52 protein-coding genes and 2 tRNA genes (1 of these 54 running past the window's edge) are annotated in these 57671 nt (G+C 55.5%); 33 read left to right on the plus strand and 21 right to left on the minus strand.

Going from position 1 to position 57671, the window contains the following annotated elements; translation table 11 throughout:
• On the minus strand, positions 1–2667 hold a 2667-nt coding region (locus TH5_RS18135), incomplete at its 3' end, for a helicase-related protein (protein WP_114123032.1).
• A 130-nt stretch (positions 2668–2797) separates the two neighbouring features.
• Positions 2798–3289 (minus strand): redox-sensitive transcriptional activator SoxR, encoded by a 492-nt coding sequence (gene soxR, locus TH5_RS18140; protein WP_114123033.1) that lies wholly within the window; start codon positions 3287–3289, stop codon positions 2798–2800.
• A gap of 124 nt (positions 3290–3413) precedes the next feature.
• Between soxR and TH5_RS18145 the strand changes: the two genes are divergently transcribed.
• A complete protein-coding gene (locus TH5_RS18145) occupies positions 3414–4004 on the plus strand; it encodes an NADPH-dependent FMN reductase (protein WP_114123034.1) in 591 nt (196 codons plus the stop codon).
• Complete coding sequence (locus TH5_RS18150) at positions 4001–4327, plus strand: antibiotic biosynthesis monooxygenase (RefSeq protein ID WP_114123035.1); 327 nt, start codon at positions 4001–4003, stop codon at positions 4325–4327. The genes TH5_RS18145 and TH5_RS18150 overlap by 4 nt, the downstream gene beginning before the upstream one ends.
• Positions 4328–4419: 92 nt before the next feature.
• On the opposite strand, the gene TH5_RS18155 is transcribed toward TH5_RS18150, so the two are convergent.
• A complete protein-coding gene (locus TH5_RS18155; RefSeq protein WP_062949429.1) occupies positions 4420–4746 on the minus strand; it encodes an HPF/RaiA family ribosome-associated protein in 327 nt (108 codons plus the stop codon).
• A 276-nt stretch (positions 4747–5022) separates the two neighbouring features.
• On the opposite strand from TH5_RS18155, the gene htpG reads away from it, so the two are divergent.
• The 3 genes from htpG (at position 5023) to TH5_RS18170 (ending at position 8668) form a co-directional block, all read left to right on the plus strand.
• Entirely contained in the window at positions 5023–6906 is a 1884-nt protein-coding gene (gene htpG, locus TH5_RS18160; protein WP_114123036.1) for a molecular chaperone HtpG, read from the plus strand.
• Positions 6907–7061: 155 nt separating this feature from the next.
• Complete coding sequence (locus TH5_RS18165) at positions 7062–8387, plus strand: deoxyguanosinetriphosphate triphosphohydrolase (RefSeq protein WP_114123081.1); 1326 nt, start codon at positions 7062–7064, stop codon at positions 8385–8387.
• Between the two features lie 50 nt (positions 8388–8437).
• Positions 8438–8668, plus strand: coding sequence for a hypothetical protein (locus tag TH5_RS18170; RefSeq protein ID WP_114123037.1), 231 nt, complete (start codon positions 8438–8440; stop codon positions 8666–8668).
• 87 nt (positions 8669–8755) lie between these two features.
• Here TH5_RS18170 and TH5_RS18175 read toward each other — a convergent pair whose 3' ends face one another.
• From TH5_RS18175 to TH5_RS18200, 6 genes are all read right to left on the minus strand, one after another.
• The gene (locus TH5_RS18175; RefSeq protein ID WP_007088905.1) at positions 8756–8953 is read right to left on the minus strand and encodes a YqaE/Pmp3 family membrane protein; all 198 of its coding nucleotides are present in this window, start codon (positions 8951–8953) and stop codon (positions 8756–8758) included.
• 26 nt (positions 8954–8979) lie between these two features.
• Positions 8980–9834 (minus strand): OmpA family protein, encoded by an 855-nt coding sequence (locus TH5_RS18180; RefSeq protein WP_114123038.1) that lies wholly within the window; start codon positions 9832–9834, stop codon positions 8980–8982.
• Positions 9835–10313: 479 nt separating this feature from the next.
• Positions 10314–11153, minus strand: coding sequence for an AsmA family protein (locus tag TH5_RS18185; RefSeq protein ID WP_114123082.1), 840 nt, complete (start codon positions 11151–11153; stop codon positions 10314–10316).
• Positions 11154–11330: 177 nt separating this feature from the next.
• Positions 11331–12128 (minus strand): exodeoxyribonuclease III, encoded by a 798-nt coding sequence (gene xth, locus TH5_RS18190; protein WP_114123039.1) that lies wholly within the window; start codon positions 12126–12128, stop codon positions 11331–11333.
• A gap of 70 nt (positions 12129–12198) precedes the next feature.
• A complete protein-coding gene (locus TH5_RS18195; RefSeq protein WP_114123040.1) occupies positions 12199–12885 on the minus strand; it encodes a fumarylacetoacetate hydrolase family protein in 687 nt (228 codons plus the stop codon).
• 190 nt (positions 12886–13075) lie between these two features.
• Positions 13076–14062: a 2-hydroxyacid dehydrogenase gene (locus tag TH5_RS18200; protein ID WP_114123041.1), complete on the minus strand. Its 987-nt coding sequence runs from the start codon at positions 14060–14062 to the stop codon at positions 13076–13078.
• Positions 14063–14264: 202 nt separating this feature from the next.
• Between TH5_RS18200 and TH5_RS18205 the strand changes: the two genes are divergently transcribed.
• Positions 14265–14777 carry an SH3 domain-containing protein gene (locus tag TH5_RS18205; RefSeq protein ID WP_114123042.1) on the plus strand — a complete coding sequence of 171 codons (513 nt, stop codon included), beginning with the start codon at positions 14265–14267 and terminating at the stop codon, positions 14775–14777.
• A gap of 40 nt (positions 14778–14817) precedes the next feature.
• On the opposite strand, the gene TH5_RS18210 is transcribed toward TH5_RS18205, so the two are convergent.
• The gene (locus TH5_RS18210) at positions 14818–15888 is read right to left on the minus strand and encodes a flagellin (protein WP_167443593.1); all 1071 of its coding nucleotides are present in this window, start codon (positions 15886–15888) and stop codon (positions 14818–14820) included.
• 169 nt (positions 15889–16057) lie between these two features.
• Complete coding sequence (locus TH5_RS18215; RefSeq protein WP_114123083.1) at positions 16058–17455, minus strand: class I SAM-dependent RNA methyltransferase; 1398 nt, start codon at positions 17453–17455, stop codon at positions 16058–16060.
• A gap of 409 nt (positions 17456–17864) precedes the next feature.
• Here TH5_RS18215 and TH5_RS18220 point away from each other — a divergent pair, with 409 nt between their 5' ends.
• Positions 17865–20462: a bifunctional diguanylate cyclase/phosphodiesterase gene (locus tag TH5_RS18220; RefSeq protein WP_114123044.1), complete on the plus strand. Its 2598-nt coding sequence runs from the start codon at positions 17865–17867 to the stop codon at positions 20460–20462.
• 79 nt (positions 20463–20541) lie between these two features.
• On the opposite strand, the gene mgtE is transcribed toward TH5_RS18220, so the two are convergent.
• The 3 genes from mgtE to TH5_RS18235 all read right to left on the minus strand — a co-directional run bounded on the left by mgtE (position 20542) and on the right by TH5_RS18235 (position 24777).
• Positions 20542–21948: a magnesium transporter gene (mgtE, locus tag TH5_RS18225; protein ID WP_114123045.1), complete on the minus strand. Its 1407-nt coding sequence runs from the start codon at positions 21946–21948 to the stop codon at positions 20542–20544.
• A 143-nt stretch (positions 21949–22091) separates the two neighbouring features.
• On the minus strand, positions 22092–24383 hold the full coding sequence (locus TH5_RS18230; RefSeq protein WP_114123046.1) for an NADP-dependent malic enzyme: 2292 nt from the start codon (positions 24381–24383) through the stop codon (positions 22092–22094).
• A gap of 307 nt (positions 24384–24690) precedes the next feature.
• Positions 24691–24777, minus strand: a tRNA-Leu gene (locus tag TH5_RS18235).
• Between the two features lie 117 nt (positions 24778–24894).
• On the opposite strand from TH5_RS18235, the gene lipB reads away from it, so the two are divergent.
• From lipB to TH5_RS18250, 3 genes are all read left to right on the plus strand, one after another.
• Complete coding sequence (gene lipB, locus TH5_RS18240) at positions 24895–25560, plus strand: lipoyl(octanoyl) transferase LipB (RefSeq protein WP_114123047.1); 666 nt, start codon at positions 24895–24897, stop codon at positions 25558–25560.
• A complete protein-coding gene (locus TH5_RS18245; protein WP_114123048.1) occupies positions 25553–26572 on the plus strand; it encodes a diguanylate cyclase in 1020 nt (339 codons plus the stop codon). Before lipB ends, TH5_RS18245 begins: the two co-directional genes overlap by 8 nt.
• A 305-nt stretch (positions 26573–26877) precedes the next feature.
• Positions 26878–27417, plus strand: coding sequence for a hypothetical protein (locus TH5_RS18250; RefSeq protein ID WP_114123049.1), 540 nt, complete (start codon positions 26878–26880; stop codon positions 27415–27417).
• Positions 27418–27699: 282 nt separating this feature from the next.
• On the opposite strand, the gene TH5_RS18260 is transcribed toward TH5_RS18250, so the two are convergent.
• Together TH5_RS18260 and TH5_RS18265 are read right to left on the minus strand one after the other, a co-directional pair.
• Positions 27700–28062: a DUF4169 family protein gene (locus TH5_RS18260; RefSeq protein ID WP_114123051.1), complete on the minus strand. Its 363-nt coding sequence runs from the start codon at positions 28060–28062 to the stop codon at positions 27700–27702.
• 110 nt (positions 28063–28172) lie between these two features.
• The gene (locus TH5_RS18265) at positions 28173–29294 is read right to left on the minus strand and encodes a hypothetical protein (RefSeq protein ID WP_114123052.1); all 1122 of its coding nucleotides are present in this window, start codon (positions 29292–29294) and stop codon (positions 28173–28175) included.
• 335 nt (positions 29295–29629) lie between these two features.
• Between TH5_RS18265 and TH5_RS18270 the strand changes: the two genes are divergently transcribed.
• Together TH5_RS18270 and TH5_RS18275 are read left to right on the plus strand one after the other, a co-directional pair.
• Positions 29630–29706: transfer RNA gene (locus tag TH5_RS18270), tRNA-Arg, on the plus strand.
• 219 nt (positions 29707–29925) lie between these two features.
• Positions 29926–30678 (plus strand): tellurite resistance TerB family protein, encoded by a 753-nt coding sequence (locus TH5_RS18275; protein WP_114123053.1) that lies wholly within the window; start codon positions 29926–29928, stop codon positions 30676–30678.
• 70 nt (positions 30679–30748) lie between these two features.
• On the opposite strand, the gene TH5_RS18280 is transcribed toward TH5_RS18275, so the two are convergent.
• Complete coding sequence (locus TH5_RS18280) at positions 30749–31237, minus strand: fasciclin domain-containing protein (protein ID WP_114123054.1); 489 nt, start codon at positions 31235–31237, stop codon at positions 30749–30751.
• Between the two features lie 254 nt (positions 31238–31491).
• Between TH5_RS18280 and TH5_RS18285 the strand changes: the two genes are divergently transcribed.
• A complete protein-coding gene (locus tag TH5_RS18285; RefSeq protein ID WP_114123055.1) occupies positions 31492–32013 on the plus strand; it encodes a glycine cleavage system transcriptional repressor in 522 nt (173 codons plus the stop codon).
• A 2-nt stretch (positions 32014–32015) separates the two neighbouring features.
• Here TH5_RS18285 and TH5_RS18290 read toward each other — a convergent pair whose 3' ends face one another.
• A complete protein-coding gene (locus TH5_RS18290) occupies positions 32016–33176 on the minus strand; it encodes a GGDEF domain-containing protein (protein ID WP_114123056.1) in 1161 nt (386 codons plus the stop codon).
• A 407-nt stretch (positions 33177–33583) separates the two neighbouring features.
• On the opposite strand from TH5_RS18290, the gene TH5_RS18295 reads away from it, so the two are divergent.
• Positions 33584–34570: an HpcH/HpaI aldolase/citrate lyase family protein gene (locus TH5_RS18295; protein ID WP_114123057.1), complete on the plus strand. Its 987-nt coding sequence runs from the start codon at positions 33584–33586 to the stop codon at positions 34568–34570.
• A 71-nt stretch (positions 34571–34641) separates the two neighbouring features.
• Here TH5_RS18295 and TH5_RS18300 read toward each other — a convergent pair whose 3' ends face one another.
• Entirely contained in the window at positions 34642–35664 is a 1023-nt protein-coding gene (locus tag TH5_RS18300) for a zinc-binding alcohol dehydrogenase family protein (RefSeq protein ID WP_114123084.1), read from the minus strand.
• 146 nt (positions 35665–35810) lie between these two features.
• Between TH5_RS18300 and TH5_RS18305 the strand changes: the two genes are divergently transcribed.
• The gene (locus TH5_RS18305; protein ID WP_114123058.1) at positions 35811–36176 is read left to right on the plus strand and encodes a winged helix-turn-helix transcriptional regulator; all 366 of its coding nucleotides are present in this window, start codon (positions 35811–35813) and stop codon (positions 36174–36176) included.
• Positions 36177–36188: 12 nt separating this feature from the next.
• On the opposite strand, the gene TH5_RS18310 is transcribed toward TH5_RS18305, so the two are convergent.
• Positions 36189–36692 (minus strand): GNAT family N-acetyltransferase, encoded by a 504-nt coding sequence (locus TH5_RS18310; protein WP_114123059.1) that lies wholly within the window; start codon positions 36690–36692, stop codon positions 36189–36191.
• A 158-nt stretch (positions 36693–36850) separates the two neighbouring features.
• Here TH5_RS18310 and TH5_RS18315 point away from each other — a divergent pair, with 158 nt between their 5' ends.
• The 7 genes from TH5_RS18315 (at position 36851) to TH5_RS18345 (ending at position 46311) form a co-directional block, all read left to right on the plus strand.
• Complete coding sequence (locus TH5_RS18315) at positions 36851–37807, plus strand: acetyl-CoA carboxylase carboxyltransferase subunit alpha (protein WP_114123060.1); 957 nt, start codon at positions 36851–36853, stop codon at positions 37805–37807.
• A 130-nt stretch (positions 37808–37937) separates the two neighbouring features.
• Positions 37938–38753 (plus strand): ion transporter, encoded by an 816-nt coding sequence (locus TH5_RS18320; RefSeq protein ID WP_114123061.1) that lies wholly within the window; start codon positions 37938–37940, stop codon positions 38751–38753.
• A 133-nt stretch (positions 38754–38886) separates the two neighbouring features.
• Positions 38887–39666 (plus strand): MBL fold metallo-hydrolase, encoded by a 780-nt coding sequence (locus tag TH5_RS18325; protein WP_114123062.1) that lies wholly within the window; start codon positions 38887–38889, stop codon positions 39664–39666.
• 87 nt (positions 39667–39753) lie between these two features.
• Positions 39754–42933, plus strand: a complete 3180-nt coding sequence (locus TH5_RS18330) for an ABC transporter transmembrane domain-containing protein (RefSeq protein WP_114123063.1) — start codon at positions 39754–39756, stop codon at positions 42931–42933.
• Between the two features lie 26 nt (positions 42934–42959).
• Complete coding sequence (locus TH5_RS18335; protein ID WP_114123064.1) at positions 42960–43208, plus strand: hypothetical protein; 249 nt, start codon at positions 42960–42962, stop codon at positions 43206–43208.
• Positions 43209–43383: 175 nt separating this feature from the next.
• A complete protein-coding gene (locus TH5_RS18340) occupies positions 43384–44871 on the plus strand; it encodes an NAD-dependent succinate-semialdehyde dehydrogenase (protein WP_114123065.1) in 1488 nt (495 codons plus the stop codon).
• Between the two features lie 39 nt (positions 44872–44910).
• Complete coding sequence (locus tag TH5_RS18345) at positions 44911–46311, plus strand: aspartate aminotransferase family protein (protein ID WP_114123066.1); 1401 nt, start codon at positions 44911–44913, stop codon at positions 46309–46311.
• 208 nt (positions 46312–46519) lie between these two features.
• Here the strand turns inward: TH5_RS18345 and TH5_RS18350 are convergent, their stop codons facing one another.
• A complete protein-coding gene (locus TH5_RS18350; protein ID WP_114123067.1) occupies positions 46520–47539 on the minus strand; it encodes a TRAP transporter substrate-binding protein in 1020 nt (339 codons plus the stop codon).
• A 237-nt stretch (positions 47540–47776) separates the two neighbouring features.
• Here TH5_RS18350 and ehuR point away from each other — a divergent pair, with 237 nt between their 5' ends.
• From ehuR to TH5_RS18405, 11 genes are all read left to right on the plus strand, one after another.
• Positions 47777–49174, plus strand: a complete 1398-nt coding sequence (gene ehuR / locus TH5_RS18355; protein ID WP_063093077.1) for a MocR-like ectoine utilization transcription factor EhuR — start codon at positions 47777–47779, stop codon at positions 49172–49174.
• A 154-nt stretch (positions 49175–49328) separates the two neighbouring features.
• Positions 49329–49913 (plus strand): TRAP transporter small permease, encoded by a 585-nt coding sequence (locus TH5_RS18360; RefSeq protein ID WP_037988174.1) that lies wholly within the window; start codon positions 49329–49331, stop codon positions 49911–49913.
• Positions 49914–49924: 11 nt separating this feature from the next.
• Positions 49925–51208 carry a TRAP transporter large permease gene (locus TH5_RS18365; protein WP_037988176.1) on the plus strand — a complete coding sequence of 428 codons (1284 nt, stop codon included), beginning with the start codon at positions 49925–49927 and terminating at the stop codon, positions 51206–51208.
• Between the two features lie 97 nt (positions 51209–51305).
• On the plus strand, positions 51306–52088 hold the full coding sequence (locus TH5_RS18370) for a maleate cis-trans isomerase family protein (RefSeq protein ID WP_114123068.1): 783 nt from the start codon (positions 51306–51308) through the stop codon (positions 52086–52088).
• Positions 52089–52098: 10 nt separating this feature from the next.
• A complete protein-coding gene (gene eutB / locus TH5_RS18375; RefSeq protein WP_114123069.1) occupies positions 52099–53088 on the plus strand; it encodes a hydroxyectoine utilization dehydratase EutB in 990 nt (329 codons plus the stop codon).
• Between the two features lie 5 nt (positions 53089–53093).
• Positions 53094–54086 (plus strand): ectoine utilization protein EutC, encoded by a 993-nt coding sequence (gene eutC, locus TH5_RS18380; protein WP_114123070.1) that lies wholly within the window; start codon positions 53094–53096, stop codon positions 54084–54086.
• 59 nt (positions 54087–54145) lie between these two features.
• Complete coding sequence (gene doeA / locus TH5_RS18385; protein WP_097051190.1) at positions 54146–55327, plus strand: ectoine hydrolase DoeA; 1182 nt, start codon at positions 54146–54148, stop codon at positions 55325–55327.
• A 108-nt stretch (positions 55328–55435) separates the two neighbouring features.
• Positions 55436–56440 (plus strand): N(2)-acetyl-L-2,4-diaminobutanoate deacetylase DoeB, encoded by a 1005-nt coding sequence (doeB, locus tag TH5_RS18390; RefSeq protein ID WP_037988190.1) that lies wholly within the window; start codon positions 55436–55438, stop codon positions 56438–56440.
• On the plus strand, positions 56437–56928 hold the full coding sequence (locus tag TH5_RS18395) for an Lrp/AsnC family transcriptional regulator (RefSeq protein WP_114123071.1): 492 nt from the start codon (positions 56437–56439) through the stop codon (positions 56926–56928). The genes doeB and TH5_RS18395 overlap by 4 nt, the downstream gene beginning before the upstream one ends.
• A 46-nt stretch (positions 56929–56974) precedes the next feature.
• Positions 56975–57412 carry an EamA family transporter gene (locus TH5_RS18400; protein WP_114123072.1) on the plus strand — a complete coding sequence of 146 codons (438 nt, stop codon included), beginning with the start codon at positions 56975–56977 and terminating at the stop codon, positions 57410–57412.
• A gap of 73 nt (positions 57413–57485) precedes the next feature.
• Positions 57486–57671, plus strand: the beginning of a protein-coding gene (locus TH5_RS18405) for an MORN repeat-containing protein (protein WP_147250131.1). 1260 nt of this gene lie beyond the right edge of the window; 186 of the gene's 1446 nt are visible here — the first part of the coding sequence; its start codon is at positions 57486–57488; its stop codon lies beyond the right edge, outside the window.

Raw genomic sequence — 57671 nt, forward strand, 5'->3', positions numbered from 1 at the left:
GTCCTGCCGCGGTCCACCGCGCTGGCCTTTGCCGGCACCGCCGCGCTTGCGGCGATCAACACGGACAAAATATTTAACCTCGACGAATTCCGGCTCGGCTTCGGCTTCACCGGCTGCCGGGGCAGCTTCGGTTGTCGTTTTACTGACTTCTTCTGCAGTCTCGGTAGGAGCTTCTTCCGCGACTTCCGCCGGAGCTTCGGTCTCAGTCGGGCCATCGGCAGCTACTGCAACAGGTTCAGCAGCCTTTTTAGCAGCTTCCTTGGCATCAAGTTCAGCCTTGCTGACCTTGACCACCTCGGCACGCCAGCCAAGGGCGGTGAACACACCTTCTGCCTGCTCGACCGTGCAGCCAAGAAGCGACAGCAGATCCGGATCCGGTTTGACCTTGCCATCATTTTCGCGTGCCTTCTGGCGCAGCAACGCGGCAAAACGTTCCAGCATGTCTACACGTGCGGCAAGCGGGCCAACAGGCATGTAACCTGCCGCCAGATAGAAGCCCTTGGAATTGCTGCGATCATTTGGAACCGACGTCCGGCCTGCCGGCGGCAGTTCCGGAAGCGCATCCAGTTCGCGCGAAATCGCCCAAAGAATACCACGCAGTTCCACAGGATCAGGTTTCAGCGCATCCAGCACATGAACCGTTTCAACCCCCAGACGCACGCCAAGCTTGGCCAGCGCCTTGCGATCCTCGTCTGAAAGATCCTTGATCAGGCTTTCAAGATCGGCACGCGGCACACAGCCCAAGCCTTCGTTCAACTGGAACAGAAGACCACGAATCGGGCCTGGCAACTGACAATCGCGCAGGCGGGTCAACATTTTCAGACGCGCTTCGATATGGGCATTGATGAAATTCTGAAGACGGGTACGCACGCGTTCGCGGGTCGGACCATCAAAGAACTCGCTATCAATGACCTGGACATCAGGGCTGAGGACGGTGTCGCCCTTTTTCAGACCACCGACAACCGCCCCGTTCCACAGGACTTCCAGTTGACCATTCACCGCGAATTTGTCGTCTTCATCGGTTTCCAGTTGTTTGACACGCTGCGCAATCTCGCCAGTCAGTGCACGACGTGCAGCACTGGCGATTGCCTTGCCTTCAAACGCAGCATCGGTTTCATCGGCGATGAAACGGAATCCTTCCAGTCGGCCGACGTATTCACCTTCGACCTGGACTTCACCATTCGCAGTGATGGTAGACATGAGTTCAGACTTGTCCTTGAGACTTTTCAATAAAACCGAAGTTCGTCTGTCAACGAACCTTTGGGTCAGGCGTTCATGTAGCACATCAGAGAGCTTATCCTCAATGGCCCGCGTACGTTCCTGCCAATGATTGGCATCTTCGAGCCAGTGATGCTTGTGCGATACATAAGTCCAGACGCGAATACCCGCCAACCGTGATGACAACTGATCGATATCACCATCATAACGGTCCAGGCGCAAGACTTGTTCGCCCAACCAGTCGACCGGCAGTTTGCTATTTGGTTTTGCCAGATAGCGATAGATAGATGTTAACAGCCTTGGATGGGCATCGGTATGGATATTTCTGAAGTCCGGAATCTGGCAGACTTCCCACAATAATTGCACCCGATCCGGGGCAGATGCAATCCGCGCGACGTCTTCGTTTTGCGATAAATGCGCCAGCATGACTTCATCGACCGGTTCGCGCGCCAGAACAAGCGTCGGGTTATCCGACCGCTTGCGCAGCGATTTCTGCAAGGCATCGACGGTTCTGAAATCCAGTCGCGCATTGCGCCAGAAGACTTTGGCAAGCGGTTCGAACTCGTGGGCTTCGATCTGTTCGATAATATCGGGATCAATCCCCGAAAGATTACCCGTCACCCCAAAGGTGCCGTCATTCATATGACGTCCGGCGCGCCCGGCGATCTGGGCGGTTTCCGCCGCCGAAAGCCCGCGATTGAACTGACCGTCAAACTTGTGAAGGGCCGCAAAGGCCACATGGTTCAGTTCAAGATTAAGGCCCATGCCGATGGCGTCGGTCGCAATCAGGTGTTCGACCTCGCCATTCTGGAACATCTCGACCTGGGCATTGCGCGTGCGCGGGCTAAGCGCGCCAAGCACCACCGCCGCACCGCCCTTCTGGCGGCGGACCAATTCGGCAACGGCGTAAACTTCCTGTGCGGAAAATGTCACGACGGCCGACTGGGATGGCAGACGCTGGATCTTTTTCGATCCGTTATATGTCAGAGTCGAAAACCGTGCGCGCGTATCAAATTCGACATTGTCGATCAGCTGGCGGATCACCGGGCGGATCGTTTCCGCCCCCATGAACATGGTTTCGCTCATACCGCGCGCATGCAGCAGCCGGTCGGTAAAGACATGCCCGCGTTCGGGATCGGCGCACATCTGGATTTCATCGATGGCCAGAAAATCAACCTGCTTGTTGACCGGCATGGCTTCGACCGTACACAGGAAATAACGTGCTGATTTCGGAAGGATGCGTTCTTCGCCGGTGATCAGGGCCACCGCCCCCTTGCCAACACGGGCCACCGCGCGATCATAGTTTTCGCGCGCCAGAAGCCGCAGCGGAAAACCGATCATACCCGAGGTATGCGCCAACATCCGTTCCATGGCCAGATGGGTCTTGCCGGTGTTGGTGGGCCCCAATATGGCAAGGATACGGGGACCGGTTCGGGTTGAAATCTGCATCAAACTTTTCCAGCAGGCATCGCCGATGATTTCGCGCGCCTAGATCAATGCGCCTTTCAACACGCCGCATCGCACAATGTCAAGCATTCTGCCGTATCGGTCAGAGTATCCCAATGCATTCCGTTACGGATCAAGACGTTCCATCTAACGGTTCGTGATCCTGTGGGTCATCAAGTTCAAGCAACCGCGCGCCGGGACCATCCGTTGCCAGTTCATCCGACGGGTTGCGAAGCGGGCAGTCGCTGATCGAAAGGCAGCCACACCCGATGCATTTACCCAACTGATCGCGCAGCAGGGTCAATTGTTCGATCCGGGCATCAAGATCATCACGCCACCGCGACGAAAGCTTTTCCCAGTCCTGTGTTGTCGGCGCCCGGTTATTTGGCAGTCCCGATAACGCATTCCCGATTTCGGCCAACGGAATGCCGGTGCGTTGTGCGACCTTGATGATCGCAACCCGGCGCAGGATACCGCGCGGAAAGCGTCGCTGATTGCCATCCGTTCTGATCGAGGCAATCAGCCCCTTGCGCTCGTAAAAATGGATCGCAGACACCGCAAGGCCACTTCTTTTTGCGACCTCCCCAACACTCAGATAGCGATGCAATACGCCGCTTTTTCCCATTTCCCTGCCCTTTTCATCATTCTTTCACGATGCAGTGTTGCATTCGAAATTCGTTGTTGACCTAAACTAATGTTAAGGTTCTATAGAATTACTCCTTGCTGCGAAATAATCAAGGAGTCATGCCATGAAAGAGTCATTCAACCTTGCTGTCATTTATGGCAGTGCCCGTGAAGGCCGGTTCTGCGACACGGTAGCCGGATGGGCCGTCGAAACCCTGAAAAATGACCCGGACCTGTCGATTGATGTCATCGACCCCGCCAAACTTGATCTGCCTTCGCGTAATGTCGGCAATACGCATCCGAGCGTTGCCGAACTACAGGCCAGCTTGGCCGAAGCCGATGCCTTTCTGGTCGTAACTCCGGAATATAACCACAGCTTTACCGGTGAACTGAAATTGCTGATAGACGCTGCCAAGCCTGAATGGCGCCGAAAGCCACTGGCGTTTGTGTCCTATGGCGGGATGTCGGGCGGGTTGCGGGCAGTCGAACAATTGCGACTGGTTTTTGCCGAATTACACGTCGTTACCATGCGCGACGTTGTCAGCTTCGCCAATGTCTGGGACCTGTTTGATCAGGATGGCTATCCATTCGACAAAGCCGGGTCCGAGGCAGCCCTTAAACACATGACCAATGATCTGAAATGGTGGGCCCGCACATTGCGCGATGGCCGGTATCCCCAGGCCAGAACTGAATTGCGGGAGGTCGCGGCATCATGACCGGTACGGCCGAAACCGGCGATGAAATTGTCACGGTAAGTCTGGTGACACCGAAACCCGGCAGGATCGACGAATTCATCGAGATACAGACCAGCTTTCAGAAAAGCGTCGCAGGCCGGATTGAGGGGTTGTTGGGCGGACGGTTGTTGCGTTCAGAGGATGGCCAGTCGCTGATCATCATGTCACGTTTCAAAACGCACGACGATCTTGCGAGATGGAGCGGTTCGGAATTGTTCGCTGGCCACATGGCCCGTGTCAGACCTCTGCTCGCAAAGGCCCACCCAAGCCGGTACACAGCAATTTGGCGTTCTGGCGATGTATAGCGGCCCCAACCATATCACATTGCCCCAAACATAAACGGAGCGGTCAGCCGACCGCTCCGTCATTTCATTTACTCGCTATTGTGAACAGGGACCTAGTGGGCGCGCATCCGATCGACATATTCCTTAAGTTGACGGCGCGCCGCCTGATAGCTGTTTTTGAGCGCGATATAGACATCCTCATGGGCATGATCGGCACTGTCGCGCTTAACCATAATCTCCTTACCCGGCACATTAATTCCGAAATGAACCGCATAGCGGTTTCCTTGTGCGTGGGATGCATGTGGTCTTTCCACGATGACATGACAACTTGTCATGCGGTCGAAGGTTTCTTCCAGTTTTTGCACTTTGAAGCGGATCCGCTCGTCCAGCGCATCTGATTGATCAACATCACGGTAGGTGATTTGAACGGGAACCTTCATATTGCGGCCTCCTGTTATAGAGCCTGAGACATTCACAAGGCATTGCACCTTGCAATTATCCGAAACGTTTGCCGTTTCGGGGCAGGACAGGACCCAAGACAACTTCCGCAAGCCTCGTGCCCTGTAATGAAACCGTCTTTTTATATACTTAGGATACAGGGCTTGCGCTGCAAGATGCGTTGACGCATATCAAGCACTGCCTGAAGGTTGCCAAATCGGGACCCAACAGCGCAAATTGCACATAGTGGATTGAAATTACAGGAGAACACAGAGGTCATGACGGAAGAAAAAATGCGGTTCGAGGCTGAAGTCAGCCGCCTGCTCGATATCGTTGTCCATTCGCTTTATTCGAACAAGGACATCTTCCTGCGCGAGCTCATTTCCAATGCTTCGGATGCCTGCGACAAGCTGCGCTACGAGGCGATTGCAAAACCGGAACTGCTCGCCGGGGATTCAGAATTCAAGGTTCGTCTTCTGACCGATAACGTTCGCAATGTTCTGACGATTGCCGATAACGGGATCGGGATGAACAAGACCGACCTGATCGAAAACCTTGGCACGATTGCCAATTCCGGAACGGCAAAATTCGTCGAGGCCCTGTCGAAATCCGACAAAGCCAAGGATGTTGACCTGATCGGTCAATTCGGCGTCGGTTTCTATTCTGCCTTCATGGTTGCGGGTCAGGTCGAAGTCGTGACGAAAAAGGCCGGAGAAGATCAGGCGTGGAAATGGTCATCGGACGGCAAGGGCGAATACACCATCGCCGAAGCCGAAATGGAAGGCCACGGCACCCAGATCACCCTGCATCTGACCGATGATTTCAAGGAATTCACCGAAGAATACCGCCTGCGTCATATTGTCAAAACCTATTCCGATCATATCGGTATTCCGGTTGTCCTGATGAAGGCAGACGGCAATGACGAAACGCTGAACGAGGCATCGGCACTCTGGACCCGTCCGAAGTCCGACATTACCGACGAGCAGTACAAAGAGTTCTACAAACACAATTCGCACGCCTTCGACGATCCGTGGAAAACCATCCACTATCAGGCCGAAGGTGCGATTGAATATACCGGCCTTCTGTTCCTGCCGACCATGCGCCCGTTCGATCTGTATGATCCGGCGCGCAAAGGCCATCTGAAACTTTATGTCCGCAAGGTCTTCATCACCGAGGGTGCGGATGATCTGCTGCCGCCTTGGTTGCGCTTTGTGTCCGGTGTTGTCGACAGCCAGGATCTGCCGCTGAACATTTCGCGCGAGATGCTGCAACACAATCCGGTCCTGACCAAAATCAAAAACGGCCTGACCAAAAAACTCCTGTCCGAACTTGAAACCGCATCGAAGAAAGACACGGAAGGTTTCGAAACCTTCTGGGAAAACTTCGGTTCTGTCGTCAAGGAAGGCCTGTATGAAGACTACGCCAACCGCGACCGTATCCTCAAATTCGCACGTTTCCGCTCCACCCATTCCGATGGCTGGACAACGCTTTCCGACTATGTCACCCGCATGAAGGATGGTCAGAAGGCGATCTACTATATTAGCGGTGAAGACGTCGATGCGCTTAAACGCAGCCCGCAGCTTGAAGGCTTTGCCGCCAAGGGGATCGAAGTCCTGCTGCTGACCGATCCGGTGGATGAATTCTGGTTGCCGTCCGTCGGCCAGTTTGAAGAAAAAGACTTCAAATCGGTCACCCGTGGCGGTGCAGACCTTGCCGACGTCAAATCGGACGACAAGGACGATGCCAAGGACGACAAGAAAGACGATGCAGCATCCGATGCATCGCTTGATGCCCTGATTGCATCAATCAAGATCGCACTTGGCACCAGCATCAAGGATGTCCGTGAATCAGATCGCCTGACCAGTTCGGCCTGCTGCCTGATTGCCGATGAAACCGGCATGGATTTGCGGATGGAACGCCTGATGAAGCAGCACAACCGTGTTGATGAAATCAGCCCGCGCATCCTTGAAATCAACCCGAAACACAGCCTGATCAAAAAACTGTCGGATATTGCCATCAAGGACGCCAAGGCGCCGATCCTTAATGATGCCGCCCTGCTGTTGCTGGATCAGGCCCGCATCCTTGAAGGCGAAGCCCTGCCCGACCCGGTCAGCTTTGCCCGCCGCCTTGATCTGGTGATGGAAAAGGGTTTGGGAAGCTAACCCGTCCCTGTTCGATGGAAAATCAAAACGGCGCGTCATTCGATGCGCCGTTTTCTTTTGCAGATTCTGCAAATTTAAAACGGTTCTTTACCAAACACCGGCATATAACCACCACATTAAGCAAACAGACTTTGGCATACGGGAAATTCGGACCGATGATGAACTGGCAAAAATTGCTATCACCAGCACGTCTGGGCACTCGACATTCAAGTGTCGGCGCCTTTGGCCGATCCGATTTTCACAAGGATTACGACCGGATCATTTTTTCGTCGGCTTTCCGGCGTCTGCAACGCAAGACGCAGGTTCATCCGCTGCCTGAAAACGACAATGTCCATACCCGCCTGACCCATAGCCTTGAAGTATCCTGTGTTGCACGGTCGATGGGACTTATGGTCGGCCATCAGCTGGCCGAAAAAGGCCACCTGCCCGACGGAATTGAACCCGATCATATGGCCGCCATTGTTCAGGCCGCCGCCCTTGCCCATGACATCGGCAACCCGCCATTCGGCCATGCCGGGGAATATGCCGTGCGTCAGTGGTTTCTGGATGCCGATCCCAAATATCTTGCGCCGTTGTCGGAGGCCGAACGCGCCGATCTGACCACCTTTGAAGGCAATGCGCAGGGGTTCAGGTTGCTGACCCATAAACGAAGCGGCCTTTATGACGGCGGCATGCGCCTGACCTATGCGACGCTGGCAAGTTTTGTCAAATATCCATGGTCGGCGATTGGGAGTCCCTATCCAGAGAAAATGAAATTCGGCGCGTTTCAGCGCGAAATGGATTTGCTGACCGAGGTCGCCGATGCCACCGGCCTGATCCGCACCGGTCCGCAATCGTTTTGCCGCCATCCGCTGGTTTATCTGGTCGAGGCAGCAGATGATGTCTGTTATGCACTGATCGACATCGAAGACGGGGTTGAACTCGAACTGGTTGATTTCAGCGTGTTTGAGAACCTGCTGTTGCCCTGTATCGCGGACGACCTTCCTGCCGAATATCACCGCGAAACCAATATCCGGCGCAAAATGACCTTCCTGCGCGGCAAGATCATGACAGGACTGCTTGATGCCCTGACCGATGCATTTGTCACGCGCGAGGACCAGTTCCTCAAGGGCGAGATTACGGGTGATCTTCTGTCCTGTGCCGATGGGCCGTTCAACGAAATGATCGCAACCGCCAAACAGTTTTCCGAAAAGCAGATCATCCTGAACCGCCGCAAGGTCCAGATCGAAGTCGGCGCTTTTGCATGCCTTGAAACGCTGCTTGAGGCCTTCTGCAAAACAGCCATTGAAATCCATCAGGCCAAGAATGACGCAGAGCTTTCCTATCGCACCGGACGGGTTCGAGAACTGATCGGCAACGATTCGATGCCGGTCGGCGCACCGCTTTACAACCTGTATCTGACGATCCTGGATTACATTTCGGGCATGACGGACGACTTTGCCGCCCGCCTTGCACACGATATCGGCGGCGGGCAGCATTGATGCCCGGCACCAATCCCGACTGTCGGCCCAAAGCATAGGAAAACGGGACGATGTGGTTATTTGACCCGTTTATCGGCCGCTATCGCAGGCGTCTGGCTTTTATGGCGGGCGCAGGATTGGCAGCCATCGTTTACGGATTGGTTGAACAAAGCACGCGCCCCGAAATTCAGGCATGGTACTGGCCCGGCATCGCCGGGTTCATTGCATTTTTGATAACGCGTTTTACCGTTTCACGCCTTGTATCGCGTTTTATCGGCGGCGTTCGTCGCCAAATGCACTAACAAAAAAGGCAGGCCCGAAGGCCTGCCTTTCAGATGCGGTGCGGTTTACCCGCCAATCATCAGCATACCTGAACGCATTGCCGGGATTTAACCCTGCCCACCGCCCATGGCCTGACTGATTTTTTTGTCGGTGTTGTACTGGCTCAGCGCATAAACCGCCCAGATCGCCGCCGGAATCCAGCCCAGAAGAGTGATCTGAAGGATCAGGCAGATGATGCCGGCGATTGGCCGCCCGATGGTAAAGAACAACAACCACGGCAGCAGAAGTGCGATGAGTAACCGCATGAATTCATCCTCTTTGTTATGTCGGCTTACATGCCGTCTTCAAATTTGACTGTCACGACCCTGTTGCCCTGTTCGGCGACCCCATCAGCCGTCGGAACCGGAACATTGGCCTCGCCACTGATACTGATCGCAAGCCTGCTTGGGCTGATGCCATGATCACGCAATGCCTTGACCACCGCATCGACACGCGATTTGGCAAGCATATCGTTATACATCGCATCCCCGGCACGGTCAGCATATGCCGTCAGACTGATCATTTTCGGATCGTATTTTTCATATGCCTCGACAATCCCGTCGATGACCGGCATCGCCTTGTCCCCAAGAACGGCACTATCAAAGGCAAAATAGATGTTCATCGGTTCGGGCATCATCATTGGCGCGGCTTTGGCCATGCTTTCAGCCGGGGCGATATCGGCCTGAACAATTGCAAGTGCCTGATAGAAAGCCGCACGGCAATTGTCGATATCTTCCTGCTGGATGTTTTCTTCAAGTTCCTGCATCCAGCAGTCGAACCCAACCTGCGTACGACCGGCCGCCTGTGGCGACTTGTCACGACCGCCGGCGTCGAATGCCGCCATCATATCGGCACGTGCAACGCTGATTTCCGAGAGGCCATTTTCCGGCAGATCACGATCTGCCAACGGCTGCGGGCCGGTATCCTGTCCCATTGCCGCCATTTTCGCGCGGTTGGTGAAGTAACGTGCATCCACCCAGTCCGCCTCTTCATATTCCGCCTGGGCAAGATCGGAATACCCCTGATGAAGGGCTGCGTCGAATGCCGAACCTTCATCGGCCATGCCGCGAACGCCCGGAATGTCCATATTCGCACAGGCACCAAGAAATGCCGCAGCGGAAACAGCGAAAAGCAGTTTAGCTCTCATTGGTCTTCACTCCTTGTCTGGATGACGACAATAATGATCCCAGTCCCAATCGTTTTATTATAAGAGCGCTTTACCAACCGGTTGATCCGGCTTGATGGCAAATGCCCCGTGATCGGATGCAATGCATCGATCCTTGTTTGGCGGTGTAAATCGTTGTCGATGACCAGATCGGAAAAATGACCCGACCCCGAAAATAAACGTACTCGGTTCGTAGTACCGAATAAGGTTCCCCAAGACGACACCGGCCTTTGGTGAAATGTTTCCACACCCCAAAATATATGGAAACCAAATTCATGAAAAAAAGCAGGGGGATAGAGAAAATCGCACATCAGTAATATGCGGACTATCCTTATGCCGTGCGGCCGAGCCGAGAATTCGTTCTTAAAAGAAAACGGAAGAAGCGATAACCGCTCCTTCCGCCAAGACATTGATTATACGGATATTATTGAAATACGCCGCGATTCCGGACCCGAGTCCCGTTATTCGGACGAACCGCCAAACAGTCCCTTGACCGCATCACCGACGGCTCCTGCGCCGTCCTTGACCACGCCGCCAGTCCCGGTTGCCGCACCGCCAATCAGTCCGGTGACACCTTTGCCAAGGTCACCAACCCCTTGCAAAAGCCCATCGACATTCAGGCTGGCAACCGATTTGAACACTGCAGTGTTAAGGGCGGTGATGATTTCTTCTGCAACTTGCGCCGGGGTTGCCCCGCCTTCTTCCTTGCCGATGTCCTTCAGGTGAATTTCAGGAAGCCCCGATGACAGCTTTTTGCCCTTCAGCATCGCAGCCGATACGCTGACATTGCCATTGCGAACATAAACATTGTCGATCACGACCTTGGTGCCGGCACCGTCATCCGCCGCCGTATCTGTGTTGCCGCTATCTGCACCGCCCGCACCGGTCGGGCCAGACATACGCTGGACAAAGCTTTCAACATTACGCTGAATGGTCGCAATATTTGAAGATCCCTGCCCCAATTCGTAGGTCACGCTTGGTTCATCCACGATCACCTCGATAATACGAATGGTATCGCTGGTAAGCGTTGAACCATCCAGCCGGACCGAAATATTGCCCAGTGAAAAGGCATAGTCGGTTTCAAAACCATCCGGGTTCCCGACAACCAACCCGCCAATCGACGCCGTGTTCTGGGTGGTTTCGATCTTGACGTTGTCCACCGTCACATCAGCCAGCGTCACACGTGTGCCCGCCTCTTCGATGGTTGCTTTGACGATACTGTCGAGATTGACATAGACATACACCAGTCCGGCAACGACCAGCAAAATGATGGCTGCCAACGCGATAAGAATCTTTTTCATTGCCCGTATCCTGCTTTTTGTTTCATCGGGATAAAATTGCTTAAAGAATTGGGGACGGTCGCATCCCATTTCAATCAGAAGCTTCACCCCGGCACGCCACCTGATCAAGTCATTTTAGATGAAAAAACAGCGGGCTGGATAAATCCGGCCCGCTGTTTGATACTAAAAAAACGGTACTCAGATATTGAATTCGACAACCACCGGTGCATGATCGGATGGCTTTTCCCAATCCCGGGCAAGGTCATAGACCGATGCCGTGCGCACCGTTCCGGCCATATTCGGGGTCATCCAGACATGATCCAGACGACGTCCCTTATTGCTTGCCCGCCAGTCGCGTGAACGATAGCTCCACCAGCTAAACAACTTTTCCGGTTCTTCGACGATTTCACGCACCGAGTCCACGAAATCACCGGATTTACGGAATGCTTCGAGTTTTTCGACTTCGATCGGTGTGTGGCTGACAACTTTCAAAAGCTGCTTGTGCGACCAGACGTCATTTTCCGACGGGGCAATATTGAAATCCCCGACCAGAATGGCCTTGCGATCCGGATTGGCAACCCGGCACTCCGCCCACCATGCGGTCATCTCATCAAGGAAAGAAAGCTTGTGAGCGAACTTTTCATTGATCGTCACATCCGGCTCATCGCCCCCGGCCGGGATATAGAAATTGTGCAGTTCGACCCCGTTTTCAAACGTCACCATGCAATGGCGACGATCTTCCTTGCCACAAAAATGCTTGATGTCGGTTTTGGCAAACGGCAACCGCGACAGGATCGCAACACCATTATAGCTTTTCATGCCGTGATTATGACGATGAATGTAACCGGCTGCTTCAAATGCCTCGTGGGGGAAATGCTCGTCGGGGCATTTCAGTTCCTGAAGACACAGCGCATCGGGTTGTTGTTCTTCTAAAAACTTTATGACCTGTTCGATGCGCAATCGAACGGAATTGATATTCCAACTGACGACTTTCAAAACGGACTCCGTTTCCTGATGGGGTGAATTGGGCCCTGCCCCTTTAATCCCTGTACCGACTGGATTGGTTCTATTTCAGCGTAACCGACAGTTCCGCGACATCGGCAATGACCACATCCATACGATCACCACGAACCACCTGACCGACACCTTCGGGGGTTCCGGTAAACAGAAGATCGCCAGCCTTAAGCTCGATCAAGGTCGACAGATGTTCCAGCGCGTCAACCATCGGCCAGATCATCTTGGCGGTCGTATCATCCTGTTTGACCGCGCCATTGACCGACAGTTTAAGATTGGTTGCCTGTGGATTACCGGCATCGGACTTGGGCCTGATTGCCGAAATCGCGGCACAATCATCAAAGGACTTTGCCATATCCCATGGCAAACGACGGTCCTTAAGACCGGCCTGCACATCACGGCGGGTCATATCAAGGCCTGCAGCATATCCGAAAATGGCGGCTTCAACCGCTGCACGATCCAGATTCTTGCCACCCGCACCAAGGGCAACAACCAGCTCGCCCTCGTAATGCAGGTCTTCGGTCCCCGACGGATAGGCAAGATCGCCATTCCCGACTTTGAGACAATCCGTCGGCTTCATGAAAACGCAGGGCGGGGTATCGGCCGGGTCGGAGCCCATTTCACGCACATGGTCGGCGTAATTCTTGCCGATGCAGAAGATACGATTGACTGGGAAAAGCTGATCCGAATCCTGCACCGGAACGGTAACAGGTTTGGCAGCAGGAAAGACGAAACGCATGGTGGCCCCCTGAAGGAAATCCTGATGGAAATATTGTCCTTACTGATACCCAAGCCACCAGCAAATTGAAATGGCCGAGAAATAAAAACAGAACACATCCTGACATTTCATGACAGGAGCCCGCCCCAAACAAAACGACCCGCCAGATGGCGGGTCGCTAAATGCGATTTCATACCGTCGAAAAAGCAGATTAAAGCAATCCTTCAATCACCCGATCAGGCGGGGTGTGGCCATCGACAAAGGTCTTGATATTGATCAGAACCTTTTCGCCCATATCAACACGCCCCTCGATGGTGGCCGACCCCATATGCGGCAGCAGAACAGCGTTCTGCAGTTCAAGCAATTTCGGGTTTACGGCCGGCTCATGTTCGAACACGTCAAGCCCGGCACCGGCGATCTCGCGATCAGCCAGCATTCGGGTCAGTGCCGGTTCATCAACAATCTCGCCGCGCGCCGTGTTGACCAGAATGGCATGCGGCTGCATCAGTTTAAGGCGACGCGCCGACAGCAAATGATAGGTTGCCGGGGTATGCGGGCAGTTGACCGAGACGATATCAACATGCGCCAGCATCTGATCAAGGCTTTCCCACCAGGTCGCATCCAGTTCCCCCTCGGTATCGGGATGAACACGACGGCGGTTATGGTAATGCACAGACAGGCCAAAGCCCTTTGCGCGGCGTGCCAGTGCCCGCCCGATACGGCCCATACCGACGATGCCAAGACGCTTGCCCCAGATACGATGCCCCAGCATCGATGTCGGTGCCCAGCCCGTCCATTCGCCGCTGCGAATCATGCGTTCGCCTTCGGCAACACGGCGCGATACCGCAAGGATCAACGCCATTGTCATGTCGGCCGTATCTTCGGTCAGGACATCGGGCGTGTTGGTGACGGTGATGCCGCGCGACCGTGCGGTTTGCAGATCGACATGGTCAACACCCGTCCCGAAATTGGCAATCAGGCGCAAATTCGGCCCCGCATGGGCAAGCACGGCGGAATCGATCCGGTCCGTTACCGTCGGGACAAGGACATCGGCCTGCTTGACCGCTTCGATCAATTCGGGCTTGGACATCGGCACATCGTCGATGTTCAGGCGCGCATCAAACAGTTCCATCATGCGGGTTTCAATCGCTTCCGGCAGTTTGCGGGTCACGATGACGAGCGGTTTTTTCTTGGTCATCTGCCGTTCCTATGCGGTCTTTTAACTCTTTTGCTGACAAGATGGGTTTCATGCGCCAAATGCGCTCTTGCCGCAATGCAGTGATGCCACGGCACAGGGTATTAAAGCAAGAATTTTGACGCCATTTTTGTAATTTTATTTCTTAAAGACTGAGCTTCGCCGAGTTCCGGCAGTAGAAGAAAGAGCAGGGAAAACCGTCACAATGCCGCGGATCGTCCGTAAATTCCTTCACAATTTTGTCGCCATGGTGATCCTTGGCAGCCTTGCGACACCTATTGTCGCCAGCGCACAGGAATCCGGTCTGCCGATCCCGCGCTTTGTTGCGTTGCGATCAGACAAGGTTCACCTGCGATCCGGGCCCGGCCTACGATATCCAAAGGTCTGGATCTATCAGCGCCGCAACATGCCGATGGAAGTGATTTCGGAATTTGATACCTGGCGCAAGGTTCGCGACTGGGAAGGCAGCGAAGGATGGGTACATCAAAGTCTTTTGCTTGGCTCGCGCCATGTGATTGTCACTGCCGACACCATCACGCTGTATTCCGCGGCCGATGAAAATGCGCGCAAGATCGCCCTGATTTCCAATTCCGTCATTGGCAAGATCGAAACCTGCCCGCGTTCTGTTGACTGGTGCCAGTTACAGTTTGGCGACTTCGAGGGATGGGCACCGCGACAGGGTTACTGGGGCATCTATGACGGGGAATATATCGAATAGAGGTCTTTTTACGTCTCTGTCAGGGGCAAGGACAAGAACATCAGGCTTCTATCGATATACGCGATCCGCTGGTCCCACTTGCACCACCTGCACTGCCGCCGCCTGACGAAGCGCCGCCAATTCCGGTGCCACTGCCGTTGCTGTCATAGCCACCAAACCCGGTGGATAGAGGCGGATTACTGTTATTTGTTCGCGCATCCGGCGTGAAGTATTCCGTATCATCCCGGTCAAACGGATCCGCATTTGGATCATAGGCAAACGGATCATCCCGTTCGGTAACAGGCTCTGGTCGCGGTTCTGGCAGGCTGATGCCCCCAACAGTCGCGGTCTGGTCCTGCAACCGTGCGGATACCTCGCCAAGATAGCCCTGGAATGCCTCTATAATTCCTGATCGTGCCTGATCGGTGATGTTTGGCTCGGCGGCGGCAAGCTGCGCCTGCAGGATATTATCCCCCGCGACCTGCGAAACGCGGCTGCGATCTGCGGCGCTTGCAATGCTTAGACGATCCGCCTGTAACGACAGTTCCCGGCTTGAAAGCGCTTCCTGCGCGGCATCAACAAGATCACGCGCATTCGAAAGCGCCGCATCGTCCGAAACATCGATGGCAGATAGCCCGGCTGCCAAACCCTCGGTGCCGGATGCAAAAAACTCGACATTCAGACGATCACTGGATGTTGTGCCGGACCCGATCTGCAATTCAATTGTCCGATCACTATCAAGCAGATTTTGACCATCGTAACTGCTGCTGGCCGCAATATCGTCGATCTGTTCGAGATAATCCTGAATCTGCGATGAAATAAATGCGCGCTCGGTCCGCGAAAGCGATGAATTGTTTTCAACGCTGGTGACCAGCGTATCAATCTCATCAAGAACCGAACCGATCCGCGAAAGATCGTTGGCAGCGACATCCAGAAGATCATCTGCCCGCCCAAGTGATCCGCGCAAATCCTGCGATGCCGAACTGCTATGACGCAGGGCATCATTGCTGCGGTCAGTGTTCTGGGAAGTGCTGCTTTGGATGCTGTCGACGGACGCAAGCAGACGGCTCTGCGGCGCAATAGCGCGCGCGGTGTCCGTATAGATCGGATAGGGACTACCAACTGCCTGCAATGTCGTTTCCGCACAAACAAGCCGGTTATGCAGCTACATGCCACGTCCCGGTCCGAACCACACTGGTTCAGATCCGGGCAGCCCATCCTGGAAGTCCGGCGGAAAATCCAGACATAAGTATAGCGTATTCGAGGTTAAATATTAAACCAAAACAAGCAACTGAAGAAGTTTACGACAAAGCCGACTTCGGGCGATGCAAAACAGCAAACAATTCAAGATGCGATGACCATAAAAACTGGTCTACCGGCACCACCTGTTTCAGCTCATAGCCACCATTGCGCAACACCCTGATATCACGCGAAAAAGTTGCCGGATTGCAGGATACCGCAATCAGCCATTCCGGCCCGTCGACAGCAAGATACTCGCACTGCGCCAACGCCCCTGCCCGCGGCGGATCAAACAGCACCAGATCAAGCCCCGAAAGATCGGTTTTATCCAGCGGTCGCCGGAACAGATCGCGTTCGACAACCTTGATCGGACTCGACGACTGACCCACCGCATATTGAAGGCTGCGCACCGCACGCGGATCACTCTCGACTGCCACGACATTGCGACGATCCCCACCCAATGCCAGCGCAAAGGTAAAGCTGCCAATGCCGCAAAACAGATCGGCAACATGGCGGGCCGGAATGCGTTGCAAGGCCGTCTTGATGGCATTGACAAGCGATGCCTCGCCACTTTGCGTCGCCTGAAGGAAACCACCCGGCGGAACCGGCACATCAATCCCCTCGAATGCAACGGTCGGCGTGCGGCGTGCTGCGACCGGCTCATCATTTGCGTCACCCACTTTCCAGCTTAACCTTGCCAGATCAAGATCTTGCGAAAAGTCGGCCAGATCCTGCCGCATATCGAGCCCCGGCTCGACACCCGCATGTATCACCACATCAAGGCCGTTATCGGCACGGGTTACAAACACTTCCTTGATCGCCTTGGCAGCATCCGGATCGCATTTGCCAAGAAAGACTTCAAAGGCATCACGAAATGCCATCAGGTCCGGATGCAAAACCGCGCAGTCGGTAATGTTGACAACAGTGTGGCTGAACCGGCCATGGAAACCGACATGCACACCGGTTGCCCCCACATGAACCGCAAAACCGGCGCGGCGGCGGCTAGCGGGCGGCGAAATTTCGACGGCCCCGACCAGTTCCTCTGCCTCGTCGGGATCAATTCCGGCACGCTGAACTGCGGTAATTGCCTTCTGGCGCTTCCAGTCGCGATAACTGTCATCATCAAGATGCTGAAGCGCACATCCGCCGCAGCTTTCATAATGACTGCAACGCGGGGCACTGGCCGGGGCACTGCGGGTCATCAATTCGATCAGTTCCGCACCATAGCCGTCACCGCGCTTTTGACGCAGGGCCACACGCACTTCATCCCCGGGCAGCACGCAATCGACGTAAGCAATGATACTGGAACCATCCGGCCCCGTGATGCTTGCAATACCGTCACCCCGCGCACCGATTTCACGGATAGTCGTCGTCGCCTCAAAACCGATCAACGGATCGCGGCGCGGCGCGGACTTACGACGCCCACCGCGGGCACGGGGATTACGGTGATGATGTTTCATGAACTCTCTCTTTGGATCGATATTTCGCAGCACCTTGCGGGATGGCGCTTCGGGCATCGACATACACCAGATATGCAATGGCGAACAGACCCGCACAATGCATGGCTGCCCAAAGGCCGGAAATCCGCCTTTCGCTCCGGCAAGTGACCCGCCGGTCAGTTGAAATTTGGTCTTTATTGTCTTTTGCGCACGCTCAAACCCTTAAAATCGTGTAAGAATGTCCCCATAAACAGCGTAGTGGGTGAATCTGGGGGCCACAAAACGCGGTGATGCTATTTTCGATAATCACAAAAACGCCGTCCCGTCAGTGCAATCATTGTGACAGCTGCCCATAGGTGCAATCTGTCTCTTGCAGTCGAGACGCAGAATAATATCACGGTCCGCCATAACCGTGAGACTTGGGGAAGACATGGAAGACGATAACCGGCCAACCGAAGAAACAGCAACCGAGCGCAAAACCGGCATTCGCAAGCAGGCCCTTCTTGCCAGCTTCATGACCGCTGTGCTGCTGGCTCTCGCGACCTTCCTGCTCTGGAGCAACGCGCTTCAGAACCGCGATACAATGCTGCTGTCATCTGCCCGGATCATGTCTCTTAGCATCGCCCGGCAGGTCAAACAGATCGTCGATAACAATCTGCATGTGCTGGAAACTTTCGCCGATAACTGGCAGGACGGGGCACCGACGGAAGAACGTGAATATCTGAGCCTCGCCACTCCGCTTCAGGCCCGCTTCCCTGCCCTTCAGGCCGTTAACTGGGTCACGCCCAATTACATCATCATGTATGTCGCCCCGATCAAGGGGAATGTCCCGGCAATGGGTGCGGACCTTAAACGCCATCCGCTTGCCGGACCGGTGCTTGATATCGCACTTGATCAGCGCCGCACACAGATCACCCCGACCCTTGAACTGCTGCAGGGCGGGCGCGGCTTTGCCGTCTATACCCCGGTGCTTAGTCGCGATGGGCAGATCGTCGGCGTGATCAACGGCGTTGTTCGTATCCGCACGATGCTGACATCCGTTATCGATGACGAAGGTATCATCGGTTATTCGGTCCGTGTCCGCGAAGGTGACACCGTTCTGTTCGACCTTCAGGGCGAAGGTGATGATCCTCGGCTGGAACAGACCACCATCGTCGATATTGCCGGTCGCCAGTGGCAGGTTGATGTCACGGCCGATCCGGCTCTGGCAAATCAGGCCATGTTCAGCCCGGAAATGGTTCTGTTTATCGGAGCGGTAATCACGATCATCATGACCATCGTGGTCTTTATTCTTGCCAACCGGCAACCACGATCCTCGGGCCGCATTATCCATCACATGCGCGCTCCTGATGATATCAGCGACCTGTCGCTTGCCATCACGCGACTGGACGGTCACCTGAAATCCATGACACCCGAAACAGCAGATTTCTTTGACCTGCGCGAAGAAGACTACGGCTTCATACGGTTCTATAATCTGGCACCGGAATTCCAGTCCGACGGTACCGCATCACGCCGGGCGCAGGAAAAGATGTTATTGGCACTCAGCCGTGGTGACGAAGAAATCCGCCGTGAATGGGTCGTTCGCAGCGCCGAAGGCGTCCATGTCGTTTGCGACCTTTCCATGCGTCCGTCGGTCAATCATGACGATTGCGTGGATATCACCCTGCATCACAATCCGGCGGCCAACGCATCGGTCAATCGCCTGCGCTATCTGGCAACGCATGACCCGATGACCGGCCTTCCCAACCGGGCCCTTTTTGACGACAGGCTTAACCAGGCCGTTGCCCACGCCAAACGTTATGAAAAACTTCTGGCCGTTCTGGTTGTGGATATCGACAATTTCCGTGCCATCAATGACCGGTTTGGTTCTGATATCGGTGATGAAACACTGCGCACTGTTTCCGGCCGCCTCCGTGCGACCGTTCGGGAAAAAGATACCTGTGCGCGTTTTTCAGGCGATATGTTTGCCGTGATTGCAACAGATCTGTCCGAAGCCGAAGGTGCCGCCCTTGTCGCCGAGCGGATCGTCGAAGCCATGTCCCAACCAATTCAGGCCGGTGGCAACGATGAAATCCGCCTGCATGTCAGTGTCGGGGTTGCCCTTTATCCCAACGATGCACGGGCACCGTCACAATTGCTGGCCAATGCGGATGCCGCGATGTACCGCGCACAGAAATCGGCGGAATCGTCCTATTGCTTCTTCGTGGAAACGATGAACAGCGTCATGCATGCGCGCCTGTCAATGGAAACGCAGTTGCGCCGCGCAGTCGATGAAAAACGCTTTGTCCTGGAATTCCAGCCGCGCTATCGCACGTCGGACAGGACGCTGACCGGGTTCGAAGCTTTGCTGCGCTGGATTGATGAAAGCGGCAAGCGACGCCTGCCGCCCGATTTCATTGCCGTTGCCGATCGCACGGGTCTGCTCTCCCCGCTGGGTCGCTGGATCATTGAAACGGTCTGCAAACAGATCGCTCAATGGCGGGACGACGGCTACATCCCGGTTCCGGTGGCATTGAACGTATCAAGCCGCCAGTTCATTCAGGCTGACTTGCTCAAAAGCATTGTCGAATTCACCAAGGCGTACGAAATCGATCCGGCAATGATCGAAATCGAAGTCTCCGAAGAGATTGCGATGCGCGACCCGGAACGGGCACTTGGCCAGTTCTATCGCTTTGCCGAGGCAGGCATTGGCCTGACGCTCGATCATTTTGCCGCGGCCAATACCTCGCTTCGGTATCTGAAACGATTCCCCGTGCAGCGGATCAAATTGTCCAAGGCACTGTTTAATATCGCCCTTGATGAACAACCCGAAAACAGCATCCTGCAACCGGCGATCCGCCTGTGCAAAAGCCTTAACCGCAAAGTGGTTGCTGTCGGCGTCGAAACCGAGGACCAGCTCGCCGTCCTGCAATCCGCCGATTGTGATGAATTGCAGGGCTTCCTGCTATCGCCGCCCGTGGATGCCATCGAAACCCCGGCATTGCTCAGCCATCAGAACCCGGCAGACAAGTCACCAGCCCGAAGCTGAGTTTCGCGGGCTTTATGGACGAACCAAAAACAAAAGGCCGGGTAAAACGCCCGGCCTTTTGTTTTTACATTTAGCACTGTTACAATAGGAAGGTTGCCGCCAATCCAAGGAAGGCAAAGAAGCCAACCACATCGGTAATTGTTGTCAGGAATACCGATGAAGACACCGCCGGATCAATCCCGGCCCGCTCGAGGCCAAGCGGGATCAATGCGCCAAACAATCCGGCAAACAGCAGATTGATGATCATCGCAGCCCCGATCACCGCGCCGAGCAAACCGTCATCAAACCAGAACCATGTCACAGCCCCGGTCAATACCGCGAATGCAAGCCCGTTCAAACCGCACACGGCGACTTCCTTGCGGATGACGCGCCACGCGTTGGTGCTGGTCAGTTCACGTGTGGCAATCGCGCGCACGGCAACTGTCAGGGTCTGGGTCCCTGCATTCCCCCCCATTGAGGCCACAATCGGCATGAGAACCGCAAGTGCGACAAGCTGCTGGATGGTTCCTTCAAACACGCTAATGACCATAGACGCCGCAATCGCCGTAAAAAGATTGACCAGCAACCAGGTAAAGCGGGAACGCGTGGTATCAAAAATCGCACTTGAAAGGTCGTCTTCCTCGCCAACACCGGCAAGGCGCATCATGTCTTCCTCGTATTCTTCATCGATAACGTCAACCACGTCATCGACCGTGATCACACCGACCAGCCGCCCGGTATCGTCGACGACCGGCGCAGAAATAAGGTCGCGCTGACGGAACAGGTGGGCGACGTTTTCCTGTTCCTCGGTCACGACGACCGTGCGCATGTTTTCGGTATCCATAACATCACGGATCAGAACCGGGCGGTTCGTGCGGATGGCCCGTGAAAGCGGAACGATTCCGACCGGGCTGTATCGTGGATCAACCACGATGATGTCATAAAAATCATCCGGCAGGTTTTTCGCGGACCGCAGGAAATCGATGGTTTGCCCGACCGACCAGTAATCCGGGATCGCCACCAGCTCGCGCTGCATGATACGACCGGCGGTATATTCCGGATAGGACAGCGCTTCTTCAACGCGCGCACGTTCGATATCGGAAAGGGCACCCAGAAGTTCTTTCTGGTCTTCTTCTTCCAGATATTCGACAACCTCGACCACGTCATCCGAATCGAGTTCGGAAATCGCTTCGGCCACCGCCTCGGTACCGAGCAGCGAAATAACCTCTTCGCGCAGTTCGTCATCAAGTTCGGTCAGAAGTTCCGGATCGAAATCCGGACGGATCAGATCAACAAGTTTTGCGCGCTGGCTGCTGCTCGCCCACCCCAGAAGGTCGGCAATATCGGCAAAGTGAAGCTCGGAAATCAGTTCTTCGGCGCGCGATACATCATCGTCGCCCAGTGCATCAAGAATCTCGCGCGCATATTCAGGAGTAAGATCGACATAGTCGTCACCAGACGACGTATTTTCTGCCGGACGTTCCAGTTCTTCGACCTGATCCGTCATCTGCCCCTCCCCTGATTGTGTTGCGCGCTAAGCCCGTTCCTGCACTTCAATTAAAAATGCCGTGCCGGACCAATTGTCCGGCACGGCTGTTTCTGCGCTATCGGTCAGGCCCGGTCAAGGGCCGCGCGATAGCAATGTGCGGTTTAATTATGTTCCTGACTGCGATTGATGGCATCAACCACCGCAATCGCACTCATATTGACAATCCCACGCACCGTGATCGATGGGCTGACGACGTGGGCCGGTTTGGCCGCACCGACCAGAATCGGACCAACCGGCAAACCATCACCCAGCATCTTGACCATGTTGTAGGAAATGTTCGCCGCATCAAGGGTTGGCATCACCAGAAGGTTTGCCGAGCCTTTCAACATCGAATTCGGGAAAATGCGTGACCGGATTTCTTCTGAAATCGCGGCATCAGCATGCATTTCACCCTCAACCTCAAGGTCCGGTGCCAGAGTACGGATCAGCTGCAATGCATCGCGCATCTTGCAGGCCGATTTGTTTTCGTGGCTGCCAAAGTTCGAATGCGAAATCAGGGCGGCCTTCGGCGTAATCCCGAAACGCTTGACCACGTCGGCCGCCATGATCGCAGTTTCCGCAACATGTTCGGGCGTCGGATCAACCGACACATAAGTATCGGTCAGGAAGAATGTCCCCTGCTTCATGATCATCATATTGACAGTCGAGAAGTCGGTAACCCCCTTCTGCACGCCAACAAGGTTCCGCACATAGCGCAGATGACGCAGGAAACCACCCTGACACCCGCACAGCATTGCATCCACTTCGCCGCGGCGCAGCATCAGGGCGGCAATCACGGTCGGACGGGTACGCACGATGGAACGCGCATATTCCGGGTTGATACCGCGGCGGCCCATGATGTTGTGGAAATCCTGCCAATCCTGTTCGAAATGCGGATTGTCTTCCGGATCATGAATTTCAACCTGCTCGTCCGGGATCAGGCGCAAGCCAAGCTCGGCAATGCGTTCAAGGATCACATCACGACGACCGATCAGAACCGGATGACACACACCATCATCGACCAGAACCTGACAGGCCTGCAGAACACGGCGCGATTCGCCTTCGGGATAGACAACGCGTTTCTTGTGCGCGCGAGCCATATCAAAGACCGGCTTCATCACCAGACCGGACCGGAAGACAAAGCCTTCAAGCTGCTGACGATACGCATCGAAATCCGTAATCGGACGTTTGGCAACGCCACTATCCATCGCGGCCTTTGCCACGCGCGGCGGAATTTCCAACATCAGGCGCGGATCAAACGGCTTTGGAATAAGGTATTCCGGCCCGAAACGCAGCTCCTGCCCGCCATAGGCCGCCGCCACAATGTCGGAAACCTCGGCGGTTGCCAGATCGGCAATCGCTTCGACCGCAGCGATTTTCATTTCCTCGTTGATCTCGGTCGCGGCAACGTCAAGCGCACCGCGGAACAGGAACGGGAAACAAAGAACGTTGTTAACCTGGTTCGGATAATCCGTCCGTCCGGTCGCCATCACGGCATCCGGGCGGATTTCCTTGACCAGTTCGGGTGACACTTCCGGGGTCGGGTTGGCCAGCGCCATGATGATCGGGCGTTCGCCCATCTTGCGCAGTTCTTCCTCGCCCATGATGTTCGGCGCCGAAAGACCAAGGAACACATCCGCACCCTCGATCACATCGCTCAGGGTCCGTGCATTGGTGTCGATGGCATATTCCGCTTTCCACGGATCCATCTCTTCCTTGCGCCCCTTGTAAACCACACCGAACCGGTCGGTTACGGTGATGTTTTCGCGCGGTAGCCCCATGGAAACCAGAAGGTTAAGGCACGCAAGTGCCGCGGCACCGGCACCCGATGCAACAAGGCGCACCTTGCTGATATCTTTGCCAACAACCCGAAGGCCGTTGCGCACGGCTGCGGCAACGCAAATCGCCGTACCATGCTGGTCATCGTGGAAAATCGGAATGTTGCAGCGTTCGCGCAATGCCTTCTCGATGATGAAGCATTCCGGTGCCTTAATGTCTTCCAGGTTAACACCGCCAAATGTCGGCTCAAGGGCTGCAACAATATCGATGAATTTCTGCGGGTCGGTCTCGTTTACCTCAAGGTCGAAGACATCGATATTGGCGAATTTCTTGAACAGAACCGCCTTGCCTTCCATCACCGGCTTGGATGCCAGCGGACCAATCGGGCCAAGGCCCAGAACCGCCGTACCATTGGAAATCACGCCAACCAGATTGCCGCGCGCGGTATATTCGGCAGCGGTTTCAGGGTCTTTGACGATTTCCTCGCAGGCGAACGCAACACCCGGCGAATAAGCCAGCGCAAGATCACGCTGGTTCGCAAGCGTCGTGGTTGCCGTAACGGACAGCTTCCCCGGGGTGGGATACCGGTGATAGTCCAAAGCCGCTTCGCGCAGCTTGTCATTTCTGTTTGCCATAAGAATACCTTTTAATTTCAGGTATTTGAGCCAAATTAACCGTAAATTGGTTAAATCCTGATTATTTTGTCTTTAAGTGGGGCGCACAGCGTAGAGCACTTTCAAGCCGGTTTGAAGCATTCAGTTCAAAGAAGTGCCCAAACACGGCAAGGGTCAGCATTGCATAATTTTCAACGCCACACCGCAACTTTCCTCGTTCCCGCCCCAATAGCGGTCCCGTTTCATATGGGGATCATCCGAAACGAAAAAACCCGCCATCTCTGGCGGGTTCTTTTCATGACCCTTCCCGAAGGAGGGATCCAGATAATGGTGCGGTCGAGAAGACTCGAACTTCCACGGGGGTTAGCCCACAGCGACCTCAACGCTGCGCGTCTACCAATTCCGCCACGACCGCATATGTCTTGTCTGCAAACCCATGAGGTAATTTTGCGGGCTTGCCTTGGTGCGGAAAGGGAGATAGCAAAAAGGTTACCCCTGATCAAGGGCTCATTTCACTTATTTGACAGGAAAAATGCAAACCATCGCCCCTGCCGCGCAAATTCCCGACTGGCGCACCGCCTCCGGGTTGGTTTCCTACCCCGAAGCACTGGCCGAAATGGAAGCGCGCGCCGAAGCCATCCATGAAGGCAAAGCCACGGAACTGGTATGGTTTCTGGAACATCCGCCGTTATATACGGCCGGAACCAGCGCGCATGTCGAAGACCTTGTCGATCCGGATCGCTTCCCCGTCTATGACGCGGGACGTGGTGGGCAATATACCTATCACGGTCCCGGACAGCGCACCGTTTACCTGATGCTGGACCTGAAAAAGCGCGGTCGCGACGTTCGGGCCTATGTCCATAACCTTGAAGAATGGGTGATTCGCACGCTGGCATTGCTTGGCGTTGTCGGCGAACGCCGCGATGGCCGGGTCGGGATATGGGTTGCCCGCGATGGCGGACGCGAAGATAAAATCGCCGCCATTGGCGTGCGGGTGCGACGCTGGGTTACGTTCCATGGCATCGCAATCAATGTTAATCCCGATTTATCGCATTTCGGCGGTATCGTTCCCTGCGGTATTTCCGATCACGGGGTCACAAGCCTTGCCGATCTGGGTGTCGATATTTCTATGGCGGAACTCGATAGGCTGTTAAAACAGACCTTTGTCGAAGTATTCCCCGGATTCGCAGATGAGTGACAGCCCGAACAAGGTTGCCAGAAACAGCAAAGCCAAACCGGGCAATTCCCGGAAGATGGGCGAAAGCATCGCCGAAGTCGGCATGGCCGATGCGGAACGCGATATTCTGGCAGAACTCGACAAGGCGTTAAGCGAGCATATCTCGCTCCTGCTGGGATGGAGCCGTCGCCTTACCCTGCCTCCAGGCAAGACTGGCCCGGCTCCTCTTCATGACCACAGCGAAGATCATGATTGCGACTTTGGTGCGTGGTATGCGCTTAATCGCCACAACAGGCTCATAGACCAGCCTGCGATGCGTGCGCTTGCTGCCACCCATGAACAGCTTCATGCCTCTGCCAGACGGCTTCTGGACGGCCACGAGATTGATGGCAGCGTCGACGAAGCCGAATTCGAAATGCTGTCACTGCGCGCCGAATCGTTTTTTGCCCAACTTCGGCGGCTCGAACGGGCCTTCCGGACCGCGCGTTCCGATGTCGACCCGCTGACGGGTACCTATAACCGGCAAACCATGCTGGGCGACCTTGGCAATGAACGCGAACGTTCTGTGCGCACCGATACACCAACCGCGATTGCCCTGGTCGATCTGGATCACTTCAAGGCGGTGAATGACACACATGGCCACCAGGCCGGTGATCTGGTTTTGCAATCGGTTGCCGGTATCCTGCAATCCCATGTCCGCCCGTTCGACAAGGTCTATCGTTATGGCGGTGAAGAATTCCTGATTTGCCTGCCAAATGCCGATATGAAGCAATCCGCCCGCGTTCTTGAACGCCTGCGCCGCGTTATCGAAGCATCTCCGGTTACGCTTAATGACGGCACGATCTTGCCGGTCACGGCATCTATCGGGGCGGCCCCGATGACCAAAACCCGCACCATAGAACAGATCATCGAAAAGGCCGATCAGGCCCTTTATGCCGCCAAGGAAGGCGGCCGAAACAAGGTCCGGGTCTGGCGCAATCCCGATGGGGCAAAAAACACCGCCAAAACCGGCAGCTCAGAATCCGACACCTGAACAGCCGAGCCGCGTTACCCCCACCAGACCGATATCGAAAATGTGATCGTCTTCAAAGATGCGACATGGACAGGGGATATCGCGTTGAATCTCCGCCATTTCTTATGCAGCCATGCAGAATTCGCATCAAAATCAGCTTAGAAATCAAAAAATTCTACTAAAGCGCAATCTTGTCTTCACAAGATGGAAACATATCTGCAAACTATAATAATAAAAGGCAGCAGGGTTCCGGCGACGGGCCCGAAAACGAGAGAAAAACGTTGCCTATGGGAGGGAATTCGGTTCGGACAGAACGGAGGCTCCTGATGTCCACTGCGACTGATTTCGTGCCTGGCGATCCCGCCTTGATGCTGACGGTACTACGCGGTGCCGAAGGCAATCTTGACCAAAGCGTCCTTCTTGAACGCATTTTATCCCTGTTTTGCACGGATGATGACGGCAATCAGATCATTGTCGAAGACACGCCCGATCTGAGGCGGCGTATCAACATTGCAATTTCACATCTGAAAATTGCCGGTCTGGTGCACACGGAAACGGATGGCAGCCTGTCCATCACATCCCTTGGTCGGGCCATGATGATGGCCTATCCAATGGGGATTGATGACGGGGTATTGTGTTCGCTACCGGCATTCCGTAATCAGATTTACGACACCAATGCACCGGTTGTGCATGAACGGCATCTTCCCAATCCTGCTTATGGATCGGGCTTTTCGGCGGGACTGGGGTCCCATCGACTGACCGAAAACCCCTATCCATCAGACAGCCGCGACCATGAAGACTGGCTGATGGGCTGGGACGAGGCCCTTGACCAAAGCAAACGCGAAGCGGAAACGCTTGTAAGCTAGGGGATCATTCCGGACACCTAAGGCAGTCCGGCATGAAGGATTTGCGGACCGGCACCATTTGGGGGAACCAGGGCGGTGCCGGAATTGACCAAACCGGTATCAATCCGGTCGGCCCGGATGCCCGTCCGATGGCCACTGACTTGCCCGCCGGCTGCGCCCGGGTACGCATTCGTACCGCCACAGCCAACAGCCGGGCAACGTACCTCTGTCACCCCGTTTTCAGATCCTGTGATGTTATCGTGCGACAAGGCGGATAAAAACCGGCCACGGTGATCGCCATTGCTAGTCGTTGTCGGGTTTGGAATTCGGATTGGCTGCCCGAAAGAATGAAACCACATTATCCGTATCGGAAGACGCAGCACCCGGATCACCTGTACCATCGTCGGCACTATCACCGTCACCTTCGCCGCGCTTGACCGCTTCGATGTCATCGTCCGTTTCACCGGGCTTGGTATCATCGGTTGGCAGCACGGCACCACGATAATGGCCGTCATGCTGCCTGTCGGCCTTGCGGTCCTCGGCGTCTTTTTTCGTGCGCTCGCCCCGTGTCCGGCCATGCAGAGCTCGATTGGCATCGGCCTGCTTTTCCTTGGCTGTGCGTTTCTTCTGCTTGCGCGCCTGCCGCAGATTGACAAGATCGCCCATGCGAACGTCCCCTTTCATCCCGGTCCAAAATGACAAACGGGCACCCCGATTGATCAGGGCACCCGCCTAGAAGCTTGGCAAACCGTTGACAAAACCTGCCTCAATCCGCCTTAACGGACGAAGACGTGGACCTCGTTGGCCGAAACCGAGGCACTGGTCGCATCAGAAACACGAACACGCGCGCTGGGCATTCCCATATCTGTCAGGGAACGCAGAACCGACTGTGCATTGCGTTTGGATTTGTTGCTGTTCAGCGCAACCTGCGCCGGGGTCCCGCGATTCGGCGTTACCGCAACAACATCAAAGCTGGCCTGCGGGCGGCGCTCCAGAACACGGTTGACCGCGTTATAAAGCGCCTGCTCGTATTTCACGCTCGGGCTGTCGAAACGGATAACGACCAGCGGACGATCGCTGGTCGATGCCATGCTGCTACCGGCGGATGCCGGTGCAGCCTGCGACTGGAAGACACGCTTGGAAAGCGCGTCACCGAAAATCTCGCCATTCTTGACAGCCAGTGCCAGCGCATTGAGGTTCGCACGCTCGTTGCTGACATAAGACGTCTGACGGGCAAGGCCCTCGCTGATTTCATTAAGAAGACGATCAATCAGCACCGTGGTGCGGTTGGTTTCGTCTTCCAGCAGTGCGAGCTGACGATGATCTTCGTCAACCGCGCCGGAAACCTGATAGGCAGACCGGACAGATTCCAGCAGGAAGGTCGACAGCGTCGAATCAGCAGCCACTTTATTGGCCAGCGAATTCATTGCCGCAATGTCGTCATTCACACGATCAAGTTCCTGCTGTGCGGTATTCCACTGCTGCACCAGAACCGGGTTGCCCGGCGTGGTACCAACCTGAAGTCGCGCACTGATCGCAGCAACAGTACCGTGATAGGCCTGCGAGTTGCGAACGGTCTGCGCACGAAGCTGCTGCAATTCGTTACTGTGATCACTCAGCGCCGATTTCAGGCGGTTGAGTTCGGCCTGCATGTTTTCGACCTTGGACCCGACAAAGGTCCCGGTCTGCGATATGCCGGTCAACGGTTGAGAGCTGCGCGCAACATCAGTCGACGTCGTAGCATCTGCCCCGCTTGTATCGGCCATCGCGGCCGAGTTTTCAGTGCCGGCATTCTCTTCGCCAGCCAAAGTCGGCCAAAGGGCCTCTGAAGAAAAAGAACATCCCCCCAGCAAAAGGGCGGCGCCGATAACGGCGAGGTAGGTTTTACGAACGGCCATTTCGATCTATTACCTAAGTAGGAATAAGCGAATCTCCCTGAGCCTGCTTTTTTATGAATTGAAACAAGCCCCTGCTCCCCCGGGATTGAATGCATCTTAGTCCACGACCACTTGTGGAACAAGACGCATTTGCCCCTTTTTTAGCCATAGTTTGTCATATCGGTGTCAAACGCAACAAACCGGGGCAGAACAAGGCCCTAGCAGCGCGAAAAAACCTGCTGTCGGAAAAAATACGGTTTTTTGAAATTTACCGCTTGCAATGCCCCGCTCGTTTGCATAAGTTCCGCTCCGCCGACGGGGAGCATTGAACGCAAACCGGCGGAAACCAAGGCAAAGCGCCCGTAGCTCAGCTGGATAGAGCATCTGACTACGAATCAGAAGGCCGGAGGTTCGAATCCTTCCGGGCGCGCCATTCAAAGGCCCGACGTTAACGCGTCGGGCCTTTGCCATTTCCGGATCATGCCGCACCGCGACCCCGCTTTCATCCGATAAAACCGCCGAAATGTGAACCGGATTACACCTTTTGGCCAATTCGCAGCCCTTGTCGTGCAACTTTCCCCGGTCATCCTTGCCTCTGCCGATCCCTCAAACATATCAGGGAAACGGCAGCCCTACCCGCAAGGAGACAGGAATGGATATTGGAAAGATTCTCGGCGATGTACTCGGTTCCGGTAATTCCGGCCAAATCGGAGACCGGATCAAACAGGCCGCATCCGGTGGAACAACCGGTGGCATCGGCAAGGCGCTGGGCAGTAGTGGCCTTGGTGGAGGTCTTGTCGGCGGCGCGCTGAGTGGCGGATTGATGTCTGCAGTTCTCGGGTCGAAAAAAGGACGCAAGATGGGCGGAAAGGTGCTGGCCTATGGCGGGACCGCACTGGTCGCGGGGCTTGCCTACAAGGCCTGGCGCGATTACAGCAACCGCCAGAAACCGCAAAGCCATGCCCGTGATACCGATCTTGCCAGCATTCCCGCCGATAGCGGTTTTGCCCCGGAACAGGAACGAGGCGAAGGTGATGTTGATTTCCGGCTTGCACTGGTCCGTGCGATGATCGCGGCTGCCAAGTCCGATGGCCATATCGATCAGACCGAACACAAACGTATTGCAGCCCAGATCGAACAATTCGAACTGGGCGCATCGGAAAAGGCATTTCTGTTTGACGCCTTTTCCGCCGATGCCGACCCATTGGCGATTGCCCGTCTGGCCCGAACCAGCGAACAGGGTGCGGAAATCTATCTCGCATCCAGCCTGTCGATTGATCCCGATGACCAGCTTGAACAGCAATATCTGTCAAGACTTGCCGGATGTCTTGGCCTGCCCGATGAATTGCGCACCCACCTTGATACTCAGGCCGAAGGTGCCCGACAGGAATTCGCAAACAGTTAAGCCCGGTAACGAAAAACAGGCCCGAACAGTGTCGTTCGGGCCCGCTGTTGCATTATCCTTTAAGAACGGATTACATCGCAGGCATGATGACAGTATCGATAACGTGAATAACGCCGTTGTCGGCTTCGATATCGGCCTGGGTTACTGTCGCGCCATCAACCATGACGCCGCTTGTGGCATTCACATCAATGGTGTCGCCCTGCACGCTGGCGACTTCCATTTCCTTACCCGCGATATCAGCTGCCATCACTTTACCCGGTACAACGTGGTAGGTCAGAATGGCGGCCAGCTTTTCCTTGTTTTCCGGCTTCAGAAGGTCTTCAACCGTGCCCGCCGACAACTTGGCAAAAGCTTCGTCGGTCGGCGCAAAAACGGTAAAGGGCCCTTCACCTTTAAGGGTATCGACAAGCCCGGCTGCCTGAACCGCGGTAACAAGCGTTTTAAAAGACCCGGCAGATACAGCCGTATCAACGATGTCGGCCGCCTTTGCCGGAAGGCTCGCCAAGGCGAATGCCGCTGCGGTGACGGTTGCGATCACGGTTTTCTTCAAAGCAGTCATGTTTCGAACTCCTGTCCATATATTGTCGGATGTGCCGACATCTCTGCTGTCGAAAAAGCTTACGCACCGCGCCCTGGCAACGGATCCATCTTGATGCATCATTTAATTGTGATAACCGACCCGGCATCCACACAGGGGGCGCTTGCGTACAGAAACCCTTGTGCATGCAGAAAATGGGAAAAAGCCGGTGCCCGGAACCTGCAAGGAATGCTATGCTTCATGCCGTCTAACGACCGCCTCAAGGAGCCCCACGCATGAACGCCAATACGCGCATCACCATTTCCTGCACTGATCGTGTCGGCCTGGTATCGGATATATCCGGTCGCCTGTTTGATATCGGAGCCAATCTTGGTCCGACCAGCTTCGTACTGGATCAGGGACGCGCGAATTTCGTCACGACCTGCGAATTGCCTGACACCTGCCCCATCACCGAATGCGAGGCAGCCCTTTTTGAATTGCCGATGGAACAGGCCGAAATAACGGTCGAAGAAATTCAACCAGCCCCGCTTCTGACCCGCGCACCAGGCGCGACACATATGATTGAATGTTCCGGCATTGATCAGCCCGGCCTGATCGCCCGACTGTCGGAAATTTTCATCGAATTCAACGCCAACATCGTGCAACTGGCGGCATCGGCAACCGATGAAAAGGACGCGCGCATTTATACTACGCGTTTTGCGATTGCCATACCGGCGGACCGTGCGGCTGCCTGCCTTGCAACACTCGCCAACACCGCTGGGTCAATGCGCATGCTGTTCCGGTTTGAAGAACTTTAAGCTCAGGTAACGACACGGTTACGCCCGGCCTGCTTGGCGGCATAAAGTTTTTCGTCTGCCTGTTTCAGCACCGCCCAGGGATCGTCGACATCCTCGTCCCACTCCGAAAGACCAACTGAGATTGTCACTGAAACCGTCTTGTTCCTGTCGGGTGGGGCAATTGTGGTCGCAGCAATCCGCTTGCGAAGGGCTTCAAGCGGTTCGTGGGCTTTTTCCGCACTTCTTCCGGCAAAAACGACCGTAAATTCTTCGCCGCCATAACGGAATGCCTTCCCCCCGCCCCCAACACGGGCCAGTTCGCGCGAAACCTTGCGCAACACGATATCGCCGACATCATGGCCATAGGTATCATTGAATTTCTTGAAATGATCGACGTCGAGCATGGCAATCGCATACTGGCTGCCAAGTTCGGCCAAGGTATGGCCAAGTGCCCGACGCCCAGGCAACCCGGTCAGATCATCGACAAACGCCATCCGCCAGGCTTCCTGTGCCAACCCGGCCAGGACTACACCGGTCGCCGCCAGATACCCGAACTTGATAAAGCCCGGCCCCATGACGGTGGCGACCGCAATCGCAATGATCGCTGCGGCAAAGCTGGTTTCAAGCGGTCGATGCAGTACAAGCAATATCCCGACCGACAGGATCGACAGGATCAGGGCCGGTTGCGGCATATCGGCCATGAAGGTTCCGGTGTCGATCAGCCGGTAATTCAGCACCTGATAAAGGGCGGCGCCAACATCGGCCTTGCCGGCCAGCATCAGCATGACAAAAAGCTGCAATCCCAGAACCAGCATCCGCGCAATCCCGCGCGGGTTAAGAACCCCGCGTTCCTTGGTAAAGCCCAGAACCAGCAAATTGACCGGGATAAGATAAAGCGTTGCAATGCGCAGGAATGCCACCCCATCGGCTGAGAATCCGCCACCATTCCCCACCAGCAGCCAGTAGCAGACCAGAAGCAGGATCATGACGAAAACCGCCCGCCCACGGTTAAACCACCAGCCGATCGCACTGCCAAGAACGGCAAGGATGAAAGGCCCGTATCGCACAAGCCCTGCCAGTTCACCCGGAACCAGCCCGGGCGAAAGCGCAAGCACAAGGCAAGCCCCCAAAATCAGGAAGGGTGCCAGCCCAGCTGAGACAAGAATGGTATAAGCGCGACGCATGGGCCGTTTGGTTCTGCCTGAAATTCCCCCAAGGATACGGTATCGGGCAGGCCCGATCCGCAATATCGCCGGTAATCTAACCACTGCATCCTTAAGGGGCCATTGCTTTGTGCCCTGTTTGTGCGTTTTTTCTAATTCAGCCACAAAGTCCCGTTTTTCCGGGTTGCCTTCTGATCGGCATCAGACAATGGTCTTGTGCGCAAAATGGCTTGCATCTGTTAGCATGCGCACCATAAATTGGATCAAATTCGCTCTATCTCACTGCGGCGCACAATGATCGCAGGCGCAGAATTCTGTCACGGCGGCCACGGTACGATCCCGAAAACGGGACAAAAGCATTTAACGCCGGAAGCTTGGCCCAAACAGGCCGATCCTTCCAGAATGACAGGCTTTGGAGAGACGTTACCATGAGCTTCACCACACCGACCCCGGCACCAGCACGTCTGAACCGGTCCGAACTGGCCGTTCCGGGCAGCCGCATCGAACTGTTTGAAAAGGCCGCCAGATCAAAGGCCGATGCGATCTTCCTTGATCTTGAGGACGCGGTCGCGCCAAGCGACAAGGAACAGGCGCGCAAAAACATCATTGCCGCGATCAATGACATCGACTGGGGCGACAAGGTGCTTTCGGTCCGCATCAATGGCCTTGATACACATTATATGTATCGTGATGTCGTCGATGTACTGGAACAGGCCGGTGACCGGCTTGACCTGATCATGATCCCCAAGGTCGGCACGGCCGCCGATGTCTATGCGCTTGATATGATGGCAACCCAGATCGAGGCCGCCAAAGGCCGCAAAAAACGCATCGGGTTCGAACTGATCATTGAAACCGCCCTTGGCATGCAGAATATCCACGAAATTGCAGGTGCCTCGAAACGCAATGAATCCCTGCATTTCGGTGTGGCCGATTACGCTGCATCGACCAAGGCCATGACGACCGGGATCGGCGGCCCGAACCCGCATTATGGTGTGCTGACCGACAAGGACGGCGATAATCCGCGTGATTATCACTGGGGCGATATGTGGCACTATGCCATTGCCCGCATGGTGGTGGCCGCCCGCGCCAATGGTCTGCGCCCGATTGACGGACCGTTTGGCGATTTTTCCGATCCGGATGGCTATCGCGCCCAAGCCGCACGCGCCATGGTGCTGGGCTGCGAAGGCAAATGGGCCATTCATCCCAGCCAGATCCCCCTTGCCAACGATGTCTATTCCCCGTCCGAGGCCGAAGTCACCAAAGCCAAACGCATCCTTGAAGCCATGACCAAGGCACAGGCCGAAGGTGCCGGTGCCGTCGCCCTGGATGGCCGACTGATCGATATCGCATCCATCAAACAGGCCGAAGTCATGGTCAAACAGGCCGAAGCCATTGCCGCACGCGACGCGGGATAAATCATCACACTCTGCCAAGCAAGAAGGGGTGCCGCCCGGCACCCCTTTGTTTTTATGGCAACCGCAACAGGTTAATCCGCGATGCCCTCAAAGGTGATCTTGCCAATGGCCTTGCCGGATTCCAGCAACGCATGCGCCTTGCGCAGGCTTTCAGGTGTCAAGGCCCCGAAACTTTCATTTGCGGTATTTTTCAGGGTTCCGGCATCAATCAAATCTGCCACGGTCGCCAGCAATTTGTGCTGTTCGATCATGTCCGGGGTCTGGAACATCGAACGGGTAAACATGAATTCATAGGAAAAGCTGGCCGATTTCGCCTTCAGCAGATCGACATTGTGGTTTTCCTTGGCTTCGGTAATCGTCGCGATCCGACCTTGCGGGGCGATGATTTCAGCCATCATATCGAAATACTGATCAGTTTCCGACGTGCACAGAATGTAATCGACATGGGGAATGCCGATTGCCTTCAGCTCGTCATTCAGCGGATTGCGGTGATTGATCACCTGATCGGCACCAAGATTTTTGACCCAGTCGATGGTTTCCGGGCGCGATGCGGTCGCAATGACAGTCAATCCCGCCAGTTTGCCAAGCTGGATCGCGATCGAGCCAACCCCGCCTGCCCCGCCAATCACCAGCAGCGTCTTGCCCGCATTGGCATCCTTGGCGTTGCGATCAATCATCATACGGTCAAACAGGGCTTCCCACGCCGTAATCGTGGTCAATGGCAATGCCGCCGCATCGGCAAAGCCAAGCGACTTGGGTTTCGGCGCAACGATGCGTTCATCGACAAGCTGGAACTGGGTATTGCTGCCCGACCGGGTAACATCCCCGGCATACCAGACCTCGTCGCCCGGGCGAAACAGGGTGACATCCTCACCAACGGCCTCAACGACACCGGCCGCGTCCCAGCCAAGGATTTTGAAATTGCCGTCATCCGCCTTGCCGCGACGCACCTTGAAATCAACCGGGTTGACAGCAACACCTTTGACCCGAACCAGAATATCCCGGCCTTCGGCCTTTGGAACTTCCATATCAATTTCACTAAACAACCCGGCCGTATCGACAGGGGCAGCTTTATAAAGTCCGATAGCTTTCATTGTCGGCATCCTTTGTGAAAAGGTTTGATTTGCGAATGCCCAAGACCTAACGCATAATATCGATAAACGTAAGTACGCACAATTCAAGCCAATAGTATCAATTTGTATACTATTGACGTTTTCTGCGGATTTTAAGGAATAAATGAATGGCAACGACATTCAATTGCCCACCGAATCGAAGCCTCGGCTGCCCGGTCGAAGGCACGCTTGATATGATTGGTGGCAAGTGGAAGGGTGTCGTCCTGTTTCACCTGCTCGACGGCACCAAGCGGTTCAATGAATTGCACCGTCTGATGCCCGGCGTCACACAACGCATGCTGACCCGCCAACTGCGCGAGCTGGAGGCCGACGGCCTGATCCACCGCGAAGTCTATGCCGAAGTCCCCCCGCGTGTGGAATACAGCCTGACCGCAAAGGGCGAAACGCTTCGCCCGATCATCCTTGCGTTAAAGGATTGGGGGGAAAGCCACGTGCCCTATTATGCAATCAAACCCGAAACCGACGTCGCCTGATTACCGGTGTGATCAGGCCGTTTTTGCCAACTGTAAGGGCCGCGCCATTTTCCAGAATGTCGTGCGATCATATCCACCATGAACGCCTTCACCGGCGATTTCAAAACCGCGCGATTTGAAAAAGGCAATATTGCCAGTCAGTTCGACCCGAACATGAAGCCGCATGTTTTCCTTGCCCGCACTTTCGGCATGGGCGCAGGCCGCCTCGACCAGTGCCTTGCCGATGCCACCACCCTGAATGGACGGATCGACCGACAATTTATAAAGATAGGCGTCCTTACCGACATCCTCGACCCAGACCTGACCGATAACACGGCCTGCTGAATCATGTGCCAGAAACAGCGTATCACGGGCAAACCGCCATTGAAGTTCGGCAATATTGACCGATTTCGCCGAACTTGGCGGATCGACGATATCGTCCTGAAAGGCAAAGGCAGCCAGGAGGATTTCAACAAGCCGGTCGAACGGAACAAGGGCGGGATCGCGGGGCGATGTGATCTCGATACTGGATGTCATGGATTTCCGTATGCAAAACTGTCACTGTGCAGAATGAAATATACGATATAACCCGTGTATTGATGGAATTTATATGCGTATCGGACCTCAACCCTTGACGTGACGGGTTGATCTACTATGTTCCGCCTCATTGTTTCCCAGCCGGATATGATGCCCTGATGCATAACTTTCTGGATTTTGAAAAGCCGATCGCCGAACTCGAAGGCAAGATCGAAGAATTGCGCCACCTGACCGGCAATGATGAAGTCAACATCGCCGACGAGGTTGCGCGCCTGCAGGACAAGCTGACCAAGCTGCTGCAAAGCACCTATGGCAAGCTGACCCCGTGGCAGAGAACACAGGTCGCCCGTCATCCCGACCGGCCGCATTTCACCGACTATGTCGCCCACCTGTTCGAGGGTTTCACCCCGCTTGCCGGCGACCGCCTGTTTGGCGAGGACGAGGCCATCATTGGTGGCCTGGCACGCCTGCAGGGTCGGACCGTCATGGTGATCGGCCACGAAAAGGGCCGCGATACTGAATCCCGCGTAAAGCACAATTTCGGCATGGCCAAGCCCGAAGGCTATCGCAAGTCGATCCGCCTGATGCGGATGGCCGAACGTTTCGGGATTCCGGTTGTCACACTGGTGGATACCGCCGGCGCCTTCCCGGGTGCCGACGCTGAAGCCCGCGGCCAGTCCGAAGCCATCGCACGATCAATCGAAGCCTGCCTTGATATCAAGGTTCCGCTGATTTCGGTCATTATCGGCGAAGGCGGATCGGGCGGCGCCATCGCGCTTGCGGTCGCAAACTCGGTCATGATGCTTGAAAACTCGATCTATTCCGTGATCTCGCCGGAAGGCTGCGCCTCGATCCTGTGGCGTTCGGGTGACGAGGCCAAAACCGCGGCCGATGCACTGCGCCTGACGGCACAGGATCTGCATCAGCTTGGTGTCATCGATGAAATCATCACCGAACCGCTCGGCGGCGCACAGCGTTCACCCGTTGATGCCTGCAAACGTGTTGGCGATGCGATCATCAAGGCACTTGAAACGATGGACAATGTCGAAGGTGGCGTTCTCAAGGCGCGTCGTCGTGACAAATTCCTTGATATGGGCCGTCACGGTCTGAACTGATTTCACAGGGCGCAGTCGTCAGTATATCTGACCTGCGCCCTGTTTGTGTTTTCTTTCCGGCGCTGTCCCGCCCGTCGGTGAAAACCCCGGTCGCTGCGCCTTTTGAACCGGCACCCGCCGGGAGGGCCTAATGGAAAAGCTGCGCCGGATTGTCGAATCTTCAAAGTTCCAGAATTTCATCACGGCCGTGATTGCGATCAATGCCGTCATTCTGGGACTTGAAACATCCACGACCGTTATGAATGCCGCCGGATCGGTCCTGCATCTGCTTGATCAGATCGCGGTTGCGATTTTTGTCATCGAACTTCTGATGAAACTTGCCGTATATCGGCTGGGCTTTTTCCGGCGTTCATGGAACATCTTTGATTTCACGATTGTTGTCATCACCCTGTTACCAATGGGGCAGGGGGTATCGGTTCTGCGTGCGCTCCGAATCCTGCGTGCTTTCCGACTGATCTCGACCGTATCGTCGATGCGCAAGGTCGTCGAAGCCCTGATGAAAGCCATCCCCGGCATGGTTTCGGTTCTGACCCTGCTGTCGCTGGTATTTTACGTTTCGTCCGTCATGGCAACCAAGCTGTTCGGATCGGGTTTCCCCGACTGGTTTGGCACAATCGGCGCATCGCTTTATTCCCTTTTCCAGATCATGACGCTGGAAAGCTGGTCAATGGGAATCGTCCGCCCGGTTATGGAAATCTATCCACTGGCGTGGATGTTTTTTGTGCCTTTCATCTTGGTTACGACTTTTGCCGTCCTCAACCTATTCATCGCCATTGTCGTCGATGCGATGGCGACCCATGTTGACGTCGAAGAAACGCAGACTCGCAACGAACTTGGTCTGGATCACCACGAAATCCTTGCAGAACTGCGGGAATTGCGGGCTGAAGTCACCCGGCTTGCCGATGGCAAAAAAGACGTCGACACGGTTCGCCAACCCGGCGAATAGCGCATAATATCTTGCTGAACGATGGGTCAGCCCACCGCCTTTAACGGGAAAATTAGCATTTCTCTATCAAAGGGGGTGGTTCTTTGCCCCAAACCTCGTCTAATCTTTCGGCAAAATGTCGGGAGATCGGGGAATGAAGCTTACTTTTGCGGGGACAGGTTCGGCATTCTGCATGGCGGCTGACAATTTCCAGAGCAATATGGTTCTGGAAGCAGTTCAGCCCGGCAGTGACCAACCGGCGCGCATGTTGATTGACTGCGGTTCAGATGCACGGCATTCGCTGCGCAATCTGGGTCATATGCCCAATGACTTTGATGCCGTCTATATCAGCCATCTGCATTCGGATCATATTGGCGGTCTCGAATGGATGGCGCTTGCCAATTATTTCATTTTCGAAGGCCACCGGGTCGAACTGCTTGCGGTTCACGATCTGATCGAACCGCTTTGGGAACACAGCCTGCGCGGCGGCCTGCAAATCAGTGATACGGGCAATAGCAGCCTGTCATCCTATTTCGATGTCACGGAACTCAGCCCCGCCAAGGGCTTTGACTGGCAGGGTGTGCATTTCGATGTCATCCCGGTTGAACATGTCGTTACCGCGCAAAACACCATGCTGTCCTATGCGCTTTTCGGGCATGGAAAAAAGCAAAGCTTTTTCCTGACGACAGATGCGATTTTCAATCCTGATGCCCATATGCCGTTGTACCAAAAAGCAGATATCATCTTTCAGGATTGCGAACTTGGCCCCCGCCATTCCGGCGTTCATGCCCATTACGAACAACTTTTGACCCTGCCCGCCGATATCAAAGCCAAAATGTGGCTCTATCACTATCAGGCCTATCCGAGGCCCGATGCGGTTTCTGACGGCTTCTGCGGATTTATCGAACCCGGTCAAAGTTTCGAGCTTGGCTAACGCCTTACAGGCCGGGTACATTTTGCGCCAAACGAGCAATAGGAACATGCGATAACGCGCGTTCCGACAAAAATATGGGACCCGTGAATGCCGAAGTCGGTTTTTGCCTATATCTGGCGCCACAGCAGTATGCAGCAGATCATCCTGACACTGGTCACGATGATCTCCTTTCCTTTTCTGTATTACTCGCTGGATTTGCCGAAACTGATCGTCAACGAGGCGATCGGTGGCGCAGGCGAACCTTATGACGTTCTCGGGATCGAGCTGAACCAGATCGAATACCTGTTCACCCTGTCCGGTATCTTTCTGGCTCTTGTCTTCATCAATGGCGGGTTCAAGTATTTCATCAACGTCTATGTCGGCGTGATGTCCGAACGGCTTTTGCGCCGGTTGCGCTATACCCTGTTTGAACGGGTTCTGCGTTTTCCGCTGCCGCATTTCCGGAAAACCAGCCAGGGTGAAATTGTTTCCATGATCACCGCCGAAGCAGAACCGCTTGGCGGTTTCTTTGGTGAGGCGTTTTCGCTACCGCTTTATCAGGGCGGTATTCTGGTCACGATCACGGCCTTTATCTTTATCCAGGACCCGTTGATGGGTCTGGCCGCGATTTCGTTTTATCCGTTGCAGGGCTATCTGATCCCGAAACTGCAACGCCGCGTGAACCAGCTTGGCAAACAGCGCGTGCAGAATGTGCGCCGGATGTCCGAACATATTGGCGAAGTCGTCGCCGGTGCGACCGATATCCGCGCCCACGAAACCCAAGGATACGAACTAACCCATTTCACACAGCGGATGGGCCGGATTTTTGAAATCCGCAAGGAAATCTATTTCCGCAAATTCTTTATCAAGTTCCTGAACAACTTCATCGCCCAGATCACGCCGTTCTTCTTCTATTCCATCGGTGGCTATCTGGTAATCATGGGGGATCTCAGCTTCGGTGCGCTGGTCGCGGCCCTTGCCGCCTACAAGGATATGTCGGCCCCCTGGAAAGAGCTTCTGGCCTATTATCAGCGCCTTGCGGATGCCCGGATCAAATACGAACAGCTTCATGAACAGTTCGAACTGCCCGATCTTGGTCGTGAACACGAACTGATCGCGCCGAAATCCGAACGCCTGCCCGGGCCGCTGGATGTCGCGGCCCTATCGTGGGTGGATGATGACGGCACCCGGGTTGTTGAAAATGTGTCCTTCAACATGGCACTGCCGGGTACGGCCCTTCTGACCGGCTCGGCCGATAGCGGAAAGTCACAACTCGCCCGCCTGATCGCGCGATTGCTGACACCGACCGGTGGCCGCATACAGTTTAATGACCGCAATGCCGAAGACCTGCCGGCTTCGACACTGGGGCAACGCTTGGCCTATATCGGCAATGATGCCTATCTGTTTAATGGCACCATCGCCGACAACCTGTTTTACGGGCTGAAGCATCGCCCGATCCTTGCCTTCCAATCAGATGACAGCGATGACGATTCGGAAAAACTGAAACTGCCATTACCGAAATTCGTCGACAATGTCGAACTTGCTGACCCGGCCGATCTGCCATGGCGTCTGACCGACGAGATGTACGACGAAATCAAGCGTTCGGGAAATATCCCCTATGACCCGGCAGCGGAATGGATCGACTATGTCGGGCCCGGCTTCAATTCGATTGATGAATTGAAGGCCGAACTGATGCGCCTGCTCGAAGTCGTGCAGCTTGACCGCGATATTTACCGCATCGGCCTGCAACGCCGCATTGATCCGAAAGAACGCCCCGATCTGGTCGAGGCCGTTCTGGTTGCCCGCCCGAAACTCAAGGAAATTCTTGCCGAACGTGGCCTGTCCGATCTGGTCGAACCCTATGACATTGACCTTTACAACGACAATGCGCCGGTCGGCGTGAACATTCTTTTTGGTGCCCCGGCCCGATCCGATTTCGAACGCACGGCGTTCCTGTCGCATCCCTATATTCAGGAAACCCTGCGCGAGACCGGACTTTACGAAGTCATGATCAGCATCGGCCGCGACACGCTTGATCTGATGATCGAACTGTTTACCGGCCTGCCGCCCGGACACGAATTCTTTGACCGTTACAGCTTTATCTCGGCCGACGAACTGCCCGAGGTCAAAAACATGCTGAAACGCACCGATGGGGTCGCGATCACGGATATGCGCGCCGAGGATAAGCTGAGGCTCCTTGACGTCGCCATGAACCTGACCCCGGCACGCCATCGTTTGCGCGTGATCGATGACGAATTCCGCCAACTGGTTTTGAAAGCGCGACCGAAATTCTACGGCAATCTGCCCGACGATCTCGCTGAAATGATCGACTTCTTCAAAGTCGATGAATATGCCGCCGCCGCCCCGGTCATCGATAACCTTCTGTTCGGTCGTTTTGCCTATGGCCGTGCGAATTCCGAGGAACGTGTCGGCGAAGTTCTGTTTGAAATCGCCCATGAAGGCGGTCTTTACGAGGCGCTCGTCACACTCGGCCTTGAAAGCCAGGTCGGTGTCGGTGGCAGTCGCGTTTCGCAAAGCCTGCGCCAGAAGATTGCGCTGGTCCGTGCTCTGATCAAAAATCCCGACCTGATGGTTGTGGACGAGGCCCTTTCGGCACTGGATCGTGAAACGCGCGAACAGGTTATTGCCTGGCTGACCGGACAGGCCGAACATCGCAGCGTGATCTGGGTCGATGGCGATGATACTGACAGTCAGCGTTTCGGGACTTATCTGCACATGGCGAACGGCAAGATTGTCAAACGCCAAAGCCATGCAATAGACGACGCCACCGCCGAAGAGGCCGAGGAAGAAGCCGCCGAAGTAGCACCCGATACAAGCGATGGCAGCATCGAAGAGGAAGTCCGGTTGCTTCGGACCATTCCGCTGTTCGCCGGTCTCGACCCCAGCGTGATCAAGCTGCTTGCCTTTACCAGCCCGCGCCTGACCTTCAAACGTGGCGAGGTACTGGTCAAACAGGGCGACCCTGGGGATGCGGCCTTTATCGTGATTTCCGGTCGGGGCGAAATCTGGCTGACGACAGAAGAAGCCCAGACAATCAAGCTTCGCGATGTCGAACCCAAGGAAGTGATCGGTGAAATCGCCCTTCTGGTCGATGCGCCGCGGTCCGCAACCATTCGCGCGGTTGAGGAAATGACAGTCCTGAAACTCGATAAAAACGAGTTCCTTGGCCTTGTCCGACAGGACCAGGCGGTTGCCGTCCAGTTGATCCGTGTTCTGGCACACCGTGTTGATGTCACCACCAAACAGCTTACCAGCCGCAGTGGCTGAGTGAATTACACTCGACCGGACCTGTTATGAACAAGATCGCCTCCATCATTATCGCCGCCGTTTTCGCCATCGCTTTGCTTGGCGGGATGGCGGCAATGATCGGCGGCGGGCTTTTGGGTGCCATTGTCTTTATCATTGGCATTCCGGTCGCCTTTCCGATGTCCACCAGCATCGTTGTGCTGTTCTTTGCAGTGATCATCATCCGCACCGTCATCGAGAAACGGCGCGAACGCCGCGAAATGCGCGCTTTTCTCAAAGATAACGCCGACGATTGAATATCCGCACAGCCCCCGGCAGAAAAAACATCTGCTTTCGACCGGGGCTTGCCAAAAAAACCGCATCAAATCGCATCGAGTTCGGAGACCTCCTCTGCCAGCTTGTTGATAGCCTGCTGGCAGTTCAACAAACAGGCTGACGCCATATGCGCGGCCTTGTTTCAAGGAGGTTTTCATGACGGCACAACTCAAAGAACAGCGCTGCGTGTCGTTAAGCCAGCTGTCCGATCTTCGGCTTCTGCGCGAACATGCCTATATCGACGGGCGCTGGTGCTCGGCCGACAATCGCCAGATTATCGAAGTCACCAATCCGTTTGATGGCGCGTTTCTTGGAACCGTGCCCAATATGGGTATTGCCGAAACCCGCAACGCGATTGACGCGGCCCATGCGGCCTTTCCGGCATGGGCCGCCCTTCTGCCACAGGATCGTGCGGCACGTCTGCGTCGCTGGTTTGACCTTCTGATCGAAAACAAGGAAGACCTTGCCCTTTTGATGACGCTTGAACAGGGCAAACCGATTTCGGAATCCCGTGGCGAGATTGATTATGCCGCAAGCTTCATCGAATTTTTCGCCGAAGAAGCCAAACGGGTGAATGTCGAAAACATTTCATCCCACCTGCCCGGCCGCAATATGACCGTCAAACGCGAACCGGTTGGCGTAACTGCGGCGGTAACACCATGGAACTTCCCGTGTGCGATGATAACGCGCAAGGCCGCCGCCGCACTGGCCGCAGGTTGCACCATGATCGTTCGCCCGGCCACCGAAACGCCGTTTTCGGCTACCGCCCTTGCCGAACTGGCCGAACGTGCTGGTATCCCGGCCGGTGTCTTTAACGTCGTGACCGGCGATCCCAATCCGGTTGTTGGCGAGCTTTGCGGCAACCCTGTTGTGCGGGCGCTTTCGTTCACCGGTTCGACCGAAGTCGGTCGGTTGCTGCTGTCGCAGGGTGCACAGACCATCAAAAAGATGTCGATGGAACTGGGCGGGCATGCCCCCTTCATCCTGTTCCCCGATGTCGATCTGGATGAGGCCGTCACGCATGCGCTCGGTGCCAAATTCGCCACCAGCGGGCAGGATTGCCTTGCGGCAAACCGCATCTTTGTCCATCGCGACATCTATGACGCGTTCCTTGATCAATATGCCAAGGCGATTGGCGAATTGCGCGTTGGCAACGGACTTGATGAAACCACCGAAATCGGTCCGCTGATGCATGACCGTGCGGTTGCCAAATGTGATGAACATGTCGCAGATGCCCGCGCCAAAGGTGCCCGTGTTCTGACCGGTGGCAAGAAAATGGGCGGGCTTTTCTATGCCCCGACCCTTCTGGCCGATGTGACAGAGGATATGAACATCTATCATCAGGAAACTTTTGGTCCGGTTGCTCCGGTGATCCCGTTCGATACCGAAGAAGAAGTGATCAGTCGCGCCAATGATAGCGAATATGGCCTTGCAGCTTACGTCTATACCAGCGACCATGATCGCGCAGCGCGTGTTTCAAACGCACTTGAATACGGCATGGTCGCGCTGAATTGCGTGAAGATTACCGGCGCCCCGATCCCGTTTGGCGGGGTCAAGCAATCCGGCCTTGGCCGCGAAGGGTCGCGCCACGGCCTCGAAGAATTCACCGAGCTTAAATATGTCTGCGCCGCGTTCAAACCGTAACGCGCGCAGCGGCCACCGCATTCACATGGGAGAAGCACAATGAATGTCATCAAAAACACCACCGCCGATCTGCAGGAAATGGATCGCGCCCATTTCATGCATCCCTCGACCCACATGCGCCAGCACGCGGCGGGAGAAACCCCCAACCGCATCATCAATGGCGGCAAGGGCATTTATATCCATGACACCGAAGGCAGGGAATCGCTTGATGCCTTTGCCGGTCTTTACTGTGTGAATGTTGGCTATGGCCGTACCGAAATCGCCGATGCGATCTATGCCCAAGCCAAGGAACTGGCCTATTACCACACCTATGTCGGGCACGGGAACGAGCCGGTCATCCGCCTGTCGGATCGTATCGTCAAATCGGCACCAGAAGGCATGCAGCGCGTCTATTACGGCATGTCGGGTTCGGATGCGAACGAAACCAACATCAAACTGATCTGGTATTACAACAATATCCGCGGCCTGCCGCAGAAGAAGAAAATCATCTCGCGCTGGCGTGGCTATCATGGTTCCGGCATCATGACCGGCAGCCTGACGGGCCTGGCAGCCTTCCACAACGCGTTTGACCTGCCGCGTGCGCCGATCCTGCACACCACCTGCCCGCACCATTACTGGAATGCCGAGGCCGGCGAGACAGAGGCCGAATTTGCCAAACGCTGTGCCGATGATCTTGAAAAACTGATTCTGCGCGAGGGCCCGGAAACCGTTGCTGCCTTTATCGGCGAGCCGGTCATGGGCACGGGCGGCATCATCACCCCGCCCGAAGGATACTGGGCCGCGATCCAGAAGGTTCTGAACAAATATGATGTGCTTCTGGTTGCCGACGAGGTCGTCACCGCATTCGGCCGCACCGGGTCCTATTTCGGTTCACACCATTACGACATCAAGCCCGACCTGATCACGATTGCCAAAGGTGTGTCTTCGGGCTACCTGCCGCTGTCGGGTGTCATCATTGGCGAACGCGTCTGGAAGGTTCTGGAACAGGGGTCCGATAAAATGGGGCCGATCGGCCATGGCTGGACCTATTCCGCCCATCCGGTCTGTGCCGCTGCCGCCAACGCCAATCTCGATATTGTCGATGGTGAAAACCTGACCGGCAATGCGGCCGATACCGGGGGCTATTTCCAGAAACGCCTGCGCGAAACCTTTAACGAGCATCCGCTGGTTGGCGAAGCGCGCGGTGTTGGTCTGATGGCGGCACTGGAATTTGTCGCCGACAAAACCAAAAAGGAACGGTTCGATCCGAATGCGAAAATCGGCCCGCGCGTTTCGGCCGCCTGCCTTGAACGCGGCATGATCGCACGTGCGATGCCGCATGGTGATATCCTGGGCTTTGCCCCGCCGCTTTGCATCACCAAGTCCGAAATCGACAAGGTCATCGACATCGCCAAACAGGCCGTTGATGCGGTTGCCGACGAAGTTGCCAGCGGCAAATAATAAGGCTCACACCATCCCCACCCGGTCTTCTTTATGACGACCGGGTGCACCACAGAGGCCGGACCCATGCCGGCCTCTGTTTTTTGTCAGTACAAAATCATTTTCCCGACACATGCGTCTACCAAGCAGACAAAAAGAAACCCCTGCGGCCAACATTGCAGGGGTTTCAGATATCATCCCACGAAGGGGGAATTGCGGTCAAAGATGATTACATCTCGGTGCCGAATTCCTTGCGAAGCGCTTTCAGCACTTCTTCGGTGTCACCACCGACTTCCTTGACAAGGCTGTCACCAATACCGGCCGATGCCTCTTTGAAGGCAGCGCGCTGTTCATCATTCAGACGAATGACTTCGATTTCTGGCTTGGCTTTCTTGATGCGATCAAGTGCCTCGGCATTTGCCTTTTGCTGCGCTTCATAGATGAAGTCATCGAGTTCCGATTTGACTTCCTTAAGCATATCTTTGCGCTCGTCAGACAGACCTTCATAGAAGGCAGCATTCGATACCACGGTGGTGGTATATTGCTGCTGACCGGCATAGATCAGATAGTCGGTAACTTCATAGAATTTCGCACTTTCGATGAAGAAGATCGGGTTGACCTGTGCATCGATCACGCTGGTCTGAAGGCCGGAATAAACTTCACCCCACGGCAATGCCACCGGATCGGCACCGAAAGATTCATAGCTTTCGATCAGGATCGGCGACGTCATGACACGGAATTTCACCCCATCAAATTCGGACGGCTGGGTCACCTTTTTCTTGGTGGTCCAGACCATCTCGCCTTCGGGATACATGGTATAAAGCTTAAGACCCTTGGACTCAAAATCCTTCGACAGACCTTCATAGATCGTCGGGCTGCTCGACAGGACTTCCTTGTTCACCTCGTTATCCTGCGACAGCAGGTAGGGAACGCCGAAAACCTGAATTTCCGGAACAAAGGTGCCAAGATGGCCCGGCGACGCGTTCGAGAACTGGACAGCCCCCGCCGTCGTCAGTTCGGTAATGTCGTTTTCGGTACCCAACTGGCCATAGGTGTAGACGGTAACCGTCACATCACCGTTGGTTTTTTCCTCGACCAGGCGCTTGAATTCCTGTGCATACAGGTCCTGCACATCGCCCGGGCTTTCTTCATGCGCAAATTTCCATTCTTCGGCTTGGGCGGCTGTCCCGGCAACCGCAAAGATTGCGGCGGCAGACAGGGTCGCCTTGAAGAGCTTGTTCAAACTCATATCGAAGTCTCCCTTATTATGCCGCGACGACCGGGATTGAACCCTGGACCGGCGGCGATTAGTTGGCACATCAATGTCATGAACGCGCAAAGTGTTGAAATGTTCCTGCATCAGGTCAATGTTAGTTTTGTATCATGACAAAATAACATTGACGTCTACACATTAACCCTCAGGTCATGTTAGGGTCGAAAAAACCCCAAGGGTAGACAAGGGTAGACAAGGGTAGGAATCGACAAGATGTGGCTGCCAAATATTGACCTGAGCGGCGATACGGGACCAAAATACAAGGCCCTTGTCGAAGCAATCATCACCGATATCGAGGCAGGACGCCTTCGCCATGATGTCCGGATGCCGACCCATCGTGAACTGGCCTATCGGCTGCATGTCAGCGTGCAAACCGTCAGTGCGGCCTACAAGGAAGTAGAACGACAGGGTTATCTCAGGTCGGAACGACGGCGCGGCACATTCGTTCAGGCACGCCTGACAGATCGCGCATCGACCTTTATTCTGGACAATCGCCAGCCCGACCTGATCGACCTGTCGATTGTGCGCACGGCCTATACCGATTTCCACAATGATCTGTCGCGCCAGATTCACAGCAAGCTGGCCGAGGAAACCCACCATAACTGGATGGAAAGCTGCCGCCCGGTCGCAGGGTTCGAATACCACCGCGAAATCGGCAGCAAGTGGCTGGCATCAATGGGAATTTCGGCAGAACTTCCCAACATCCTGATCACCAATGGCGCGGCACAGGGGGTGTTTACCGCCCTTGCCACCGTGGTTCAGCCCGACGATGTCGTGCTGACCGAAAGCCTGACCGATCATGGTGTCATTGGCACTGCCAGCATCCTTCGCTTCAAGCTGGGCGCATTGCCAACCGATGACGAAGGCATTCTGCCCGACGCGTTTGAACGTGAATGCCGTGCGCGCCACATCCGCGCCCTTGTCGTGACCCCGATCTACACCAACCCGACCAACTGCCTGATGGGGCTGGAACGGCGCAAACGAATCGCCGAGATCGCCGAGCATTACGGCGTCTATGTCATCGAAGATGATGTCTATCGCCCGCTTCTGGAACAAAACCTGCCGCCGATCACAAGTTTCCTGCCGCGTCTGGGTTTCCATGTTTCCAGCCTGACCAAGATTGTCATGCCGGGGCTTCGCACCGGTTTTCTGGTCGTGCCACAACACCTGTCGATCCGTGCCAGCAGCGTTTTGCGAGTCACCGGATGGATGGGAACACCCCTGATGGCCGAGATCGGCGCGCGCTGGATCACTGATGGCACCGTTGATCAGGCGGTAACGGTCCAACGCGCCCTGATGCGTGAAAGACAGGCCCTTGTTGCCGAAATACTGGGTGATGCCGTGGTCCGCCATCACCCCACTTCGCTAAGCGCCTGGGTGCGCATTCCGCATCACTGGCAGGAAGAATGGTTTGCCTCGGAACTGAGGAAAAACGGCGTTGCCGTGACGATTTCCGACCCGTTCATGACCGTCAAGGTCCCCCGCCCGAATGCCATCCGGATTTGTGTCGGCGGGGCGGTTGATACCCCGTCCCTGCATCACGGCCTGATGCAGATCCGTCACACGATGGAACAGATGCCAGGTGTGCATGCCTTCGACGTTATGTATTGATTTTTGTGTCATGACAAAAATCTGATTGAACCGTCACAAACCGTTTTTATTCTGGCAGTCTGGCGTGAAGCGAGCAGGAAAACGTGTGGGAGGGAACCAATAACCACACACAACGTTCAGCAAGAATGTCTCGCACGCGCATCATGGAGGTCGTATGTCGGATTCTAACGGGGAGGCTCCCGCGCCGAAAGGCGGGGTGCTGTCGGTGCTGAAACGGCTTGATGACGGTTTATCCGTTGTCGAGCGTCAGTTGCTGGGGTGGAGCATCGTGATCATGGCCGTCAATACGGTCGCCAATGTGATCATGCGTCTGGGTTTCAGTTCGAGCATCTTCTTTTCCGAAGAGCTCAATCAATTTCTGATCATTCTTGTCACGTTTGTCGGCATTAGCGAGGCCGCCCGCATGGGGCGCCACATTCGCATGTCGGCCTTTACCGATATGCTGGGCCCGCAGGCCAGCAAGATCATGATGATCATCATCACGCTGGGCACGGCGGCCCTTCTGTTTCTTCTGGCATGGTATTCGATCGGCTATGTTTCATCGCTGATCCAGTCCAACCGCCTGACGCCGGCCCTTCGCATCCCCTATTATTTCACCGTCCTCATCGTACCCTTTGGCCTGACGGTCACGGGGATCCAGTTCGTACTTGCCGCAGCAACGAATATCTTCAGACCCGGAACGCATTTGTCCTACCGAGTGGAAGATACGTTCTCCGACGCTGACGATCATCATCTGTAAGGGGACGGAAAATGGATCTTGGAACCACAATTCTGATTGTGATGCTCGTCCTTCTGGTGCTGGGCTTCCCGATGATGGTGCCGCTGACCATGGCCAGCGTCGTCGCCTTTACCTTTTACATGCCGATTGATCCCAAAATTCTGATCCAGCAAATGGTGACAGGGATTTCACCGGTGGCACTGATTGCAGTGCCGATGTTCATCTTTGCCGCCGATATCGTGACAAAGGGGCATACGGCCAACCGGCTTATCGATCTCGCCATGACCTTTGTCGGCCATGTGCGAGGCGGCCTTGCCGTAACAACCGCCCTTGGCTGCACCATGTTTGGGGCGGTGTCGGGTTCGACACAGGCGACCGTGGTTGCGATGGGCGGCCCGTTGCGCCCGAAAATGTTGAAGGCCGGTTACAAAGACAGCTTTGCCATGGCCCTGATCATCAATGCCAGTGACATCGCGTTTCTGATCCCGCCTTCCATCGGCATGATCGTGTTTGGCGTGGTCGGCAAGGTATCGATCGGTGAATTGTTCCTGGCTGGTATCGGCCCGGGCATCCTGATCCTGCTGATGTTTTCCGCCTATTGCGTCTTTTACGCAAAAAGGAACAACATTCCGACCATCCCGCGCATGAGCTGGGCGGAACGTGGCAAGGCGATTGTGAATGCCGGCCCGGCCATCATGTTCCCGGTTCTGATTGTTGGCGGCATTTATCTCGGCTGGGTCAGCCCGACCGAAGTCGCAGCCGTTTCCGTGGTCTATGCCATCATTCTTGAAGTCATGATCTTCAAGTCGGTGAAATGGTCTGAACTTCTGGAAATTGCCCGTTCGACCGGCCTGATTACCGCTGTGGTCTTCATCCTTGTCGGCGCGGGTACAACCTTCTCGTTTGTGATTTCCTTTGCCCAGATCCCGCAGCACGTAATCGGTGCATTGGGGCTTGAAGGTGCAAACAGCTATCTGATCCTTGCCGCGATCTGCATCGCCTTCTTCATCGGCTGCATGTTCGTTGATCCGATTGTCGTCATTCTGGTCCTGACACCGATCTTCATGCCGCTGGTACGTGATGCCGGGCTTGATCCGGTTCTGGTTGGCACGCTGGTGACGCTTCAGGTCGCCATCGGGTCGGCAACGCCGCCTTTCGGGTGCGATATTTTCACCGCCATCGCGATCTTCAGGCGACCTTATTACGAGGTCATCCGGGGCACGCCGCCCTTTATCTTCATGCTTCTGCTCGCGGCGGTGATTCTGGTCTTTGTTCCGCAGATCGCATTGTTCCTGCCGACCATGGCTTTCCGTTAATCGGCAGATAACCGGGGTCATCCCGGAAAAGAACAACCACAATATCAAACCGGGGTGCGGGCAGTCATTGCCTCACCCCATCAAGGAGTTCAGGACGATGTCCGTTGCCCCCGCGGTCACGCCAGAGCCGGTAGACCTGTCCTATTTGCCCGATCCGGTTGCCCCGGCCGGGCGGATCGGGCTGATTACGCTCGCCACCGATTTCAACAGCGAGGATGACCTGCGCCGCATCATTCCCGATGATGTTGGCCTGTTCACGACCCGCATTGAAAATGCCAATCCGATCACGGTCGACACCCTGCGCAGCATGGCCGACGATCTGCCGCGTGCCGCACGCACCCTGTTGCCGGGCTATGGCGTGGATGTCGCCATTTTCGGCTGCACGTCGGGAACGGCGGTCAATGGATCGGACCGGATCGAAGCCCTGATCAACAAGGGCATGCCGGGTACGGCGGTGACCAATCCATTGCTGGCAACAGATGTCGCATTGCGAACAATCGGTGCGCAAAAAATCGCCGTGGTCGCCCCCTATGTTCTGGATGTCACCCGATCCGTTGCCGAACAACTGATCGCGCGCGGTTTCGATGTGACCCGGCTGATGGGGTTCGGGCTTGAAAACGATATCGATATGACGGCAATCCCGCCGGACGCCCTTTTGGCTGCGGCATTGCAGGTCAATAGCCCTGATGCCGATGCCGTGTTCATTTCCTGCACCGCAATCCGGTCCGCCGAGATTGTCGAACGTGCGGAAAAGCTTCTGGGCAAGCCTGTGATTACCAGCAATCAGGCAATGATCTGGCACGCGCTGCATCTGATGAAATACGACAAACCGGTCACGGGGTTCGGAACCCTGTTTGACCACGCCCCACACAAATCGTAACGAGGTCGCCATGAAGGAACCCATCACACTTGGTGATGTGCTTTCTGCCCGCAAGACCATCGCGGGCCACGTGATCCATACACCACTGCGCCCGTCTGCCAGCCTGTCTGAGCAGATCGGATCGCCCGTGTGGCTGAAATGCGAACACCAGCAATATACCGGCAGCTTCAAACTGCGCGGGGCGGCAAATGCCGTTCTGAAACTGTCGCCCGAACAGAAGGAAAAGGGCGTTGTCGGGGTATCGACCGGCAATTATGGCCGCGCCCTTGCCAATGCGGCGCGCAATGCCGGGGTTCGCGCCGTGATCTGCATGTCCGAACTGGTCCCGAAAAACAAGGTCGAAGGCATCCGCGCCCAGGGGGCCGAAATATGCATTTCCGGGACCTCGCAGGACGAGGCCCAAAAGGAAGTCGATCGTCTGGTATCGGAAAAGGGCATGACCATGCTGCCCCCCTTTGACCATGCCGATATCATCGCCGGTCAGGGAACCCTTGGCCTTGAAATCCTTGAACAGCTTCCCGAAACCGACACGCTTCTGGTGCCATTGTCGGGCGGCGGGCTGCTGGCGGGTGTTGCGCTGGCGGCGAAGTCGATCAATCCGGCCATCCGGGTTGTCGGCATTTCGATGGAACGCGGCTGTGCGATGATCACAAGCCTTCAGGAAGGCAAACCGACCGCGGTCAAAGAACTGCCGACACTGGCCGACAGTCTGGGCGGCGGCATCGGGCAAAACAACCAATACACATTCGATATGTGTGCCGATCTGACCGATGACTTTGTTCTGGTGAACGAAACCCAGATCGCGGACGGCATCCGGGCCGCCTATCACGATGACCAGCAGGTGATCGAAGGGGCCGCTGCCGTTGGTATCGCGGCCCTTCGCGCCGGATTGATCGACAATCCCGGCACCACGGTCGTTCTGTCGACCGGCTGCAATATCGACATGGATTTGCATAAACGTATTGTCGGCGGCGAAGACGTCGACCTGATGGCGGAGTAACCAATATGCCCAACATCAGAATTCTGACCGAAACCGACCTTCGCAACGTTATCACCCTTGATACCGATGCGATTGCCTGTATCGAAAACGCCTTTCTCGCACTGGCGACCAAGGATGTGCGGATGCCGCCAATCCTTCGGCTTGATATCGACGACCACAATGGCGAGGTCGATGTCAAAACCGCCTATGTCCCCGGACTGGACAGTTTCGCCATCAAAATCAGCCCCGGCTTTTTTGACAATCCGAAACTCGGCCTGCCGTCGGTAAACGGGTTGATGAACCTGTTTTCGGCCAAAACCGGCCTGCTCGAAGCCGTGATGCTCGATAACGGTTATCTGACCGATGTGCGCACCGCTGCCGCCGGGGGCGTTGCCGCCAAACATCTGGCACGCAAGGATGCAAAACATGCCGCGATCTTCGGGGCCGGGGTGCAGGCGAAATTGCAGCTCAAGGCGCTTAAACTGGTACGCGGCATCACATCGGCCACCATCTGGGCACGCGACATGGCCAAGGCCGAACTCTGTGCCGCCGCCTGCGCCAGCGAACTTGGCCTTTCCGTAACCGCAACGCCCGATGGCCGGGCCGCGGCACAGGATGCCGACATTATTGTCACCACCACCCCCGCACGTGAACCGGTCCTTTTGTCGGACTGGGTCAAACCCGGTACCCATATCACTGCGATGGGATCGGATGCGGAACATAAAAACGAAATCGACCCGGCATTAATCGGCCGGGCAGACCTTTATGTGTGCGACAGCCTTTCGCAATGCCGGATCCTGGGCGAACTGCATCACGCCATTGATGCCCGGATCATCAAAGCCGACCGCACATTTTCAGAACTGGGGCAGGTTATCGCCGGATCGGCATCTGGACGTACGTCCGATGATGCGATCACGGTTGCCGATCTGACCGGTACGGGTGTCCAGGACACCGCAATCGCCACCCTCGCCCGTGCCCGCTGCGACGCAGCCAAGGCCGGGACCGAGATCACGTCGTAATAACAAAGGGAAACAGGGTCAGGAAAAACTGAAACCCCGCCTTTTTTTGGAGGCCTGCGATGAGCCAGGTTGAATTGAATTTCACGCGCGAGGAATATGCCGAGCGTCTGGAAAAAACAAAAAAAGCCATGGTGGAAAAGGGGCTCGATCTTCTGATCGTGACCGATCCATCAAACATGGCCTGGCTGACCGGCTATGACGGCTGGTCGTTTTATGTTCACCAATGCGTCCTCGTTCCGATCGAAGATGATCCGATCTGGTTCGGCCGGTCGCAGGATGCAAACGGGGCAAAGCGCACGGTCTATATGACCCATGATCGCATCATCCCCTATGCCGATTATTATGTGCAATCCACCACCCATCATCCGATGGATTACCTGTGCGAGGTGATCGAATATCGCAATTGGGGCACGCGCAATATCGGCGTGGAAATGGACAATTATTATTTCTCGGCCAGATGCTATGCGCAATTACAGGCCCATCTGCCCAATGCAAAGTTCCATGACGCAACCGCACTGGTAAACTGGCAGCGCGCGGTAAAATCCGAGACCGAGATTTTCTATATGCGTCAGGCGGCCCGCATCGTCGAAAACATGCATGAACGCATTTTCGAAGTTGTCGAACCGGGCATGAAGAAAAACGAACTGGTTGCCGAAATCTATCGTTCCGGGATTGTCGGCATTGACGGGATCGGCGGGGATTACCCGGCGATTGTGCCGTTGCTGCCATCGGGTGCTGATGCCGGTGCACCGCATCTGACCTGGGATGACAAACCGATACCGGGCGATGCCGGTACGTTTTTCGAGATTGCCGGTTGCTATAAACGCTATCATGCGCCGCTGTCGCGCACGGTCTATCTGGGGCAGCCCGAACAGCGTTTCCTTGACGCCGAAAGTGCTCTGATCGAAGGCCTTCAGGCCGGGCTTGAAGCCGCCAAACCCGGCAATGTCTGCGAAGATATTGCCAATGCCTTCTTTGGTGTGCTGCAAAAATACGGCATCCACAAAGACAGCCGGTGCGGATACCCGATCGGGCTTTCCTATCCGCCAGACTGGGGCGAACGCACCATGAGCCTGCGCCCCGGTGACCGCACGGTTCTTGAACCCGGCATGACATTCCATTTCATGCCCGGACTCTGGTTTGATGACTGGGGGATCGAGATCACCGAAAGCATGATGATCACGGAAACCGGCAGCAAAACACTGACCAGTTATCCAAGGCAGTTGTTCGTCAAAAACTGACCGCAACACTGATGATAAGACATCGCATCGGCAATTATGCGCCCGATGCAGGATTACCACGCAGGATACCGATGGTCGCGGTATCCTGCATTTTGCAAGGAAACGACCATGACAAAGAAATCGCCGATTACACCGACAATCCCGTTTGATCAGGACGGCATCCATCATGGCTTTTTGAAACTGCCCTATTCGCGTGATGATTCCGCGTGGGGGGCCGTGATGATCCCGATTACCGTCATTCGCAACGGCGATGGCCCGACCGCCCTTCTGACCGGCGGCAATCACGGTGACGAGTACGAAGGACTGGTATCGCTGTTCAAACTTGCGGGGAAACTGTCGCCTGCTGAAATCACCGGGCGGGTCATCATTTTACCGGCGATGAATTTCCCGGCATTCCTCAATGCGTCGCGGACTTCCCCGATTGACAAGGGCAACCTTAACCGCAGCTTCCCCGGCAAGGCCGACGGCACGGTGACTCAGAAAATCGCCGATTACGTCCTGCGTCATCTGGTACCAGAGGCCGACATCGTCCTTGATCTGCATTCCGGCGGCAAAACGCTGGACTTCATTCCGTTTGCCGCCGTCCACGTCCTTGACGACAAGGAACAGGAAGCCCGTTGCGTTGCGGCGATGAAAGCCTTTGCCGCCCCCTATTCGATGATGATGCTGGAACTTGATTCGGTCGGCATGTTTGACACGGTTGTTGAAGAAGCCGGCAAAACCTTTGTCACCACCGAACTGGGCGGCGGGGGCTCAACCACGGCCGAACGGGTGGCGATTGCCGATCGCGGGGTGCGCAACCTTCTGATCCATGCCGGTATTCTGACCGGTGAACCGGACGTCCCCGACGATAGCGGCATCATGCTGGATATGCCGGACGGCAACTGTTTCGTTGCGTCGGTTTCAAGCGGCCTGTTTGAACCCTGTGTCGATCTGGGCGACACGGTTCTGCGCGGCGACCTGATTGCACGCGTTTACGATTCCAACCGTACCGGCAGCGTCCCCACCGAATACAAGGCAACCCGCGACGGCATTATCGCATGCCGTCATTTCCCTGGCCTGATCAAAACCGGTGACTGTCTTGCCGTCATTGCCGAGGTGGTCGGGAAATGATCAGGCTGGATGATCAGGATCTGAAAATCCTGCTCACGCTGCAACGCGAGGGGCGCATCACCAAGGTCAAACTGGCCGAGGCGGTGAACCTCTCGCCAAGCCCGTGCTGGGAACGGCTCAAACGCCTCGAGGACCTTGGCGTGATTTCGGGCTATCACGCCCATATCAATCTTGAAATGCTGGTCAAACCAACCCTTGTGATGACCGAGGTAACGCTTCGCCATCATCAGCACGAGGATTTCACGATTTTCGAAAAGGCAGTTCAGGACATTCCCGAAATCGTCGAATGCTACGCCCTTGGCGGCGGGGTCGATTATATGCTCAAGATACTCTGTCGTGATGTCGATGCCTATCAACGTCTGATCGACGGACTTTTGATCGCAGGCATCGGTATTGACCGATATTTTACCTATATCGTGACAAAAAAGGTCAAAACCACACCGGTCCCGCCAATCGAGGCCCTTTTGGATCCTTCAATCCGGAAATAAAGGCCGGCTGGCAGTGCCGGGAAAGGCAAAACGGGGGTCATCGGCAATGAAGGATGTGATGGAAAGCTGGCAATTATGGGCTGCCCTTGCCGCCTGCTTTGCCGCGCTGACCGCGATTTTTGCCAAGGTCGGGATTGAAAACATCAATTCCGACTTCGCCACCTTTATCCGCACCACAATCATTTTCATCATGGTCTTTGCCATCCTGATGATTGGCGGTCACTGGCAAAACCCGGCAACCGTATCGGCCAAAACATGGTGGTTCCTGATCCTGTCCGGGCTTGCGACCGGGGCATCGTGGTTATGCTACTTCCGCGCACTCAAGATTGGCGAGGCCGCAAAGGTCGCCCCGATTGACAAGCTCAGCGTCGTACTGGTTGCGATCTTCGGCGCAGCATTTCTTGGTGAAAAACTGTCCCCCGCAAGCTGGCTTGGCGTCGTGATGATCGGTACCGGTGCCGCGCTTATTGCCTGGAAAGGCTAAATTTAAACGCTTCCCAACCTGCCAAAGTTGTGGCGAAATCGGTTTTATCATTTGGCCTATGGGGGAATGGGTGATGAAACCGGGCGTTACCATGATCAGGACCGTGACGATTGGCATTCTGGGCATAAGCCTTTCTGCCTGCCAGACAGTCAATACAGCCCCCGCCCCCTCGCCCGCACCATCGCAAACATCCCTTGCCCCGGCCAGTGTTTCCGATCCCGGCAGCATCGCCTTTCGGATCAACCCATCGGGTAACGGC

Source organism: Thalassospira xianhensis MCCC 1A02616 (genome assembly GCF_003326475.1).
GTDB classification, from domain to species: domain Bacteria; phylum Pseudomonadota; class Alphaproteobacteria; order Rhodospirillales; family Thalassospiraceae; genus Thalassospira; species Thalassospira xianhensis.

Bases quoted from the DNA above. Each gene is read 5' to 3' on its own strand.
- soxR (WP_114123033.1), bottom strand. From the start codon at position 3,289: ATGGGAAAAAGCGGCGTATTGCATCGCTATCTGAGTGTTGGGGAGGTC.
- TH5_RS18145 (WP_114123034.1), top strand. From the start codon at position 3,414: ATGAAAGAGTCATTCAACCTTGCTGTCATTTATGGCAGTGCCCGTGAA.
- TH5_RS18150 (WP_114123035.1), top strand. From the start codon at position 4,001: ATGACCGGTACGGCCGAAACCGGCGATGAAATTGTCACGGTAAGTCTG.
- TH5_RS18155 (WP_062949429.1), bottom strand. From the start codon at position 4,746: ATGAAGGTTCCCGTTCAAATCACCTACCGTGATGTTGATCAATCAGAT.
- htpG (WP_114123036.1), top strand. From the start codon at position 5,023: ATGACGGAAGAAAAAATGCGGTTCGAGGCTGAAGTCAGCCGCCTGCTC.
- TH5_RS18165 (WP_114123081.1), top strand. From the start codon at position 7,062: ATGATGAACTGGCAAAAATTGCTATCACCAGCACGTCTGGGCACTCGA.
- TH5_RS18170 (WP_114123037.1), top strand. From the start codon at position 8,438: ATGTGGTTATTTGACCCGTTTATCGGCCGCTATCGCAGGCGTCTGGCT.
- TH5_RS18175 (WP_007088905.1), bottom strand. From the start codon at position 8,953: ATGCGGTTACTCATCGCACTTCTGCTGCCGTGGTTGTTGTTCTTTACC.
- TH5_RS18180 (WP_114123038.1), bottom strand. From the start codon at position 9,834: ATGAGAGCTAAACTGCTTTTCGCTGTTTCCGCTGCGGCATTTCTTGGT.
- TH5_RS18185 (WP_114123082.1), bottom strand. From the start codon at position 11,153: ATGAAAAAGATTCTTATCGCGTTGGCAGCCATCATTTTGCTGGTCGTT.
- TH5_RS18195 (WP_114123040.1), bottom strand. From the start codon at position 12,885: ATGCGTTTCGTCTTTCCTGCTGCCAAACCTGTTACCGTTCCGGTGCAG.
- TH5_RS18200 (WP_114123041.1), bottom strand. From the start codon at position 14,062: ATGACCAAGAAAAAACCGCTCGTCATCGTGACCCGCAAACTGCCGGAA.
- TH5_RS18205 (WP_114123042.1), top strand. From the start codon at position 14,265: ATGCCGCGGATCGTCCGTAAATTCCTTCACAATTTTGTCGCCATGGTG.
- TH5_RS18215 (WP_114123083.1), bottom strand. From the start codon at position 17,455: ATGAAACATCATCACCGTAATCCCCGTGCCCGCGGTGGGCGTCGTAAG.
- TH5_RS18220 (WP_114123044.1), top strand. From the start codon at position 17,865: ATGGAAGACGATAACCGGCCAACCGAAGAAACAGCAACCGAGCGCAAA.
- mgtE (WP_114123045.1), bottom strand. From the start codon at position 21,948: ATGACGGATCAGGTCGAAGAACTGGAACGTCCGGCAGAAAATACGTCG.
- TH5_RS18230 (WP_114123046.1), bottom strand. From the start codon at position 24,383: ATGGCAAACAGAAATGACAAGCTGCGCGAAGCGGCTTTGGACTATCAC.
- lipB (WP_114123047.1), top strand. From the start codon at position 24,895: ATGCAAACCATCGCCCCTGCCGCGCAAATTCCCGACTGGCGCACCGCC.
- TH5_RS18245 (WP_114123048.1), top strand. From the start codon at position 25,553: ATGAGTGACAGCCCGAACAAGGTTGCCAGAAACAGCAAAGCCAAACCG.
- TH5_RS18250 (WP_114123049.1), top strand. From the start codon at position 26,878: ATGTCCACTGCGACTGATTTCGTGCCTGGCGATCCCGCCTTGATGCTG.
- TH5_RS18260 (WP_114123051.1), bottom strand. From the start codon at position 28,062: ATGGGCGATCTTGTCAATCTGCGGCAGGCGCGCAAGCAGAAGAAACGC.
- TH5_RS18265 (WP_114123052.1), bottom strand. From the start codon at position 29,294: ATGGCCGTTCGTAAAACCTACCTCGCCGTTATCGGCGCCGCCCTTTTG.
- TH5_RS18275 (WP_114123053.1), top strand. From the start codon at position 29,926: ATGGATATTGGAAAGATTCTCGGCGATGTACTCGGTTCCGGTAATTCC.
- TH5_RS18280 (WP_114123054.1), bottom strand. From the start codon at position 31,237: ATGACTGCTTTGAAGAAAACCGTGATCGCAACCGTCACCGCAGCGGCA.
- TH5_RS18285 (WP_114123055.1), top strand. From the start codon at position 31,492: ATGAACGCCAATACGCGCATCACCATTTCCTGCACTGATCGTGTCGGC.
- TH5_RS18290 (WP_114123056.1), bottom strand. From the start codon at position 33,176: ATGCGTCGCGCTTATACCATTCTTGTCTCAGCTGGGCTGGCACCCTTC.
- TH5_RS18295 (WP_114123057.1), top strand. From the start codon at position 33,584: ATGAGCTTCACCACACCGACCCCGGCACCAGCACGTCTGAACCGGTCC.
- TH5_RS18300 (WP_114123084.1), bottom strand. From the start codon at position 35,664: ATGAAAGCTATCGGACTTTATAAAGCTGCCCCTGTCGATACGGCCGGG.
- TH5_RS18305 (WP_114123058.1), top strand. From the start codon at position 35,811: ATGGCAACGACATTCAATTGCCCACCGAATCGAAGCCTCGGCTGCCCG.
- TH5_RS18310 (WP_114123059.1), bottom strand. From the start codon at position 36,692: ATGACATCCAGTATCGAGATCACATCGCCCCGCGATCCCGCCCTTGTT.
- TH5_RS18315 (WP_114123060.1), top strand. From the start codon at position 36,851: ATGCATAACTTTCTGGATTTTGAAAAGCCGATCGCCGAACTCGAAGGC.
- TH5_RS18320 (WP_114123061.1), top strand. From the start codon at position 37,938: ATGGAAAAGCTGCGCCGGATTGTCGAATCTTCAAAGTTCCAGAATTTC.
- TH5_RS18325 (WP_114123062.1), top strand. From the start codon at position 38,887: ATGAAGCTTACTTTTGCGGGGACAGGTTCGGCATTCTGCATGGCGGCT.
- TH5_RS18330 (WP_114123063.1), top strand. From the start codon at position 39,754: ATGCCGAAGTCGGTTTTTGCCTATATCTGGCGCCACAGCAGTATGCAG.
- TH5_RS18335 (WP_114123064.1), top strand. From the start codon at position 42,960: ATGAACAAGATCGCCTCCATCATTATCGCCGCCGTTTTCGCCATCGCT.
- TH5_RS18340 (WP_114123065.1), top strand. From the start codon at position 43,384: ATGACGGCACAACTCAAAGAACAGCGCTGCGTGTCGTTAAGCCAGCTG.
- TH5_RS18345 (WP_114123066.1), top strand. From the start codon at position 44,911: ATGAATGTCATCAAAAACACCACCGCCGATCTGCAGGAAATGGATCGC.
- TH5_RS18350 (WP_114123067.1), bottom strand. From the start codon at position 47,539: ATGAGTTTGAACAAGCTCTTCAAGGCGACCCTGTCTGCCGCCGCAATC.
- ehuR (WP_063093077.1), top strand. From the start codon at position 47,777: ATGTGGCTGCCAAATATTGACCTGAGCGGCGATACGGGACCAAAATAC.
- TH5_RS18360 (WP_037988174.1), top strand. From the start codon at position 49,329: ATGTCGGATTCTAACGGGGAGGCTCCCGCGCCGAAAGGCGGGGTGCTG.
- TH5_RS18365 (WP_037988176.1), top strand. From the start codon at position 49,925: ATGGATCTTGGAACCACAATTCTGATTGTGATGCTCGTCCTTCTGGTG.
- TH5_RS18370 (WP_114123068.1), top strand. From the start codon at position 51,306: ATGTCCGTTGCCCCCGCGGTCACGCCAGAGCCGGTAGACCTGTCCTAT.
- eutB (WP_114123069.1), top strand. From the start codon at position 52,099: ATGAAGGAACCCATCACACTTGGTGATGTGCTTTCTGCCCGCAAGACC.
- eutC (WP_114123070.1), top strand. From the start codon at position 53,094: ATGCCCAACATCAGAATTCTGACCGAAACCGACCTTCGCAACGTTATC.
- doeA (WP_097051190.1), top strand. From the start codon at position 54,146: ATGAGCCAGGTTGAATTGAATTTCACGCGCGAGGAATATGCCGAGCGT.
- doeB (WP_037988190.1), top strand. From the start codon at position 55,436: ATGACAAAGAAATCGCCGATTACACCGACAATCCCGTTTGATCAGGAC.
- TH5_RS18395 (WP_114123071.1), top strand. From the start codon at position 56,437: ATGATCAGGCTGGATGATCAGGATCTGAAAATCCTGCTCACGCTGCAA.
- TH5_RS18400 (WP_114123072.1), top strand. From the start codon at position 56,975: ATGAAGGATGTGATGGAAAGCTGGCAATTATGGGCTGCCCTTGCCGCC.